43 protein-coding genes and 5 tRNA genes (1 of these 48 running past the window's edge) are annotated in these 57,671 nt (G+C 49.0%); 45 read left to right on the forward strand and 3 right to left on the reverse strand.

Translation table 11 applies throughout. From position 1 onward, the window contains the following. The 5 genes from I2G42_RS08050 to I2G42_RS08070 all read left to right on the forward strand — a co-directional run bounded on the left by I2G42_RS08050 (position 1) and on the right by I2G42_RS08070 (position 482). A tRNA-Asn gene (locus tag I2G42_RS08050) sits at positions 1-71 on the forward strand. Positions 72-125: 54 nt separating this feature from the next. Next, positions 126-197 (forward strand) — tRNA-Glu (locus I2G42_RS08055). A 26-nt stretch (positions 198-223) separates the two neighbouring features. Beyond that, positions 224-296, forward strand: a tRNA-Thr gene (locus tag I2G42_RS08060). Between the two features lie 4 nt (positions 297-300). Next, positions 301-374, forward strand: a tRNA-Ile gene (locus I2G42_RS08065). 34 nt (positions 375-408) lie between these two features. Next, a tRNA-Asp gene (locus I2G42_RS08070) sits at positions 409-482 on the forward strand. 120 nt (positions 483-602) lie between these two features. On the opposite strand, the gene I2G42_RS08075 is transcribed toward I2G42_RS08070, so the two are convergent. After that, a complete protein-coding gene (locus I2G42_RS08075) occupies positions 603-1,220 on the reverse strand; it encodes a flavodoxin family protein (RefSeq protein ID WP_022461984.1) in 618 nt (205 codons plus the stop codon). Positions 1,221-1,379: 159 nt separating this feature from the next. Between I2G42_RS08075 and I2G42_RS08080 the strand changes: the two genes are divergently transcribed. Then, a complete protein-coding gene (locus tag I2G42_RS08080) occupies positions 1,380-4,712 on the forward strand; it encodes an alpha-L-rhamnosidase (protein ID WP_158582843.1) in 3,333 nt (1,110 codons plus the stop codon). Positions 4,713-4,816: 104 nt separating this feature from the next. Here the strand turns inward: I2G42_RS08080 and I2G42_RS08085 are convergent, their stop codons facing one another. Continuing rightward, positions 4,817-5,191, reverse strand: a complete 375-nt coding sequence (locus I2G42_RS08085; protein ID WP_055221737.1) for a metal-dependent transcriptional regulator — start codon at positions 5,189-5,191, stop codon at positions 4,817-4,819. A 251-nt stretch (positions 5,192-5,442) separates the two neighbouring features. Here I2G42_RS08085 and I2G42_RS08090 point away from each other — a divergent pair, with 251 nt between their 5' ends. The 36 genes from I2G42_RS08090 to I2G42_RS08260 all read left to right on the forward strand — a co-directional run bounded on the left by I2G42_RS08090 (position 5,443) and on the right by I2G42_RS08260 (position 53,871). Continuing rightward, the gene (locus I2G42_RS08090) at positions 5,443-6,621 is read left to right on the forward strand and encodes a serine hydrolase domain-containing protein (RefSeq protein WP_022461981.1); all 1,179 of its coding nucleotides are present in this window, start codon (positions 5,443-5,445) and stop codon (positions 6,619-6,621) included. A 332-nt stretch (positions 6,622-6,953) separates the two neighbouring features. Continuing rightward, positions 6,954-7,181, forward strand: a complete 228-nt coding sequence (locus I2G42_RS08095) for an HPr family phosphocarrier protein (protein ID WP_147326098.1) — start codon at positions 6,954-6,956, stop codon at positions 7,179-7,181. A gap of 186 nt (positions 7,182-7,367) precedes the next feature. Then, on the forward strand, positions 7,368-10,703 hold the full coding sequence (locus I2G42_RS08100) for an ATP-binding domain-containing protein (RefSeq protein ID WP_330611289.1): 3,336 nt from the start codon (positions 7,368-7,370) through the stop codon (positions 10,701-10,703). Positions 10,704-10,719: 16 nt separating this feature from the next. Further along, positions 10,720-12,909: a DNA topoisomerase III gene (locus tag I2G42_RS08105; protein ID WP_195530937.1), complete on the forward strand. Its 2,190-nt coding sequence runs from the start codon at positions 10,720-10,722 to the stop codon at positions 12,907-12,909. A gap of 176 nt (positions 12,910-13,085) precedes the next feature. Then, positions 13,086-15,296 carry a beta-glucosidase BglX gene (bglX, locus tag I2G42_RS08110; RefSeq protein ID WP_195530938.1) on the forward strand — a complete coding sequence of 737 codons (2,211 nt, stop codon included), beginning with the start codon at positions 13,086-13,088 and terminating at the stop codon, positions 15,294-15,296. 24 nt (positions 15,297-15,320) lie between these two features. Further along, positions 15,321-17,570 (forward strand): glycoside hydrolase family 3 protein, encoded by a 2,250-nt coding sequence (locus I2G42_RS08115; protein ID WP_195530939.1) that lies wholly within the window; start codon positions 15,321-15,323, stop codon positions 17,568-17,570. 94 nt (positions 17,571-17,664) lie between these two features. Next, positions 17,665-20,718, forward strand: a complete 3,054-nt coding sequence (locus I2G42_RS08120) for a glycoside hydrolase family 2 TIM barrel-domain containing protein (protein WP_195530940.1) — start codon at positions 17,665-17,667, stop codon at positions 20,716-20,718. A 201-nt stretch (positions 20,719-20,919) separates the two neighbouring features. Beyond that, positions 20,920-21,528: a hydrolase gene (locus tag I2G42_RS08125; protein WP_117509411.1), complete on the forward strand. Its 609-nt coding sequence runs from the start codon at positions 20,920-20,922 to the stop codon at positions 21,526-21,528. 222 nt (positions 21,529-21,750) lie between these two features. Next, positions 21,751-22,083: a helix-turn-helix domain-containing protein gene (locus I2G42_RS08130; protein ID WP_070103703.1), complete on the forward strand. Its 333-nt coding sequence runs from the start codon at positions 21,751-21,753 to the stop codon at positions 22,081-22,083. A gap of 141 nt (positions 22,084-22,224) precedes the next feature. Then, positions 22,225-22,359, forward strand: coding sequence for a hypothetical protein (locus I2G42_RS16580; protein ID WP_256359690.1), 135 nt, complete (start codon positions 22,225-22,227; stop codon positions 22,357-22,359). Between the two features lie 75 nt (positions 22,360-22,434). After that, the gene (locus tag I2G42_RS08135) at positions 22,435-22,884 is read left to right on the forward strand and encodes a hypothetical protein (protein ID WP_195530941.1); all 450 of its coding nucleotides are present in this window, start codon (positions 22,435-22,437) and stop codon (positions 22,882-22,884) included. 395 nt (positions 22,885-23,279) lie between these two features. After that, positions 23,280-25,217 carry a threonine--tRNA ligase gene (thrS, locus tag I2G42_RS08140; RefSeq protein WP_118741562.1) on the forward strand — a complete coding sequence of 646 codons (1,938 nt, stop codon included), beginning with the start codon at positions 23,280-23,282 and terminating at the stop codon, positions 25,215-25,217. 293 nt (positions 25,218-25,510) lie between these two features. Beyond that, positions 25,511-25,834, forward strand: coding sequence for a DUF1540 domain-containing protein (locus I2G42_RS08145; protein ID WP_195530942.1), 324 nt, complete (start codon positions 25,511-25,513; stop codon positions 25,832-25,834). A gap of 311 nt (positions 25,835-26,145) precedes the next feature. Continuing rightward, positions 26,146-26,640 (forward strand): translation initiation factor IF-3, encoded by a 495-nt coding sequence (gene infC / locus I2G42_RS08150; RefSeq protein ID WP_022461743.1) that lies wholly within the window; start codon positions 26,146-26,148, stop codon positions 26,638-26,640. Positions 26,641-26,675: 35 nt separating this feature from the next. After that, the gene (rpmI, locus tag I2G42_RS08155) at positions 26,676-26,873 is read left to right on the forward strand and encodes a 50S ribosomal protein L35 (protein WP_022461742.1); all 198 of its coding nucleotides are present in this window, start codon (positions 26,676-26,678) and stop codon (positions 26,871-26,873) included. Positions 26,874-26,922: 49 nt separating this feature from the next. Beyond that, positions 26,923-27,279: a 50S ribosomal protein L20 gene (gene rplT / locus I2G42_RS08160; protein WP_022461741.1), complete on the forward strand. Its 357-nt coding sequence runs from the start codon at positions 26,923-26,925 to the stop codon at positions 27,277-27,279. Between the two features lie 95 nt (positions 27,280-27,374). Further along, positions 27,375-28,526, forward strand: coding sequence for a DUF362 domain-containing protein (locus I2G42_RS08165; protein ID WP_195530943.1), 1,152 nt, complete (start codon positions 27,375-27,377; stop codon positions 28,524-28,526). Between the two features lie 89 nt (positions 28,527-28,615). Further along, a complete protein-coding gene (locus tag I2G42_RS08170; RefSeq protein WP_055221697.1) occupies positions 28,616-29,053 on the forward strand; it encodes a GatB/YqeY domain-containing protein in 438 nt (145 codons plus the stop codon). Further along, a complete protein-coding gene (locus I2G42_RS08175) occupies positions 29,050-30,864 on the forward strand; it encodes an ABC-F family ATP-binding cassette domain-containing protein (RefSeq protein WP_195530944.1) in 1,815 nt (604 codons plus the stop codon). Before I2G42_RS08170 ends, I2G42_RS08175 begins: the two co-directional genes overlap by 4 nt. A 304-nt stretch (positions 30,865-31,168) precedes the next feature. Beyond that, complete coding sequence (nifJ, locus tag I2G42_RS08180; RefSeq protein WP_195530945.1) at positions 31,169-34,720, forward strand: pyruvate:ferredoxin (flavodoxin) oxidoreductase; 3,552 nt, start codon at positions 31,169-31,171, stop codon at positions 34,718-34,720. Between the two features lie 238 nt (positions 34,721-34,958). Next, positions 34,959-35,399, forward strand: coding sequence for a DUF4869 domain-containing protein (locus tag I2G42_RS08185; protein WP_055227895.1), 441 nt, complete (start codon positions 34,959-34,961; stop codon positions 35,397-35,399). 8 nt (positions 35,400-35,407) lie between these two features. After that, positions 35,408-36,385: a hypothetical protein gene (locus tag I2G42_RS08190; RefSeq protein WP_055227896.1), complete on the forward strand. Its 978-nt coding sequence runs from the start codon at positions 35,408-35,410 to the stop codon at positions 36,383-36,385. 30 nt (positions 36,386-36,415) lie between these two features. After that, entirely contained in the window at positions 36,416-37,723 is a 1,308-nt protein-coding gene (locus I2G42_RS08195; protein WP_055227897.1) for a putative ABC transporter permease, read from the forward strand. Between the two features lie 226 nt (positions 37,724-37,949). Next, the gene (locus I2G42_RS08200; protein ID WP_158554973.1) at positions 37,950-38,915 is read left to right on the forward strand and encodes an SseB family protein; all 966 of its coding nucleotides are present in this window, start codon (positions 37,950-37,952) and stop codon (positions 38,913-38,915) included. A gap of 108 nt (positions 38,916-39,023) precedes the next feature. After that, positions 39,024-41,939 carry an insulinase family protein gene (locus I2G42_RS08205; protein ID WP_055227899.1) on the forward strand — a complete coding sequence of 972 codons (2,916 nt, stop codon included), beginning with the start codon at positions 39,024-39,026 and terminating at the stop codon, positions 41,937-41,939. Between the two features lie 19 nt (positions 41,940-41,958). Beyond that, positions 41,959-42,876 carry a GTPase Era gene (gene era / locus I2G42_RS08210; RefSeq protein WP_055227900.1) on the forward strand — a complete coding sequence of 306 codons (918 nt, stop codon included), beginning with the start codon at positions 41,959-41,961 and terminating at the stop codon, positions 42,874-42,876. Positions 42,877-42,901: 25 nt separating this feature from the next. Beyond that, on the forward strand, positions 42,902-43,645 hold the full coding sequence (gene recO / locus I2G42_RS08215) for a DNA repair protein RecO (protein WP_055227901.1): 744 nt from the start codon (positions 42,902-42,904) through the stop codon (positions 43,643-43,645). Between the two features lie 264 nt (positions 43,646-43,909). Next, a complete protein-coding gene (locus I2G42_RS08220; protein WP_117509402.1) occupies positions 43,910-45,352 on the forward strand; it encodes a sugar transferase in 1,443 nt (480 codons plus the stop codon). 409 nt (positions 45,353-45,761) lie between these two features. Then, the gene (locus I2G42_RS08225) at positions 45,762-47,540 is read left to right on the forward strand and encodes a phosphotransferase (RefSeq protein WP_195530946.1); all 1,779 of its coding nucleotides are present in this window, start codon (positions 45,762-45,764) and stop codon (positions 47,538-47,540) included. After that, positions 47,528-48,259, forward strand: a complete 732-nt coding sequence (locus I2G42_RS08230) for an NTP transferase domain-containing protein (protein WP_055220417.1) — start codon at positions 47,528-47,530, stop codon at positions 48,257-48,259. The genes I2G42_RS08225 and I2G42_RS08230 overlap by 13 nt, the downstream gene beginning before the upstream one ends. After that, positions 48,249-49,817, forward strand: a complete 1,569-nt coding sequence (locus I2G42_RS08235; RefSeq protein ID WP_195530947.1) for a BCCT family transporter — start codon at positions 48,249-48,251, stop codon at positions 49,815-49,817. Before I2G42_RS08230 ends, I2G42_RS08235 begins: the two co-directional genes overlap by 11 nt. Continuing rightward, on the forward strand, positions 49,789-50,136 hold the full coding sequence (locus I2G42_RS08240; protein ID WP_055227906.1) for a hypothetical protein: 348 nt from the start codon (positions 49,789-49,791) through the stop codon (positions 50,134-50,136). Before I2G42_RS08235 ends, I2G42_RS08240 begins: the two co-directional genes overlap by 29 nt. 128 nt (positions 50,137-50,264) lie before the next feature. Further along, on the forward strand, positions 50,265-51,701 hold the full coding sequence (locus I2G42_RS08245) for a lipopolysaccharide biosynthesis protein (RefSeq protein ID WP_173827156.1): 1,437 nt from the start codon (positions 50,265-50,267) through the stop codon (positions 51,699-51,701). A gap of 138 nt (positions 51,702-51,839) precedes the next feature. Further along, positions 51,840-53,039, forward strand: a complete 1,200-nt coding sequence (locus I2G42_RS08250; RefSeq protein ID WP_117760621.1) for a PP-loop family protein — start codon at positions 51,840-51,842, stop codon at positions 53,037-53,039. Continuing rightward, positions 53,039-53,293 (forward strand): helix-turn-helix domain-containing protein, encoded by a 255-nt coding sequence (locus I2G42_RS08255; RefSeq protein WP_022462342.1) that lies wholly within the window; start codon positions 53,039-53,041, stop codon positions 53,291-53,293. The genes I2G42_RS08250 and I2G42_RS08255 overlap by 1 nt, the downstream gene beginning before the upstream one ends. A 5-nt stretch (positions 53,294-53,298) precedes the next feature. Continuing rightward, positions 53,299-53,871 (forward strand): VanZ family protein, encoded by a 573-nt coding sequence (locus I2G42_RS08260; protein ID WP_118659305.1) that lies wholly within the window; start codon positions 53,299-53,301, stop codon positions 53,869-53,871. A 233-nt stretch (positions 53,872-54,104) separates the two neighbouring features. On the opposite strand, the gene I2G42_RS08265 is transcribed toward I2G42_RS08260, so the two are convergent. Further along, positions 54,105-54,992 carry a DegV family protein gene (locus I2G42_RS08265; protein ID WP_117802033.1) on the reverse strand — a complete coding sequence of 296 codons (888 nt, stop codon included), beginning with the start codon at positions 54,990-54,992 and terminating at the stop codon, positions 54,105-54,107. Positions 54,993-55,501: 509 nt separating this feature from the next. On the opposite strand from I2G42_RS08265, the gene iscB reads away from it, so the two are divergent. The 3 genes in view from iscB to I2G42_RS08280 are tightly spaced (at most 58 nt apart) and all read left to right on the forward strand, a layout consistent with a single transcriptional unit that may run on beyond the window. Beyond that, positions 55,502-56,743 carry an RNA-guided endonuclease IscB gene (gene iscB, locus I2G42_RS08270; protein ID WP_082424652.1) on the forward strand — a complete coding sequence of 414 codons (1,242 nt, stop codon included), beginning with the start codon at positions 55,502-55,504 and terminating at the stop codon, positions 56,741-56,743. A gap of 58 nt (positions 56,744-56,801) precedes the next feature. Continuing rightward, complete coding sequence (gene udp, locus I2G42_RS08275) at positions 56,802-57,578, forward strand: uridine phosphorylase (RefSeq protein ID WP_055220432.1); 777 nt, start codon at positions 56,802-56,804, stop codon at positions 57,576-57,578. Positions 57,579-57,619: 41 nt separating this feature from the next. Further along, on the forward strand, positions 57,620-57,671 hold the 5' end (the start) of the coding sequence (locus tag I2G42_RS08280; protein WP_117760908.1) for a cytidine deaminase. It continues 380 nt past the right edge of the window; the window shows 52 of its 432 coding nt (coding positions 1-52); the start codon lies at positions 57,620-57,622; its stop codon lies beyond the right edge, outside the window.

Here is a 57,671-nt window from a genome sequence, read left to right on the forward strand (position 1 = left end):
CCTCGATAGCTCAATGGTAGAGCATTCGGCTGTTAACCGAAGGGTTGTTGGTTCGAGCCCAACTCGGGGAGTGAATGCGACCTGTAAGAGTTTCTTACAGGTCAGTTCTTTCAAAAAGTAAATATGGCTCCGTGGTCAAGCGGTTAAGACATCGCCCTTTCACGGCGGTAACACGGGTTCGATTCCCGTCGGAGTCACTGAATATAAAATATTTGTTATGTATGCCGATGTGGCTCAATTGGCAGAGCAGCTGATTTGTAATCAGCAGGTTATCGGTTCGAGTCCGATCATCGGCTCTTTGGACCTTTAGCTCAGTTGGTTAGAGCAACCGGCTCATAACCGGTCGGTCCCGGGTTCGAGTCCCTGAAGGTCCACTTTAGTTCCATATTTTATATTCTGTATATGTCTGGCCCGGTGGCTCAGCTGGTTAGAGCGCCGCCCTGTCACGGCGGAGGTCGTCGGTTCGATCCCGATCCGGGTCGCTTTAAAAAGTCTGCGGAAGCAGGCTTTTTTCGTGTATAAAATTTCTTCCAGCTATAAAAGATGCCGTGTTCCAGACATAGAAAAAAGTCTGAAAGACGGCATCTTGCTTAACAGATAAATTAACGGATAAAGTTTGTGCCGACGCGCGGTTCCTTTTCCGGAAGACCAAAGGATTCTTTTCCGAGCTGGATGCTCTTCATCAGAAAACTCATATTCCGTGCAAGGGTACGCATGATCTGCAGGCCTTCGAGATCTTGCTGTGCCTCGTCCGCATTATTTCCATGGATACTGTTCCAATACTGGCCGGAAGCAACCGGCATGCCGGAGATGGTGAAGTATTTGTTCAGCTCATCAAAGGTAGCGGAAAGACCGCCGCGGCGTGCAGAGACAACCGAAGCGCCGACTTTCATGGTCTTGTCAAAGTGTGTGCTGTAGAACAGCCGGTCAAGAAAAGCAATAAGTGTTGCATTTGCAGATGCATAATAAACCGGACTTCCGACAACAAGGCCGTCAGCCTCTTCAAATTTCGGGGCAACCTCATTTACCATATCGGAAAAAGCACATTTTCCGAGCTTGGAACAGGCACCGCAGGCAACACAGCCGCGGATATCTTTATTTCCGATATGTACGATTTCCGCCTCAATACCATTTTCTGTAAAGACTTTTTCCATTTCGTGCAGGGCAGTATAAGTGCTGCCTTTTGCGTGAGGACTTCCGTTGATTAATAATACTTTCATTTGATGGTACCTCTCTTTCGTAATTTTCTTTATTATAACACCGGAAAAGATGCAAATAAAGACGCTTTTTTGGGCAAAAACTGATCTTAACAGAAATAGCTGCTGGACGGTATAATACAATCAGCAAAGAAGGCAAAACTTGCAATGGGAGGTTACCAAATGAAGATAGAGAGAATTCTGATTGAAGATCAGATGGCACCGATCGGGCTGGATGAGAAAAAACCGGCATTTTCCTGGCTGCTGACGGCAGAAGAAGGAGAACAGAATCTGATGCAGAGCGCATGCCGGATCGTTGTGCGCACCGGAGAAGATACTGTGTGGGACAGCGGAAAAATGGAAACCGGCGTATCAACAGGGATTGGTTATGAAGGAGAAGCACTGCAGCCCTGTACCAAATATGAGGTAAAAGCAGAGGTGTGGGATAACCACGGCGGAAAAGCAGAAGCAGAAAGTTCCTTCGAGACAGGCCTTATGGATTCTTTGTATGCAGCATGGGAGGGAGCTGAGTGGATCGGCGCACCGCATGCGACGGTATGCGCGGAAAACCGCGGTGTTTTTACGATCGAGAGTGAATTTTGGATGGAAGGCGGGAAGGGAGAAGCGGGTATCGTCTTTGGAGCCAATGACTTCCGTCTGAACGATCATACGAAAAATGAGCTTGGCATGGAAGGGGAGAACTATATCCGTTATGCTGTGTGCCTTGAGGATGGAGATGCACGCCTCGAAATTTACCGCGTGGGCTATGCGCCGGAGGATACAGCGGAAAAACCGTTTGCCGTTACGAAACTGGTCAACTGGAAAGAGAAAACGCAGGAAATCCTGACACCAGAGAATGCCGATGCCTTTCATAAGCTGACCGTAGAGGTTGACGGCAATGTGGCATACGCCTATGTCGACGGCATTCTCGTGGATGCAATTGAAGAGCATGGATTTTTTGGAACGAAAGTATCAGGCCGCCAGCTGAATCCGAGAGGAAATAACGATGTGCTGCCGTATCCGAGACTGAATGAGATCGGATTTTATGCAGGAAAAGGGACGACAGGATATTTTAAGAATCTGACTGTAAGAAACGTAAGAAAACCATCCGCGGAAATTATTCGTGAGACGCCGGAAGGACGGCTGGATGGGGGAAAAAGTATCTTTGCGGATCAGATTCCGGTGGAAAACGGATACTTTAAAGTAGAAGACAGCCAGATTACGGCAGATCCGTCCCATCATTCAATTCCAATGCTGCGGTCGTGTATTTCCTGCCAGAAAGAGAAAAAACTGGCATCGGCACGCCTTTATATTACTGCGCGCGGTATCTACGACTGCCGGATCAACGGACAGGAGATCACGAAAGATCTGCTGCGTCCGGGTCTGACACAGTATGACCACAGAATGAACTATCAGACATACGATATCACAGGGCTGATGAAACCGGGCCGAAACGGAATCGGCGTGACGCTGGCATCGGGCTGGTGGAGCGAGGCACAGACCTTTGTGGTGAAGAACTTCAATTACTTTGGAGACAAGGAGAGTCTGCTTGCCAAGGTTGTCATGAAGTACGAGGACGGCAGCCGCGAGGTCTTTGGAACAAATACCGAGGATTGGAAGTATTTCGGAGAAGGTCCTTACCTGTTTTCCAGCTACTTTGCCGGAGAGCAGTACGATGCGCGCCGGGCAGAGGTTTACGAAACTTATTCTCTGCCGGAGTTTGATGACAGCACCTGGGAAAAGCCAGTTGTTGTGGATACCGTCATGATCGAAGAGTTCTGCACGATGCCGGGCTTTGGACGGTCCTGGCCGGCGGTTCATGAGCAGAAGCCGGAATATATCGGTGAGTACGATGCGCCAGTGCGGATTGTGGACCAGAGAACGGCAAAGACAAGAAAAGAGCTGTTCCCGGGTGTGTATCTCTACGATCTGGAACAGGAGATGGCTGGTGTACCGCGGATTACACTGCATGAGAAGGCGGGCACAAAGATCATCATCCGCTATGCGGAGGTGCTTTATCCGGATCTGCCGGAGTATGCCGGAAAAGAAGGCACGATGATGCTGGAAAATTACCGGGATGCGACGAGTACGGATGTTTATATCTGCCGCGGCGGGGAAGAGGTGTTCCAGCCGAAGTTTACCTTCCACGGCTACCGCTATATTGAGATCAGCGGTGTGGAGCATGCGCCGGAGCTGGAAGAAGTAGAGAGTCTTCAGTATTCTTCTGTGACGGAATTCCATGGAAGCCTTACGAGTAGCCATAAACTGCTGAACCGGTTTGCCGAGAATGTTTCCTGGTCACAGAAATGCAACTTTATCAACATTCCGACCGACTGCCCGCAGAGAAATGAGCGCATGGGCTGGGCGGGCGATACGCATATTTTCTGCCATACGGCGCTCAACAACAGCAGCCTGAAGAAATTCTATGAGCGGAACCTGCAGGCGATGTGTGATCTGCAGACACCGGAAGGCCAGTACCCGGAGATTGCACCGGTGGGCGGCGGATTCGGCGGCATTACGTATGAGTGTGCGAGTATTTTTATGGCGTGGGAACTGTATGAGCAGTATGGGGATATCCGCACACTGGAGAAATTTTATCCTGGCATGCAGAAATATATGGACTATATGAAGGATAAGGGTCTGCCGGGAACGAAGGTAAATCCGGCGATCGGACCGCTTGGCGACTGGCTGGCACCGGAAGAGACGGATCTGCTGCTTTTATGGAATGCATTCTATTATAAAGAAGCCGATCTGATGAGCCGGATTGCCGGTGCGCTCGGAAGAACAGAGGAGCAGCATCAGTATGAGGCGCTTGCTGCGAAGGTGAAGAAATTCTGGAATGAGACATTTGTACTTCCGGATTCCGGAAAGACCTGCAATGCGGACGGAACGCTGTGTGATACGCAGTGCTCGTATGCAATTGCACTGTCTTATGGTGTGGCAGAAGACAGAAAGAGAATAGGAGAGCATCTGATCCGAAAGACGAGAGCGATCGGCCATACGGTCGGAACGGGATTCTTTGGAACGGGTATTCTGAACCAGATGCTGACCGAGCAGGGCGCTGTGGAGGATGCCTGGAAGATGATGCTGCAGACGGCATTCCCGTCGTGGCTGTATCCGGTGACCCAGGGAGCGACGACGATCTGGGAGCACTGGGATTCCTACACGAAGGAAAAAGGCTTCGGCGGACAGAATGCGATGAACTCGTTCAATCATTATTCTCTCGGAAGCGTTCTTTCCTGGCTGTATCACACGGGACTTGGTATCCAGAGAGACGAGACAAAACCGGGTTATCAGCACATTCTGCTGAAACCGCAGCCGGGCCCGCTCGAGTTTATGAAAGGTTCCGTAGACAGCCCGTACGGCGTGATTTCTGCCGGATGGGAGCGGAAAGGTGACAAAATAGAGTATCAGGTTACGATTCCGGTCAATACAACGGCAACCCTGTTTAAAAACACGCAGGATCCGGCGGATACCGTGGAACTGGGAAGCGGAACGTATACTTTTATGCTGTAAAAAGAAAACCCGAAAGGCTCCGGCAAAGAAATGGGAGACTTTCGGGCGGAAAGAGAAACGCTGTCGGAGAGAAGAGAACTCCGGCAGCGTTTTCTTTGTCATGTTTATTTTTCGGCAGTCATGTGCAGATGACGTTTGATCGCTTCAAAGCTTTCCTGGCTGATGACATGCTCGATGCGGCAGGCATCTTCCGTGGCGGTCTGCTCATCAACACCAAGGCTCATCAGGCCGCGGGAGAGGAGCTGGTGGCGCTCATAGATCATCTCTGCGATCGCGCGTCCGCTGTCGGTCAGGTAGATGTAGCCTTCCGGCGTTACGCGGATCTGCTCTTTTTCTCTTAAGTTTTTCATGGCAACGCTGACACTTGATTTTTTAAAGCCAAGTTCTTCTGCAATATCAACACCGCGTACAACGGGTTTTTTCTGACTTAAGACTAAAATGGTTTCCAAATAATTTTCTGCGGATTCGTTCGTTTTCAGCAAGATGTTCACCTCGTTTTTCTAAATAGCTGAAGATTCATAAATATATATACATATAGAATAGCATATTTTTCGGAATAGGGCAATGATGGTTTTTGATGGTTTTTCTTAATTTCAGAAAAGTTGTAAGATTTCAGAAAAAAAAGACAATGAGGATAGAAGAAGAAAAGCAAGATAAAAGATGACAGGGGGCAAAAAGAGAGGTAAAATAGGAAAAAACAATGAAATTTAGATGGAGGTTAGAACATACCATGGAACAGGTGATAAAGAAAAGACTGCAGCAGGTGATGGATGCGTCTGTTGCAAAAGGAGAGACACCGGGCTGTCTTCTGATGGTGATCAAAGACGGAGAGGAGCAGGTTTATCTGGAGAGCGGATATGCGGATATCGAAGCAAAAAAGCCGGTTTCCCGCGATAATATTTTCCGCCTCTACTCCATGAGCAAGCCGATTACCGCGACGGCCATGATGATTCTGGTAGAGCGCGGAATCGTCGATCTGGCGGATCCGGTCAGCAAGTATCTGCCGGGCTTCCGGAACCCGGTTGTATGTACAGCGGATGGGAAGATAGAAAAAGCGGAGCGGGAGATCCTTCTGGAGGATATTATGAATATGACATCCGGGCTGACGTACGGCGGAACGGATGAGACGGGACGGCAGACCGATGCACTTTTTCAGGAGGTGATCCACGGACTTAAGGAAGAAAACGGCGGAACGATCAGTACAGTAGAATTTGCAAACCGTCTTGGAAAAGTCCCGCTTCTGTATCAGCCGGGCCAGTCCTGGAGTTATGGAACGTCGGCGGATGTCGTAGGTGCGGTGATTGAGGTGGCAAGCGGCATGCGCTTTGGGGATTTTCTGAAAAAAGAAATTTTCGAGCCGCTCGGCATGAACGATACCGATTTCTGGGTTCCGGCAGAAAAGCAGGATCGTCTGGCGAAGGTGTATGACTGCAGGGAGGGACAGCCGTCCGTCCGTTATCTGGACAATAACCTTGGCATTCAGAACGATATGGCGTACCGCCCGGCATATGAGGCAGGCGGAGCAGGCCTTGCATCTACCATCGACGATTATGCGAAATTTACGCAGATGCTGCTGAACGGCGGCACCTACAACGGTGTACAGATTCTCCGTCCGGCGACGGTAAAATTTCTGGGAGGCCACACATTAAGCGCGGTACAGCAGGCAGGCTTTGATAACTGGATCGGTCTGGAAGGATTTTCCTACGGAAATCTGATGCGTGTTCTGGTAGATCCGACGCGTGCGGTAACGCTGGGAAGCAAGGGTGAGTTCGGCTGGGACGGCTGGCTTGGATGCTACATGGAAGTCGTGCCGGAGCAGAATATGACATTTCTGATGATGACCCAGAAAAAAGATGCCGGAACGTACACCCTGTCCCGGAAGATCCGAAATATTATTTTCAGCGAATAACTTTTCATGAGAGTGATTCTCAAGTAAGGCCTTCCGGCCCGTCAGATCAGACGAAAAAAGTGCCGGAAAAGAAACAACTTAACGAATCAGACGGAACATATGAGCAAATTGCTGTAAAACTACGTCGAATTTTGTCTAAAACGGATATTTGCAGTGAGACAGATGTATGCTATTTTAGTGTCAGTCGAAAATGAAGGCGATTTCATTACTACTTTCAGAAAAAACAGCAAAAAAGGGATATCGTGTAAGTTTTTGACCGATTTTGAAGGAAATAAAAGAAAGAATTCAAAATCATGAAAAGAAGACTAAAAAGCAGAAAGGATGCAGAAAATATGATTTCGTTACCGTTAAAGTTTGATGAAGTAGAGAGTGTAGAAGAATTTGTAAATATGGTGAAACGCCTGGATTACGACGTTGACGTAAAAATAGGACGATGCGTCTTTGATGCGAAATCCCTGATGAGTGTCCTGATGATCGCCGGAAACCCGGATGCGGTTGTGGAAGCCCATACGAACGATATCGAAGCATTTAAAAAGAAATTTAAGGATTACCTTCAGTAAGAAAAAAAGTCGGAAAGGCACTGTGTGTAAGACGCATGGTGTCTTTTTTGATGCACGAAAAAGCGGGTGAAGTATCTTGCCGGGGAGACGTGTGCATGGTAAAATAAAGTCTATTGGGATGGAAATAAGAGAATCAAAAGAACGGGCTGATGTAGAAGAAGTTTTTCGTAAAAAAGGAGGCACAAAGTGGAAGAAGAGAAACTGGAAAGAAGCATCAGAAAATCAGAGATTCCCGGACTTACGAGGGAAGAGGAGGAAGCACAGCTTGCGAAGGTGATCGGGATTGCCGAGCAGAATCTTGAACAGGCGAAGGCGGATATCCGGTCGGCGAATGAGGATCTGGCGGATCTGATGGAGACGTACGACGCAAAAGAGGCGGAAGGCCTGGCGCTCTGGAACAACGCGACGGCGAAGCTGAATGCGTACCAGCACGGCATGGCGCGGCTGGAAAAAGCGAGAAAGAAGCCGTATTTCGGGCGGATTGATTTTCAGGATCCGCGGCTTTCGTTTTTAGAGTCCTATTACATCGGGCGCGTCGGCATTTCCGATGAGAAGGCGGAACCGGTTGTGCTGGACTGGCGGGCGCCGATTTCCTCCGTCTATTATGAGAACAGCACCGGGCCGTGCAGCTATACGGTGAGTTCAGAGGGTACTTTTTCGATTGATCTGAAAAGAAAGCGGACGTATGAGATTGAAAATGACCATCTGAAAGACTTTTTTGATTCCGATGTGGTAGCGAACGATGAGCTGCTGACAAAGTATCTGGCGAAGAACAAAAAAGCGGTGCTCGGTGAGATCATTGCGACGATCCAGCAGGAGCAGAACCTCATTATCCGCAGATCCCCGAAGACGAATCTGATCGTACAGGGCGTGGCTGGTTCCGGAAAGACGACGGTGGCGATGCACCGGATTTCGTACATCCTCTATAATTACGAGGAGGACTTCCGGCCGGAGGAGTTCTATATCATTGGAAGCAACCGCATTCTGCTGAACTACATTACCAGCGTTCTGCCGGAACTCGATGTGTACGGCATCCGTCAGATGACGATGGAGCAGCTTTTTATCCGGCTTCTGTACGAGGACTGGGACGAAGAAAAGTACACGGTACACACCATCGACCGCGCGGATGAGAAAAACAGCATAAAGGGCGGAAGCGGCTGGTTTTTCGATCTGGAAAATTTCTGCCGCACGTACGAGGCAGAGCAGATTCCGCGGGAGCCGGTGCGGCTGGAAAAAACGGGAACATTGCTTCTGGACGCCGAGTATATTGATAACTATTGCAGGGAGCAGTCCACATCTTCCATGGAAGGAAAGATGTGCATGCTGAACGAGATCCTGCTGGCAAAATTTGAGAACGAGGTTTCGGGAAAAGAAGTGACGTTTCCGGCGCGCGAAAAAAAGGCGCTGAAGCGGAAATACGAGAAATATTTTGGAGATGGAAAATGGCGGGGATCCATTTTTGATCTCTATTTACAGTTTCTGGAGCAGCAGGCGGAGAAAGGAAAAGCGGTGGAAGTGCCGGAAAACTCCTTTGATGTCTATGATCTGGCGGCGCTGGCATACCTCTATAAGCGGATCAAGGAAAACGATCCCGTGCGCGAGGCGAGCCATGTGGTCATCGACGAGGCGCAGGATTTCGGGATGATGGCGTACCAGGTGCTTCATTACTGTCTGCGTGACTGTACGTATACCATTATGGGAGATACGTCGCAGAATATCCATTTTTCCTACGGCCTGAACGACTGGGAGGAGCTGAAAAAGCTGATTCTGACCGGCACGTACGATGCGTTCGGCGTTCTGCGGAAGAGTTACCGGAATACGGTGGAGATCTCCGATTTTGCAAACGAGATTCTGCGGCATGGGGACTTTGCGATCTATCCGGTGGAGCCGGTGCTGCGGCACGGAACGGCGGTGCGGAAAGAAGCATTTGACGATGAAGCGGCGCTGCTCGCCACGGGTGTTCAGACAATCAAAGCATGGCAGGCGCAGGGATATGAGACGATTGCCGTTGTATGCCGGGATGAGGCAGAAGCGGCGGATACGGCGCGGAAGCTGAAACAATACGTGCCGGTTGTGGAGGAGGATCTCGAGACGGCAGAGTTCGGCGAGGGCGTGATGGTGCTCCCGGTGGCATATACGAAAGGTCTTGAGTTCGATGCGGTGCTGCTTCTTGATCCGACGGAAGAAAAATATCCTGAAAATGACGGGCAGGTGAAGCTGCTTTACGTGGCGGCGACGCGGGCACTGCATGAGCTGGCGGTGCTGTATACAGGAGAACTGACGGGAATCCTTGCCAAAGAAGCGCCGAAGGGCCGTCACAATCAGGAATTTGCCATGGAGACGCTGACGAAGGCGAAAGAGTATGAGAAGGTTTCGCTGACGCAGAAGGAGGCGCGTGAGGAGAACCGCGCGATCGGCATTCAGGAGATGGACGAGCGGAACAGCCATGGACCGAAACGGATTGTGATCAAGCCGGAGCAGAGGCCGGGAATGGCGCTTGGAAATACAAGCACGACCGGAACAGCGGTGATGGCAAAAGGCAGTACGGCAACGCGGAGGGCTGCGGCAGAAACGGGAGAAGAAATTGCCGCAAAGACAATGCAGCAGCGTGCACCGGAAGGGGTGTCATCTATTTTTGCTGGTGCGGCTTATCATGGAAAGGCAGGCGGCAAAGCGCCGGGAAGCAGACGGAGTGCAGGAACACAGGCAGGAATGCAATATGGAACGGGCACGGCCGGAGTGCAGAGTGCAAAAAGACCGGGCGGAGCAGGTATGGTACCAGGAGAAGCCGAGAAGACGGAGCGCCTGAATACCTCATCTTACGCTTTCGGTGCAATCCCGGAAAACGAGCTGCTGCGCATCAAGGGCCATTCGAAGATCAAGTGTGCGGTGAAATGGGCAAAGAAAGGAAAATCGGCGGTTGAGATTGCCAGCATGTACGGCATCTTACGCATCACCCCGATCACGCCGGAGGTGATCCGCATCAGTTTTGTAAAGGGTGTGACCGCAAAAGTGCAGGATACGTACTGGAAGCCGAAGGCAGATACCGCGTTTCCGTGGAGTGCGAAAGAATCGAAGACAGCGGTTCTGGTGGAGACGGAAAAGCTGCGCGTCATGGTAGAAAAAAAGGACGGCGCGGTGCAGTTCCTGACGCCGGACAACAAACCAATCCTTTCCGAGAAGCGTGACGAGCCGCGCATGATTGACGGCGGCATGACATGGACGTTCTTCGACTGGAGCGGTTCCGAAAAGCTGAAAGCAAAAGGCATTCTTTCGACCGAGTGGCTGGATCTGACCGCGAAGGCGCGCTACGTCTCTTTTGGCGGAAAGCAGGCGCGGATGCCGCTGCTTGTTTCGAACCGCGGCTACGGCATTGCGGCCGCCGCGTCCCGGACGGCACTGCTGTGCAATGTACGGACGTTTGGAACGTATCTTCACACCGCAGGGGACGGACAGATTGATTATTACTTCATTCTCGGAAAAGACCGGGAGGAAATTGTAAAACAGTATAAAGAGCTATAAAAGGAGCAGACATTTTATGAAAACTCTGGTAATTGCAGAAAAACCATCCGTGGCACGCGACATTGCGCGCGTACTGGGGTGCAGCAAAAAAGAAAACGGAGCGCTGGAGGGAAACAAGTATATCGTTACCTGGGCGCTCGGCCATCTGGTGACGTTAAAAGATCCGGAAGACTATGACAAAAAATATAAGGAATGGAATATGGCAGTTCTGCCGATGATGCCGGAAAAACTGCAGATCAAGGTCATTCCGCAGACGGGAAAACAGTACCATGCGGTGACGACACAGCTTGCGCGGAAGGACGTGAATGAGATTGTCATTGCAACCGATGCCGGACGCGAGGGTGAGCTGGTGGCGCGGTGGATTCTCGACAAAGCACATAACCAGAAGCCGTGTAAGCGTCTCTGGATTTCCTCTGTGACGGACAAGGCGATCCGTGAGGGTTTTGACAATCTGAAGGATGCGAAAGAGTACGACAATCTCTACCGCGCTGCCGTTTCCCGTGCCGAGGCGGACTGGCTCGTCGGCATCAATGCGACGCGGGCGCTGACCTGTAAATACAATGCACAGCTTTCCTGCGGCCGTGTGCAGACGCCGACACTTGCCATGATCGCACAGCGCGAGCAGGAAATCCGTGAATTTGTCCCGAAACCGTATTACACGGTGACGGCCGCGGCGGGCGGTGTGGTCTACACCTGGAAAGATGAAAAATCGGGCGGCACAAGAATCTCCGATCCGGAAAAGGCAAAGCAGATCGCAGAGAAGGCAAAACGGTATCCGCTTGTCTTACAGAACGTAGAAAAGAAGAAAAAGCAGAAAGAAGCGCCATTGCTCTACGATCTGACGGAGCTGCAGCGCGATGCGAGCGCACGGTTCGGCTATTCGGCAAAACAGACGCTGAATCTGATGCAGAGCCTCTATGAGACCCATAAAGTCCTTACGTATCCGCGGACAGATTCACGGTATCTGACGAAAGATATTGTGCCGACGTTAAAAGAGCGGCTGGATGCGGTCAGCATCGGCCCGTACAAAGCACTGGCCCAGCAGGCGAAGCGCAGTCCGCTGAACGGAAAGCTCTCCTTTGTCAATGATGCGAAGGTTTCCGATCACCATGCCATTATCCCGACGGAGCAGTACGTGCAGTTATCCGCACTCTCGAACGAGGAGCGCCGCATTTATGATCTTGTTGTGCGCCGTTTTCTTGCGGTACTGCTGCCGCCGTGTGTATATGAAGAGACGGTGATCCGGGCTTCCATCGAAAAGGAATGCTTTACTGCGCGCGGAAAGCGCATGGTCGAGAAAGGCTGGCAGGAGGCGTACGAGGATAACCGGTACGGCGAAGAGGATGAGGCGAAAGAAGAGGTGCGGGAGCAGAATCTGCCGCTTCTGGAGGCAGGCATGAAGATCGGGCAGCCGAAGATCAGTCTCCGCGAAGGAAAGACAAAACCTCCGGCACGCTTCACGGAAGGCACGCTGCTCTCCGCGATGGAAAATCCGGTCCGCTACATGGAAAACCGCGACAGCAGCCTGGTAAAAACGATCGGTGAGGCGGGCGGCCTTGGAACGGTTGCGACCCGTGCGGATATCATCGAGAAGCTGTTCCGCAGCTTTCTGCTGGAGAAAAAAGGCAATGAGATCTATCTGACCTCGAAAGCACGCCAGCTTCTGAAGCTGGTTCCGGCGGATTTGAAAAAGCCGGAGCTGACGGCAAGCTGGGAGATGCAGTTAAACGACATTGCAAAGGGAAAGAAGCGGCGCGATGTGTTTATGGAGGAGATCCGCAGCTACACGGTGGAACTGATCGATGAGATCAAGACGGAAGAGGGAACGTTCCGCCACGACAACCTGACGAACAAGAAGTGCCCAAACTGCGGAAAACGGCTGCTTGCGGTGAATGGAAAGAACGCAAAACTGCTCGTCTGCCAGGACAGAGAGTGCGGCTACCGCGAGACGGTTTCCCGCACGACGAATGCGAGATGCCCGGTCTGCCATAAGCGCATGGAGATGATCGGAAAGGGCGAGGATGCGACGTTTGTCTGCGCCTGCGGCCACAAAGAGCGCATGACAAAATTCCAAGAGCGCCGCAAAAAAGAGGGCGGCGGTGTGACGAAGCGCGATGTGGCAGCTTATATGAAGAAACAGAAAAAAGAGGCCGAAGAGCCGGTGAACAATGCGTTTGCCGCGGCATTAAAAGGAATTAAATTATAAAAAAGGGAGCGAGTTCTGCCGAAAATCAAAAAATGGCGGAACCCGCTTCTTTTGTTAAAATCGTTGAGGAAAAGGTCAAAAAAAGTGATTGTTTTATGCAGAGTTATGCCGTAAAATAGAAACAAATGATATAAGAAACAGGAAAATTCTGAAAATAACAACAGGGAGGTTTTTCAATGAAACAGACAGATCTGGAAAAACTGCTGGCGGATATGTCGCTGAAAGAGAAAGTAGATCAGATGCTTCAGTTAAGCGGAGCATTTTACCTCGGGGATGAAAACAGCGTCCTGACCGGCCCGGCAAATGACATGGGAATCGGAAAAGAAGACCTGGAGATGGCCGGTTCCATTCTCGGTGCAGCCGGTGCCGATACGATGAAAAAACTGCAGGATGACTACATGGCAAAACAGCCGCATCACATCCCGATGCTGTTCATGATGGATGTCATTCACGGCATGAAGACCATTTTCCCGGCGCCGCTGGCGCAGGGAGCCACTTTTGATCCGGAGCTCTCCGGAGAGTGCGCGTCTGCAGCCGCAAAAGAAGCATCCGCGGCCGGACTTCACGTTACCTTTTCTCCGATGGTTGACCTTGTGCGCGATGCGAGATGGGGCCGCGTTGTGGAATCCACAGGCGAAGATCCGTACCTGAACAGCCGCTTTTCCGAGGCGATCGTAAAAGGCTTCCAGGGCGATGATTTAAAAACACCGGGAAAAGTTGCCTCCTGCATCAAACACTTTGCAGGCTACGGCGGAGCAGTCGCAGGAAGAGATTACAACACCGTAGAGCTCTCAGAGCATACCTTCCGTGAATTCTATCTTCCGGCATACAAAGCAGGCATCGATGCGGGCGCAGCGATGGTGATGACATCATTCAACACGATCAACGGCGTTCCGGCGAGCACCAACAAATGGCTGATGCGCGATATCCTGCGCGGCGAGATGGGATTTGACGGCGTGCTGATTTCTGACTTTGCAGCCATTCTGGAAACCGTTGCCCACAGAAGCTCGAAAGATGCCGCCGATGCAGCGAAAAAAGCACTGGAGGCAGGCGTGGATATTGATATGATGACATCCGTTTACGCCGCAAACCTCTGCCGTCTCGTAGAAGAAGGTGAAGTGGACGAGCATCTGATTGACGAGTGCTGCCTGCGGATTCTGGAGCTGAAAAACAAACTGGGACTGTTTGAAAATCCATATAAAGATGCGGATGCCGAGAAAGAGAAAGCATACAACCTCTGCCCGGAGCACCGTGCACTGGCGAAAAAAGCAGCGGAGGAATCCTTCGTCCTGCTGAAAAACGACGGCGTACTGCCGCTCGACACTTCGAAAAAGATCGCATTTGTCGGCCCGTATACCAACAATCATGAAATCAAGAGCAGCTGGTCCTTCACCGGCGACAGCAAGGACTGCGTGACGATTCAGGAAGCAGCCGAGAAAGTCTTCGACGCATCACGCACCACGTATGCAGAAGGATGCCCGGTTATCGGAAACGATGTGGAGCTGATCGGATTTACCGAGACGACACCGAAAAAATACAGTGAGGAAGAGCTTGCTGCCATGGAGCAGAGCGCACTACAGGCAGCAAAAGAGGCCGATCTCGTGGTAATGCCGATGGGTGAGCATTATCTGCAGAGCGGCGAGGCGACCAGCCGTGCCATGATCGATGTGCCGGAAATCCAGATGGAGCTGTTCCGCAAAGTGCTGGCCGTCAACCCGAATGTGGTTGTCGTTCTGTTCAACGGCCGCCCGCTGGATCTGCGGGAAATCAGCGCTAAAGCAAAAGCCATTCTCGAGGTATGGTTCCCGGGAACCGAGGGCGGAAGCGCTGTTGTGGATGTCCTGACCGGAAAGAAAAATCCGTCCGGCAAGCTGCCGATGAGCTTCCCGTACTGCGTGGGCCAGGCACCGGTCAGCTACAACGAGTATTCCACCGGAAGACCGAATCTGCCGGGCATGAAAGAGCGGTTCCGCTCCAAATATCTTGACATTCCGAATGCACCGCTGTATCCGTTCGGCTATGGTCTTTCCTACACGACATTTGCCGTTTCGGATGTCGTGCTTGACCAGAACGAGATGGATAAGAATGGCAGAATTGCAGCAAAAGTAACCGTGAAGAATACCGGTGATGCTGCAGGCTGCGAGGTTGTTCAGATGTACATCCGCGATGATTATTCCGATGTGGTTCGTCCGGTGAAAGAGCTGAAAGGTTTCCGGAAAGTAGAGCTTGCCCCGGGTGAGGAGCAGGAGGTTACGTTCTATATTACCGAAGAGGATCTGCGCTACTACCGGCTCGACGGAACCTTCGGCAGCGAGCCGGGTACCTTTACGGTGATGATCGGCAACAGCAGCACGACGGAAAACAGTGCGGTATTTACATTAAAATAAATTGGGAAAAGAAGGGTGAAACTTATGGAGAAAACAACGAAAAACGGAATCCACCGGATCCGCCAGGAGGGCGGAAAAACGATCGCCTGGGCAGAAGAGTCCGGCGTAAAAGTATTGGAAAAAGATGGATATTACTTTAAAGACCTGGCAAAAACCGGCGAACTGCTGCCGTACGAGGACTGGCGCCTCTCCGATGAGGAGAGAGCCGCAGACCTTGCGGGCCGTCTTTCCATCGAGGAGATCGCTGGCCTTATGCTGTACTCACCGCACCAGGCCGTACCGCCGATGCCGGGCGGTCCGTTCCAGGGAACGTTTGACGGAAAAACGTATCTGGAATCCGGCAAAGAACCGTATGCGATTTCTGATCAGCAGAAAGAATTTCTGGAGGACGAGCATATCCGCCATATCCTGCTGACGAACGTGGAAAGCCCGGAGATTTCCGCAAAATGGAGCAATGAGCTGCAGAAACGGGCGGAGACACTGCCGTATGGTATTCCGATCAACCTCTCCTCTGATCCGCGGAACGGAGCAAAGGATTCCGGCGCAGAGTTCAAGAGCGGCGGAAGCGAGATCAGCAAATGGCCGGAGGGTGTCGGCTTTGCAGCATGCTTTGACCCGGAAGTAGCCGGACAGTTTGCAAAGGATGCCTCCCGTGAATACCGGGCACTCGGCATCACAACGGCACTCGGACCGCAGATCGACCTCTGCACCGAGCCGAGATGGATGCGCTTTGTCGATACGTTAGGCGAAGAAGTGGAGATGTCCAAAAAGCTTACCAAAGCGTACTGTGACGGTATGCAGACAACGGAAGGGGAAGCAGACGGCTGGGGAAAAGACAGCGTCAACACGATGGTCAAACACTGGCCGGGCGGCGGCACCGGAGAGGCCGGACGCGATGCACACTATGCATTCGGACAGTTTGCCGTTTATCCGACCGGAAATTTTGAGGAGCATTTAAAACCGTTTACCGAGGCAGCCTTTCACCTGGACGGACCGACCGACTGCGCATCCGCGGTTATGCCGTACTACACCGTATCCTACGGCGTGGACAAGAAAAACGACAAGAACGTCGGAAACTCCTACAGCGAGTACCTGATCAAGGATCTGCTGCGCGGAAAATATGAATTCAAAGGCATTGTCTGCACCGACTGGGGCATCACCCAGGATCCGGAGAAGACGATTGAGGGATTTGGAAGCCGCTGCTACGGCGTGCAGGATATGACCGAGGCAGAACGGTGTCTGCTGGCGATCACAAACGGCGTTGACCAGTTCGGCGGAAACAGCGAGTCCGGTCCGATTGTCGAGGCGTATAAGATCGGCTGTGAGAAATACGGCGAGAAAGCGATGCGTGAGCGCATGGAGCTGTCCGCCAAACGTCTTCTGATCAACATTTTCCACTGCGGCTTGTTTGAGGACCCGTATCTTGATCCGGAAGAATCCGCAAAGATTGTAGGATGCGAAGAGTTCTGCCGCCATGGCTATGAGGCACAGAAGAAATCCATCGTCCTGCTGAAAAACAGTGCGAAACGCGCACCGGAAGGACAGAAGGGTGTGCTGCCGCTGAAGAAAGGTTTGAAGGTTTATATTCCGGAGAGAAAGATCGGACCGTCCAAAGCGTTCTTCCGCATCGATCTGCCGGCAAAAACCGAAGATCCGCTGCCGGATGGACTGCCGTCCAAGTACGGTACACGCGTGGCATCACCGGAGGAGGCCGATGTGGCGCTGGTATTTATCGAAAGCCCGGCATGCAACCCGTATTCCACCGAAGATCTTGCGAACGGCGGCAACGGCTATCTGCCGATTACACTGCAGTACCGCCCGTATACGGCGAAAAAAGCGCGTGAGGTCAGCATTGCCGGCGGCGATTTCCGCGAGAATTTCACGAACCGCAGCTATCTTGGAAAGACAAACACTGCCTACAACGAGGCTGATCTCGACAATATTCTCGAATGCCGCCGCGCGATGGGCGACAAGCCGGTGATCGTCTGCGCAACCGTCAACAACCCGATGGTGATGCATGAATTTGAAGCCGAAGCCGATGCGATCGTCGCAGAGTTCGGTGTTTCGAGAGCCGCTGTGCTTGACGTTGTCTTCGGCGATTACAACCCGACCGGCCGTCTGCCGATCCAGATGCCGAAGGATATGGATGCGGTTGAGGAGCAGAGCGAGGACCGTGCGTTGGATATGGAAACCTATATTGACAGCGAAGGACATAACTATGACTACGGTTATGGCATGAATTACGAAGGCGTTCTTCCTGCATGGAAAAAGTAAAAGAATAACAGAAAACCTGATCGGCACCGGGACCGCGTGTGTTTCGGTGCCGATATTGGAAACAAAAGACAGAATAAGGAGGACTTAAAAAGAGATGATTGTTCCAAAATATTTCGAAGATTTCGATCACCTGCATGTGAATACCATGCCGAACCGTGCCTACTACATTCCGGCATCCCGCCGCATGGAGGATCTGGTGGAGAACCGGGAGGCGTCGGACCGCTTTTTCCTGCTTTCCGGCGACTGGAAATTCCGCTATTTTACCAGTGTTTACGATGTAAAAGAGGAGTTTTTCACAGAAGGATACGACACTTCTGCATTCGAGACGATTCCGGTGCCGTCCGTCTGGCAGAATTATGGCCATGACCACCATCAGTATACGAACGTCCGCTACCCGTTCCCGGTGGATCCGCCGTATGTGCCGTATGAGAACCCGTGCGGTGCGTACGCGAGAACGTTCGAGTGGAAAAAACAGGAGGAAGCACCGAGGGCATTCCTGAATTTTGAGGGCGTGGATTCCTGTTTCTACGTGTGGATGAACGGCAGCTTCGTCGGCTACAGCCAGGTGTCTCATTCTACGAGTGAATTTGATGTAACAGACTTCTTAAAAGATGGCACCAACACCATCGCCGTACTGGTGCTGAAATGGTGCGATGGAAGCTATCTCGAGGATCAGGACAAATTCCGCATGAGCGGCATTTTCCGCGATGTCTATCTGCTTGCAAGACCAGAAAAAGGCATCCGCGATTACTTTGTAAAGGCAGCGCCGGACGCATCGTACCAGAATGGAGAAGTTTCGATTGCGATTACCTGGAATGACGGGGAACCGCAGGAAGGAACGGCAAAGCTGTTTGATACAGAAAATCATCTTGTGGCAGAGGCAGCGTTTGGCGGCGATACGGTTCAGATGCATGTAAAAGATGCACATCTGTGGAATGCCGAGGAGCCGTATCTGTATACGCTGGTGCTGGAGACGGCGGGTGAGGTGATCACTGATCATGTCGGCATCCGTGAGATCCACGCGAAGGACGGTGTTCTGTACCTGAACGGCGTGAAGATCAAATTCCACGGAACAAACCGCCACGACAGCGATCCGGTGACGGGATTTGCAATCAGCCTTGCACAGATCAAAAAAGATCTGAAGGTAATGAAAGAGCACAACATCAATGCGATCCGGACCAGCCATTACCCGAATGCGCCGTACTGTTATCAGCTTTATGACCGTCTCGGTTTTTATGTCATCGATGAGGCGGACAATGAGAGCCACGGCACAGAGGCAATTTATGCGAATTACACGAGCTGGGAAGAGTATGCGAAGAACTGGAATAAACTAATTGCGAACAATCCGGTATTTACCGAGGCAACCGTAGACCGCACACAGCGTTGCGTAGAGCGCGATAAAAACCGCCCGAGCGTTGTCATCTGGTCGATGGGAAATGAGTGCGCATACGGCTGTACCTTCGAGGCGGCCTTAAAGTGGACGAAGGAATTTGATCCGACGCGTCTGACGCACTATGAGTCGGCACGGTATGTGGATGATCCGAAGAAATACGATTACAGCAACCTCGACCTCTACAGCCGCATGTATCCATCACTCGAGGAGATCAAAAAAGAGCTGGTGGAGTACGGGGATAAGCCGTATATCATGTGCGAATACTGCCATGCAATGGGCAACGGCCCGGGAGATCTTGAAGACTACTTTGAACTGATCCACAGCGAGGAGAAGATGTGCGGCGGCTTTATCTGGGAGTGGTGCGACCACGCAATTGATATGGGAAAAACGATCGAGGGAAAGAAGATGTACGCGTACGGCGGCGACCACAACGAGTATCCGCACGACGGCAACTTCTGCATGGACGGACTTGTTTATCCGGACCGCACACCGCATACGGGACTGATGGAATTTAAAAACGTGTATCGTCCGGTGCGCGTGACGGGATATGATGCCGAAAAGGGTACACTGACCATCAAAAACTATATGAATTTTGTGAATCTGAAAGATTACGCTGTGCTTGGCTATGAGGTGCTTGTGGACGGCGAAGTGACGGAGAGCGGCAAGATTACAGATGAAGCACTGCTGGAGCTTGCGGCAGGCTGTGAGAAGACGATTCCGCTTGCCATTTCCGTGCCGGAGCAGGGAAAATGTGCGCTGAAGGTTACCTGGTATCAGAAACAGGCCACTGAGGTGCTGCCGGAGCAGTTCGAACTGGGATTTGAAGAAGTTCTGGTGAAAACGAAAGACAATCAGAACCAGAAGGCAAAAGAGATGATGAAGCGCCCGGAGGGAACGGCTTCGTTTGGATGGAAAGAGGACGATCATTATCTGACGGTATCGACGGAACAGTTCAGCTATACCTATAATAAGTTCACCGGCCTGTTCGAGAAAATGTGCTATGCCAACCAGAATCTGCTCGACCGTCCGATGGAGCTGAACATCTGGCGTGCGCCGACAGACAATGACCGCAATATCAAGAATACCTGGATGCGTGCTCAGTATGACCGCACCGTGACGCGGGCGTATGAGACAACGGCAAAAGAAGAAAACGGCTGCGTGGAGATCGAGACAAGCTATTCGATTTCGTCTCCGGCTCTGCAGCGGATCCTTGCAGGTGTGATCAAATGGACAATTTACAGCGACGGAACGACCGATGTCCATGTAGAAGCAAAGAAAGACCCGGTATTCCCGGTTCTGCCGCGTTTTGGCCTGCGCCTGTTCCTGCCGGAATCGTTTGCAAAACTGACCTACTGCGGCCTCGGCCCGGTGGAGAGCTACGTGGATAAGCACCAGGCAAGCTATCACGGCGTTTTCCACAGCACACCGGCAGAACAGCAGGAGGACTATATCCGCCCGCAGGAGAACGGCAGCCACTACGACTGCGATTATGCAAGTCTTGCCAGTGATCGTGCGGTATTGACGGCAGTGGGCGAGAAAACCTTCTCATTCCAGGCATCTATTTACACGCAGGAGGAGCTGACCGCGAAAGCCCACAACTATGAGCTTCGGCCGTGCGGAAGTACTGTTTTCTGCATCGACTACCGCCAGGCCGGGATCGGATCGGCAAGCTGCGGACCGATGCTGCTGGAAAAATATCAGCTGAAAGAAACCGAAATCAGCTTCGATGTGCGGCTGAAACCGAAACTGCTGTAAAGTGTAGAATTTGAAAAATAAGAAAAGCGCTGTGCCCTCTCTCTGAAAGGTGAGGGAACGGCGCCTTTTTATATGATGTACAAAAAAAGTCTTGATAAACCTATTGAATTACTATGAATATAGGATTATAATGGACGAAATTATAATTCAAATCTAATCCAGGTGATTCTGGAAAGAGAAAAGGGAAGGAGAAAATCAAGCATGAGTGAAATTACAAGAGATGAGGCATTTACTTTATTAAAAAAATACAACAAAGATCCCTTCCATATTCAGCATGCGCTTACCGTAGAGGCCGTGATGAAATGGTATGCAAGAGAGCTTGGCTATGGGGCAGAAGAGGAGCACTGGGGTATTGTCGGACTGCTGCATGACATTGATTTTGAGCTGTATCCGGCAGAGCACTGCCTGAAAGCACCGGAGCTTCTGCGGGAAGGCGGCGTGTCGGAAGATATCATTCATGGTGTCGTTTCCCATGGCTGCGGCATTACCATTGAGTGCGGCGTCACACTGGATGTGGAGCCGGTGCATGAGATGGAAAAAGTTCTGTTTGCAGCAGATGAGCTGACGGGACTGATCTGGGCAGCTGCGCTGATGCGGCCTTCGAAGAGCACAAAAGACATGGAACTGAAATCCTTAAAGAAGAAATATAAGAGCAAAGGCTTTGCAGCAGGATGTTCGAGAGAGGTCATTGAGAGGGGCGCCGATCAGCTTGGCTGGCCGCTGGAAAAATTACTGACTATGACCCTGCAGGCAATGGCCGACAGCGAGGATGAGATCAACCGGGAAGTGGAAGCGGAACAGAACGCATAAAAACAGTCTGAGTTTTGGTGTAAAAACGGGAACTCAGGCTGTTTTTTTGCATGGCGCATCTTTTCCCAGGCATTACCATTTCTTTTTTTGTTAGATCGCAAGAAGAAAATACGGAATCCGCACAGGGCAGGAAGAGGCGTTTTTTCAACATTGGAGGAAGTGACGGACAGGGAATTTTGTGATATAGTAAAACAAAATCTGAGTGAAAAGGTGAAATACAAAATGATCAGTGAAAAAATTTTTGAATTAATTCTTCGAAACGGGGTGACCCAGAAAGAATTCTCTGAAGAAACCGGAATTTCACAGAGCACCATCAGCGACTGGAAAAGAAAGGGGACGAATCCGTCGGCGGATAAGATACTGAAAATCTGCGAAGTGCTGAAGGTTACGCCGTATGAGCTTTTAGGAGAAAATGAGATCGAACGGAAAGCAGTGGATCTCGAAATGTGCGCGGCAAACACAGAGGAGAAAATGATTCTGGAAGGCTTTCGTAATTTGCCCGACAGAAAAAAGGAACGAATTCTGGGATATCTGGCGGCATTGCAGGAGGAATAAAAGGATGCAGAAACCATCTGTGCATATCCTGGCCTCTCAGATGAGGAAAATATTTCAAAAATCTGAGATTTTCTATCGCGAATCTCTCTTAGGAGTGATAAAATAAACCATAATACGTTCGGCAGAAAGAGGGAATCGAGTATGAAATATGCCTACAAAAACGGAAAAATTTTAAACGGAACGAAAGAGATGCAGGTCCAGACCGGTCTTACGATCCTGACGGAGGGAGAAAACATCACGGCGATTGTCCCGGAAGAATCGACCATCCGCAGGTAAAACGTAATCCGGTCGTGACGGCGGAGCTGGATAAATTTCTGGTGGATTAAAAACAGGATGGAGAAGACAAACAAGATGGAAGAAACGAAAGAAACACAGGAAAGCTTACAGCGAAAAAGAGAACAGGCCCTGCAGCGGCTCCGCAAGGAGCGGACAGAAGAAGCTCTGTGGGACTGTGTTACTGCGTATCAGGATTTTGAGTTCCATACGTACTCCGGCCTGCCGTATTCCTACTATATGAAATACGGCAGAAGCGGCATCTATACAAAAGAGCTCTGGATCAACCGCAGAGAAAAAAGCAAAAGTCTTGTCTGGAGCTCCGTCCGGAGTGCATATCAGAAAGTGCTGGAATTACAGCAGGAGAGCGAAAGACCGGTTGTCGAGCGCCCGAAAGCGCTGGGCGATATTCGTGGAATCACGTATATTTACGGCATCTTTTACGAGTTTGCCCTGCTGGAAATGCCGGAAAAAGCAAAAGAAAAAATTGCTCTGCAGACAGCAGGACAAAAATCGCCGGAAAAATAAATTTTCCGCCCATGTAGGTCTTGACAACCACGCATTGGGTGATATAATCTAAAACTATCGGGAGCCAAAAAGCACCGAACACAAAAAACAAAGCGTAGAAGAGACGAGTAAATCACAGCGAATGTGACAGAGAGAAACCCCGTTTTGTGGTGCAAGGGTTTTAACAGGAACGTGATCGAAGACCAGCTCTGAGCGGCCCCAATCCGGCCCGGTGATTCCGTTATCGTCAAATGAAGTGGTTTGAAAAAACAAAATGGGTGGAACCGCGGTGAATGAAAATACATCGTCCCTTTTGACAGCATAAGCGTGTCAGAAGGGACTTTTTTGTTGCTGTAAAAAGTATAAAAATTCTGAAACACGCTTGCGAAAAATATACAAAGAAAGAGGTAAAGCAAATGATCATCACACTGAAAGATGGAAGTACCAAAGAGTACTCCGAACCAAAATCCATCATTGAGATCGCAGCAGACATCAGCGAAGGCCTTGCAAGAATGGCCTGTGCAGGTGAAGTAAACGGTGAAGTAGAAGATCTTCGTACCGTCATCGACAAGGACTGCAATCTTTCCATTCTGACCTTCAACGATGAAGGCGGAAAAGCAGCATTCCGTCACACCACATCCCATATTATGGCACAGGCAATCAAGAGACTGTACCCGGAGACCAAGCTTGCAATCGGACCGTCCATCGCAGACGGATTCTACTACGATGTAGACAGAGAAACTCCACTCACCAGCGAAGACCTTGAAAAAATCGAAGCAGAAATGAAGAAAATTGTAAAAGAGGATCTGAAACTGGAGCGTTTTGAGCTGCCGAGAGCAGAAGCCATCGCCTTCATGAAAGAAAAAGAAGAGCCATATAAAGTAGAACTGATCGAAGATCTGCCGGAAGATGCAGTCATCAGCTTCTATCGTCAGGGTGAATTTACGGACCTGTGCGCAGGCCCTCATCTGATGAGCACAAAGCCGGTCAAAGCCTTCAAACTGACCAGCCTTGCAGGTGCATACTGGAGAGGCAGCGAGAAAAACAAGATGCTGCAGAGAATCTACGGAACTGCATTCACAAAGAAAGCAGAGCTCGAAGAGTACCTCCACATGATCGAGGAAGCAAAGAAACGTGACCACAGAAAACTCGGAAAAGAGCTCGGCCTGTTTATGATGAGTGAGGACGGCCCGGGATTCCCGTTCTTCCTTCCAAAAGGAATGGATCTGAAAAATGCACTGATGGATTACTGGCGTGAAATCCACAGAAAAGCAGGATACGTAGAAATCTCTACACCGATCATCCTGAACCGTCGCCTGTGGGAGACCTCCGGTCACTGGGATCACTACAAAGAAAACATGTATACCACCGTCATCGACGATGAAGATTATGCAATCAAACCGATGAACTGCCCGGGCGGCGTTCTCGTTTACAAATCCGAGCCTCGTTCCTACCGTGATTTGCCGCTGCGTCTGGCAGAGGTTGGCCTGGTACATCGTCATGAGAAATCCGGCCAGCTGCACGGCCTGATGCGTGTACGCTGCTTCAACCAGGACGATGCCCATATCTTCATGACACCGGAGCAGATCAAAGATGAAATCAAAGGCGTTGCAAACCTGATTGACCAGGTTTACAAACTGTTCGGATTCAAATATCACGTAGAGCTGTCCACCCGTCCGGAAGACAGCATGGGAAGCGATGAGGACTGGGAGGTAGCAACCGAAGGTCTCCGCGGCGCACTTGATGACCTTGGCCTTGACTATGTAGTCAACGAAGGCGACGGCGCATTCTATGGCCCGAAGATCGACTTCCATCTGGAAGACTCCATCGGAAGAACGTGGCAGTGCGGTACCATCCAGCTTGACTTCCAGCTGCCGCAGAGATTCGAACTGGAATACACAGGAGCAGACGGCGAGAAACATCGTCCGATTATGATCCACCGTGTTGTTTACGGTTCTGTTGAGCGTTTCATCGGTATCCTGATCGAGCACTTTGCAGGCGCATTCCCAACCTGGCTTGCACCGGTACAGGTAAAGGTTCTGCCAATCTCCGACAAATACGCAGATTACGGCAAAAAGGTTCTGGACGCCCTTCATGAGGCAGGCATCCGCGCAGAGATGGATACCCGTTCCGAGAAGATCGGATATAAGATCCGTGAGGCACAGGGACAGAAGATTCCATACATGCTGATCGCCGGAGCAAAAGAGGAAGAGGCAGGTCTTGTATCTGTCAGAAGCCGTTTTGCAGGTGATGAAGGCCAGAGAAGCCTGGAGCAGTTTATCGCAGATATCAAAGAAGAAATCGCAAGCCGCGTTAACCGCCCGGTTACTGTTGAAACAAAAGAAAATAAATAAGGTAGGTGTCAAAAAAATTGACACCTATGATACCAGATTGCTCCGTACTTCGTACTCCCGCAATCTTCAAAACATTCGTACTCCGCTCATTTTTCTTCGAAAAATGGCTACTTACTTATGTTTTGGCGTGTCCAAAATTTAAAAATCCTCGTGCAAGCTTTGCTTGCGTCGGATTTCCAAACTTTGGACACTGGTATTATCAAATAAATAAGGCATAAAAAATTACCTCTTGGAAATAATGGTTTCTATGCGGGCGAAACCGCAGAAAACTAAATTTCAGGAGGTAATTTATTATGCCAGCATTAAGTTGTTCCGCTATGACCTGTGTTTACAACCAGAACGAGCTCTGTTCCAAAGGAGATATCCGCGTAGGCGGAAGCGGAGCCAAAAGCTCCACGGAAACGTGCTGCGAGAGCTTCAAGGAGCGCGGTGAGGGCACGATGTCCAACTCCACCGGCTGCGGCTGTACGAAAATCGGTGTCGACTGCAAGGCGCAGAACTGTACCTTTAACGACAACTGTAAATGCGAAGCCGGAGATATCCATATCGCCGGAGACAGCGCATGCAGCTGCCAGGAAACCGAGTGCAGCTCCTTCCGCTGTGGCTGCGGGAAATAAATACGAAAAAATACGAAAATCAGTATTGACAACAGGATGGGAGAGTGCTATACTGCAATAGTCTGAGAAAAAGAAAGTAGAGTATCCACTCTCACCCTAGCGCAAACACGCGACTACGGTCCAATATTGATCTTAAGTTCTCTTTGTGTAGAGATTTATGTACAATGTTAAGTGGATAGTCTGTCTATCCACTTTTCTTGCGTTACATATCAAAATTGGTCCGGTGAGCCAATTTTGATTTATGTTAAGCCGCGAAAGTGCGGGAACACAGTCTTTTATAATGATGGAGGTGCACTACAATTAGCGAATTAATGATTAACGAGCAGATCAGAGACAGAGAAATTCGTCTGATCGGTCAGAACGGAGAACAGCTTGGAATTATGTCTGCCAGAGATGCGTACCTGAAAGCACAGGAAGCAGGTCTGGATCTTGTGAAAATTGCTCCGACAGCGAAACCGCCGGTTTGCAAAATTATCGACTACGGAAAGTACAGATATGAACTGGCCCGCAAGGAAAAAGAAGCAAAGAAAAAACAGAAAACAATTGAAATCAAGGAAGTTCGCCTTTCTCCAAACATTGACACCAATGATCTTAATACCAAAGTAGGTGCAGCCCGTAAGTTCATTACAAAGGGAGACAAAGTAAAAGTAACACTTCGTTTCCGCGGCCGTGAGATGGCACATATGAACAGCAGCAAATACATCCTCGATGAATTTGCAGAGAGTCTGTCCGATATTGCAACGGTTGACAAAGCGCCGAAAGTGGAAGGCAGAAGCATGACCATGTTTTTGACGGCTAAACGTTAAAATACATTTGAATCAATATCAAGGAGGAAATTAAAATGCCAAAGGTAAAAACAAGCAGAGCAGCTGCAAAGCGTTTTAAAACAACAGGAACAGGAAAATTAGTAAGAAATAAAGCTTACAAGAGCCATATCTTAACCAAGAAATCTCAGAAGAGAAAAAGAAACCTGAGAAAACAGACTACTGTTGATGCAACAAACGTAAAGAACATGAAGAAAATCTTACCTTACATGTAATTTTTGCAAGGTAGAGTTACGCCCAACAGATCAAGGAGGAAAATAAGAAATGGCAAGAATTAAAGGCGGCATGAACGCTAAGAAAAAACATAACAGAGTATTAAAACTGGCTAAAGGTTACAGAGGAGCCAGAAGCAAACAGTATAGAGTAGCAAAACAGTCCGTAATGCGCGCACTGACCAGCTCCTACGCAGGAAGAAAACAGAAAAAACGTCAGTTCCGTCAGCTGTGGATCGCTCGTATCAACGCAGCAGCAAGAATGAACGGTCTGTCCTACAGCAAATTTATGTATGGTCTGAAACTGGCAGGCGTTGAGCTGAACCGTAAAGTTCTGGCTGACATGGCAGTTAACGATGCAGAAGGATTTGCAACACTGGCTGAGCTTGCAAAAAGCAAAGTGGCATAAGTAAAAACATATTCTGTGTGAATATACGAAGAAGCTGTGAGAACCGGTAAGGGGATCGCAGCTTCTTTTGAAATATAGAAAAACATGAGGTGAATATGGAAAAAAGCAAAGTGGCAGTGGTTGCCTGTCCCGACTATGAGCCGGCGCGCGTAAAGGAAAGCCTGCAAAAGGGATTGGAAGCAATTGGCGGCCTGGAATCTCTGATCGGAAAAGAAGAGAATATCTTATTAAAACCGAACCTCGTCCGCTCCGCAAAACGCGAACGCGCCGTCGTGACCGACCCGGAAGTCATGGATGCCCTGATCACGATTTTGCAGGAAAATGGCTATGAGAATATTTCCTGCGGCGATTCCTGCGGCCTTGGCACCCCGGAGGGCATTGCAAAGGAAGCCGGGCTGAAAGAGGTGCTGGAAAAACACAACGTTCCGCTGAAGGATTTCCTTACGAGCGAGCGCGTAGAAACCGCCGATGGCAAATTTCTGATGATTGCGAAAGATGCACTCGACTGCGACGCCCTCATCAGCGTCAGCAAAATGAAAACCCACGCGCTGGAACGCATCACCGGAGCTGTCAAGAACCAGTACGGCTGCATCAGCGGCGTCTACAAAAAACTCGGCCACACGCAGTATCCGAACGCTGAGAGCTTCGCACACATGCTGATCGAGCTGAACCAGAAAGTCGCCCCGCGCCTCTATATCTGCGACGGCATCGTAGCAATGGAAGGCAATGGTCCGACTTCCGGCGACCCGGTTTCGATGGGAGTTCTTCTTATGTCCACCGATCCGATCGCACTGGATACCGTGTTCTGCCATCTGGTGAACCTCGATCCGTCGTATGTGCCGACAAATCTCTACGGGGAAACGCTCGGCCTTGGAACGTGGCACGACGACCGCATCGAAATCGTGACAGCGGATGGCACCATATCCGAGGAAGAACTGAAAAGAAAGTACGGAAATCCAAACTTCAACGTCGACCGCCGCAAAGCCCGCAAAAAAGGAGCCCTCGACCTGCTCGAGATCCTCGGGGTCTTCCAGAGCCGCCCCTATATCATAGAAGAAAAATGTAAAAAATGCGGCGTCTGCGTCGAGAGCTGCCCGGTGGAAGGGAAAGCCGTCCGCTTTGATAACGGCCGCAGAAATCCGCCGGTCTACGATTATAAAAAGTGCATCCGCTGTTTCTGCTGTCAGGAAATGTGCCCGCATCAGGCAATCCAGGTAAAGAAACACTGTCTGCCGTGGGGAAAATAAGGAAGCTATCCTACAAAGTGACTGGAAAAGCAAAAAGAGAAGTGTTATACTTGAAACCGGACAAAATTTAGTACAGGAGGAACAACACCATGGAATTAGAAACTTTAAGAAGTGATATGATAGCAGCAATGAAAGCCAAAGACAAAGCGAGAAAAGAGGCCATCTCTTCCCTGATCTCCGCAGCAAAGAAAGTAGCCATCGACGAGGGCTGCCGCGATGACATCAAACCGGAGCTGGTAGACCGCGTCATCTTAAAAGAGCTGAAGACCGTAAAAGAGCAGATCGATACCTGCCCGGCATCCCGTGAGGACTTAAAAGCAGAGTATCAGTTCCGCTATGACGTCATCAGCGAGTATGCACCGAAACAGATGAGTGCAGACGAAGTCAAAGCCTACATCCAGGAGAAATTCGCAGACGTTCTGGCAACCAAGAACAAAGGTGCCATCATGAAGGCCGTTATGGCAGATATGAAAGGTAAAGCAGACGGAAAAGTCATCAACCAGACCGTTGCAGAACTGTGCAAATGAATATCATCAACATCGAACACATCAGCAAACTGTTCGGCGATAAACTGATTTTTGACGATGCTTCCTTCGGCCTGCAGGAGGGCGACAAGGTCGGCATCGTCGGAATCAACGGAACCGGAAAATCCACACTGCTGCGCATGGTAGCAGGAGAGGAGACCCCGGATTCCGGCCAGATTATCCGCCAGAACAACCTCAAAATGGCCTATCTTCCGCAGACACCGGAATTTCCAAAGGATGCCACCGTGCTGTCCTACGCCCTTTCCGGCGATGAGGAGGAATGGCAGGTGCAGAGCAACCTTGTACAGCTCGGTATCACCGAATACGACGCAAAACTCGACACCCTCTCGGGCGGCCAGCGCCGCAAGGTTGCCCTGGCAAAAGTGCTTGCGTCCGATTTTGACGTCCTGATCCTCGACGAGCCGACAAACCATCTCGACAATGCGATGCTCTCCTGGCTCGAGGATTACCTGAAAAATTACCGCGGAACCGTCTTTATGGTCACCCATGACCGTTATTTCCTGGATAAAGTGTCGAACCGCATCCTCGAAATCAGCCACGGAAAAATGTACAGCTACGATTCTAACTATTCCCGTTTTCTGGAACTGAAAGCTGAGCGCGAGGAGATGGAACTCGCCTCTGAACGGAAACGCCAGAGCATCCTGCGCATGGAACTCGAATGGGCGAAACGCGGCTGCCGCGCAAGAAGCACAAAACAGCGCGCCAGACTCGAACGTCTCGAAGTACTCAAAAATGGCACGGCACCGACCGCAGACGCTGTCGTGGAGATGGATGCTGTCGAGACCCGCATGGGAAAGAAAACGATTGAATTCCATAACGTCAGCAAAGCCTTCGGCGATAAAATGCTGATGAAAGATTTCGAATACATCTTCCTGCGGAACCAGAGTGTCGGCATCATTGGCCCGAACGGCTGCGGAAAATCCACAATGCTGCGGATGATCACCGGAGAAGTCCTGCCGGATGCGGGAACCATCGAAATCGGCGACACGATCCGCATCGGCTATCTGGCACAGGAAGAGCCGGACATGGATACGAATCAGCGCGTGATCGACTACGTGAAAGATATCGCTGAGTATGTCCAGACCCGTGACGGCCGCATCAGCGCATCGCAGATGCTCGAACGCTTCCTGTTCACACCGGATATGCAGTACACCCCGATTTCCAAACTCTCCGGAGGCGAAAAACGGAGACTGTATCTCTTATCCGTCCTGGTGAGCGGCGCCAATGTTCTGATCCTCGACGAGCCGTCCAACAACGTTGATATCCCGACCCTGACCGTGCTTGAGGATTTCCTGAACACGTTCGTCGGCATCATCATCACCGTTTCCCACGACCGCTATTTCCTGGATAACGTCGTGGACCGCATCTTCGAATTCGACGGAAACGGAAATCTTCTGCAGTACGAGGGCGGCTACACCGATTACCTCGAAGCAAAAGAACGCCGTTTCGGCGGAAGTGCGGAAGAAACGGCAAAAGCAGCGCCGTCCAAAACGTCCGCGGACGAACCTGCAAAGCCAAAGAACAATGACTGGAAGCAGAACCGTCCGACCCGCCTCAAATTTACGTTCAAAGAACAGCGCGAGTACGAGACCATCGATGACGATATCGCCGCACTCGAGGAAAAGATTGCATCGCTTGACGATCAGATGCTCAAAAACGCCACCAACTCTGCAAAGCTCGCCGAACTGATGGCGGAAAAAGAGAAGACCGAAGCTGCTCTGGAAGAAAAAACCGAGAGATGGGTTTATCTCACCGACCTCGCAGAACAGATTGAGGCGCAGAATCAGAAATAAAAGAAGCAAAGGAACTGTCCGCAGAAGAGAAAAAATATGCGGGCCGTTCCTTCTTTTTTTATCGAGAAATTCGACGCGGAATTACCAGAAGTTGTAAAAAACTTGTATTTTTCCCTGAACACCCACAGAAAATCTGGACAGAATGCCCAATCGGTGTTATAATTCAAACACTGGACATAGTGGCATTGCCATGCCCTTATCCGGGTTTTTCGAAGCGCGGAGGCAACCGAAACCCGGCAGAACACCAACCTGAGAAAAGCCAAAGTAATTTTTGGTCATCATTTTTTAAGGAGGATAAAATCAAATGGCTAGAAAGATGAAAACCATGGATGGTAACCAGGCTGCAGCACATGCGTCTTATGCGTATACCGACGTAGCAGCTATTTACCCAATTACCCCTTCATCCGTTATGGCGGAGCATACCGATGAGTGGGCAACCCAGGGAAGAAAGAACATTTTCGGACAGGAAGTTCAGGTAACTGAGATGCAGTCTGAGGCAGGAGCAGCAGGTGCAGTACACGGATCACTGGCAGCCGGAGCTCTTACCACAACCTACACCGCATCCCAGGGACTTCTTCTTATGATCCCGAACCTTTATAAAATTGCCGGCGAGCAGCTCCCGGGCGTATTCAACGTATCCGCTCGTGCCCTTGCAAGCCACGCACTTTCCATCTTCGGAGATCATTCAGACGTTTACGCCTGTCGTCAGACCGGAGTCGCAATGCTCTGCGAATCCAGCGTACAGGAGGTTATGGACCTGACACCGGTTGCACACTGTGCAGCACTGAAAGGCAAAGTTCCATTCATCAACTTCTTCGACGGATTCCGTACATCCCACGAGATCCAGAAAATCGAAACATGGGATTACGAAGATCTGAAAGATATGGTAGATATGGACGCTGTTGACGAATTCCGTAAACATGCCCTGAACCCGAACCATCCGTGCCAGAGAGGATCCGCACAGAACCCGGATATCTTCTTCCAGGCAAGAGAAGCATGTAACCCGTACTACGATGCTCTTCCGGCAATCGTACAGGAGTACATGGACAAAGTAAACGAGAAAATCGGAACCGATTACAAACTGTTCAACTACTATGGAGCAGCAGACGCTGAGCACGTCATCATCGCTATGGGTTCTGTCTGCGATACCATCGAGGAAACCATCGATTACCTCGTAGCAGCAGGCAAGAAAGTCGGCGTTGTAAAGGTACGTCTGTACCGTCCGTTCTCCGCAGAAGCACTCATCAATGCAATTCCGGAGACTGTAAAACAGATTTCCGTTCTGGACAGAACAAAAGAGCCAGGATCTCTTGGCGAGCCTCTGTACCTGGACGTAGTAGCAGCATTAAAAGGCAGCAAATTCGAGAGCACACCGGTATTCACAGGCCGTTACGGACTTGGTTCCAAGGACACCACACCGGCTCAGATCGTTGCTGTATATGAAAATACAGAGAAACAAAGATTTACCATTGGTATCGTAGACGATGTTACCAATCTGTCTCTGCCGGTTGGCGCTCCTCTGGTAACAACTCCGGAAGGAACCATCAACTGCAAATTCTGGGGACTTGGCGCAGACGGTACCGTAGGTGCAAACAAGAACTCCATCAAGATCATCGGTGACAACACAGACATGTACGCACAGGCTTACTTCGACTATGACTCCAAAAAGTCCGGCGGTGTAACCATGTCTCACCTGCGTTTCGGAAAGAAACCGATCAAATCTACATACCTGATCCACAAAGCAAACTTTGTTGCATGCCACAATCCTTCCTATGTGAACAAATATCACATGGTAGAAGAGCTGGTAGACGGAGGAACCTTCCTTCTGAACTGCCCATGGGATGAAGCAGGCCTGGAAGAGCATCTGCCGGGACAGGTAAAAGCATTCATCGCAAACCACAACATTAAATTCTATGTGATCGACGGCGTTAAGATCGGTATCGAGACCGGCATGGGACCGACCCGTATCAACACCATTCTTCAGTCTGCATTCTTCAAGCTTGCGAAGATCATTCCGGAAGAAAAAGCCATCGAACTCATGAAAGCAGCAGCAAAAGCTACCTATGGCCGTAAAGGTGATGATGTCGTAGCAAAGAACTGGGCAGCAATCGATGAGGGTGCAAAACAGATCAAAGAAGTTGCAGTTCCGGAAAGCTGGAAAAATGCAGCAGACGAAGGTCTGACCACAACTCATGCAGAGAGCGGCCGCGCTGACGCTGTTAAATTCGTAAATACCATCCAGGCAAAAGTAACTTCCCAGGAAGGAAACAACCTGCCTGTATCCGCATTCACAGACTACGTAGACGGAACAACTCCGTCCGGCACATCCGCATACGAGAAACGTGGTATCGCTGTAAATGTACCTGTATGGAATCCGGAAAACTGTATCCAGTGTAACAGATGTTCCTTCGTCTGCCCGCACGCTGTTATCCGTCCGGTTGCCATGACCGCAGAAGAAGCAGCAGCAGCTCCGGAAGGCATCCAGACCATGCCGATGACCGGTATGCCGGACTACACCTTCACAATGGCTATTTCCCAGCTTGACTGTACCGGATGTGGTTCCTGTGCAAATGTATGCCCGGGCAAGAAGGGTGTGAAAGCGCTGGCTATGGAAAGCCTTGCAGCACACGAAGCAGAGCAGAAATACTTCGACTATGCAGCAGCTCTCCCGGAGAAGACCGACGTTGTAGCAAAATTCAAAGAAAATACCGTAAAGGGCAGCCAGTTCAAGAAACCGCTGCTTGAGTTCTCCGGCGCATGCGCAGGCTGTGGCGAGACTCCTTACGCAAAACTGATCACCCAGCTGTTTGGTGACAGAATGTACATCGCAAACGCAACAGGATGCTCCTCTATCTGGGGTAACTCCTCACCGTCCACTCCTTACACCGTAAACGAGAAAGGACAGGGCCCGGCATGGTCCAACTCCCTGTTCGAGGACAACGCAGAGTTCGGTTATGGTATGCTTCTTGCTCAGAGGGCAATCCGCGGCGGCCTGAAAGCCAAAGTTGAAGCTGTTATGAACTCTGAGAAAGCTCCGGAAGAAGTAAAAGCAGCATGCAAAGAGTATCTGGATACCTTTGACTGCGGCGCAACCAACGGAACCGCAACCGATAAACTCGTAGAAGCCATCAAAGATGCTGACTGCGATACCTGCAGAGAAATCGTGAAGAACAAAGACTTCCTCGCTAAGAAATCCCAGTGGATCTTCGGTGGTGACGGATGGGCTTACGATATCGGATTCGGCGGCGTAGACCACGTACTTGCCAGCGGAAAAGATATCAACGTAATGGTATTCGATACCGAGGTTTACTCCAACACAGGCGGACAGTCCTCCAAAGCTACTCCGACCGGTGCAGTTGCACAGTTCGCAGCAGGCGGTAAAGAAACCAAGAAGAAAGATATGGCAAGCATCGCAATGAGCTATGGCTATGTATACGTAGCACAGATCGCTATGGGCGCTGATTACAATCAGGCAGTCAAAGCAATCGCAGAGGCAGAGGCATATCCGGGACCGTCCCTCATTATCGCTTACGCTCCGTGTATCAACCATGGTATCAAGAAAGGTATGAGCAAAGCACAGACCGAGGAGCAGCTCGCTGTTCAGACCGGATACTGGCATTGCTTCCGCTTCAACCCGGCACTCGCTGCAGAAGGCAAGAGCGCATTCACACTGGATTCCAAGGCTCCGTCAGGAGATTATCAGGAATTCCTGAACGGCGAGGTACGTTACAACTCTCTGAAACGTGCAAACCCGGCGAAAGCAGAAAGACTGTTCGGCAAGAACGAGCAGGAAGCAAAAGACCGTTACACTTACCTGAACAAACTCGTAAAACTGTACGGCGCAGAAGAAGAGTAATTCTTTTTCCTTAAAAAGAATTTGAAAAAGGAGAGAAGTCATACTTGAGAGAGTATGGCTTCTTTCTTTTTGGGAGAAAAAATGAATTAGCGACATTTGGCAATAGTTTTGTATCGTTTGTCAACATTTTTATCCCGGAAAATGTTGACAAACGATACATTTTTGCGCAAGAAGGCTTTGAGATATGGTATAATGTGCGTATCACGATATAATGAGCGTTAGCGAGAGGAATTTTATTATGTTGAAAATATATCTTGGAGAAATGAAAGGTGCAATCTATCATCCGCCAACCTATTTTGATAATTGTTATGAAGATGAATGGCTGACCACGCCACTGGCAAAAGAAATGATCCGCGATGTGGATCGCTCGGAGGTAATCAGTGCGCATCTGATTGACAGCCCGGTGCTTGGTCCGATTCCACCGAAAGATTTATCCGGAGGAATCAAAACGTTGCTGCTGATGGCATACGATACAGACGGAAAGATCTTTAATGCCTCCGTATGTGGAGATAATTGTGCAAAATGGATTTTAAAATTAGGAGAGCAAAAGGATCTGACGATTAATCTGCGTCATGTGATGCGGTTTGGCAAAGATCCTTTTGAAATCCTGATTTTAAATACAGGGACTATTGTGCGGAATATGTCCGAATTTGTAGATGTTGCCGAGGCTTATGTATAGGTGGATGTATGAAGGGAAAGAAAAGAGTTATTATTCAAAATAACAGAGTTCATTATGAATTTGTGATAAAGCGTAATATTACAATCATCCAGGGGGATAGTGCATCAGGAAAAACAACACTGGTAAATATGATCCGGCAGGCAGAAAATTTAGGGGAGTCCAGCGGAATCAACGTTTCCTGTGAAGTACCGTGCAGAGTGCTGGAAGGTGTTAATTGGAAAATTATTTTGGAAAACAGCCGGGAAAGCATCTTTTTCATAGACGAGGAGAATTATTTTATAAAAACAGAAGAATTTGCTTCTGCCATACGGGGTTCAGAAAACTATTTTGTATTGATTACGAGAGAAAACTTATATAATTTGCCGTATAGTGTAGAAGAGATTTATGGATTGCATGTTTCCGGAAAATACAGAGATACCAGAAAAATATATCAGAAAATGTATCAGATCTATCCCAAAACAGCACGGCTTCCTGTTAGAGTACAAAAAATAATTACGGAAGATTCCAATTCTGGGTATCAATTTTTTGAAAATGTATGTGCAGAAAGGAATATTACATGTGAAAGCGCTGGTGGAAAAACAAAAATACCGGAAATGATCGGCAAGGCAGGAACAGAAGAAACCTGTATTATTGCGGACGGTGCTGCAATTGGAGCAGAAATGAATCTTCTCAGCAATAAAATAGAGGAAAAACAGAACGTACATTTATATTTACCGGAGTCTTTTGAATGGCTGATTTTAAATTCAGATCTTTTACAGGACAAAGAGGTTCGTAAAATTCTGGAAAATCCAGAAGATTATATCGACAGCACAGAGTTTTTTAGCTGGGAACAATATTTTACAAAATTGCTGATTCAGAAAACAGAAGGAACATATTTGCAGTATAAAAAAGCAAAATTAAATCCATCTTATTTGCAGGATAAAAATAAAAACAAAATACTGGAGAGTATACAAGGGATTCAGTGGAAAATAAAATCCTTAAAATAGCAAAAATAATGAAAGAATAGAGAGAAGAACATGAACTATACAATTTATGACTATCTCGGCCTGTTTTTCTTTTACGCCTTCCTTGGATGGCTTCTGGAAACTTCTGTGGCCGCGATCCGGAAAAAACATATGGTAAACAGAGGATTCTTAAATGGTCCGCTCTGCGCCATCTATGGAATCACAGCTGTCTTTATGACACGTTATCTGTATGAACTGCAGTCAAGCCCCGTCTTTTTGTTCCTTGGCTGTATGATTATCGCTACCGCAGTCGAGTGGCTGGCCGGTCACGCACTGGAACGTATTGGCCATGGCAAATGGTGGGACTATTCCAATAAAAAATGGAACATGGACGGCTATATCTGCCTTCAGTATTCTGTACTATGGGGAATTTTAGGACTGCTTGCCATGAAAATCGGCAATCGCCTCTGCTTTACAGTTCTTCATTCAATTCCGGCCGGTTTCCTGCATATCACATCCTGGATTCTCTTTGGTATATTGATAGTAGATGCCGTCGGTTCCTATGCTGTTCTGCACCACATCACGAAAAAAATGCCGCGGATCAGCGCTATGAACGATCAGATCGACGCCTTCACCAGACGCCTTTCTGTCCGTGTTTACCGCTATCTGGAGCGTCGTGTGGAACGTGCCTATCCGGCCGTACAGCCAGTTTCGGAGAAAAAAGAGAAAACAGAAACCGGCGTATTTGCCGAAGGATGCAGCTTTTACAAAATCGTTCTTCTCTTCATCATCGGCGCATTTTTGGGCGATATTACAGAAACCATATTCTGCCGCATCACCGCCGGTGTCTGGATGAGCCGCAGCAGCCTTGTCTGGGGCCCGTTCAGCATCGTCTGGGGCCTGGCCATCGCCCTCGCTACCTGGTTCCTCTACAACTACCGCGACCGCTCCGATGGATTCCTGTTTGCCTTTGGTACCTTCCTCGGCGGAGCCTACGAATACATCTGCAGTGTGTTCACCGAAATCGTATTCGGAAAAGTCTTCTGGGACTACAGCGACATTCCCTTCAACCTCGGAGGCCGTATCAACCTCCTGTACTGTTTCTTCTGGGGAATAGCCGCCGTCGTCTGGCTCAAAAAATTCTATCCTGTCATTTCGCGCTGGATTGAAAAAATCCCGATGAAATTCGGAGAAATCATCACTTGGATCCTGATCGTGTTCATGGTGGCCAACATGCTCGTATCTACCCTTGCTCTCGCCCGATACGACGAACGCGCCCACCAAAAGCCCGCAGCTAATGCCATCGAGCAGACCATAGATGCCCATTTCCCGGACGCCCGAATGGAAAAAATCTACCCCAATGCCAAAGCGATTAACTAGAATGTGTTAAAAAACATTTCCGTAGTCTGCACGCCCCAATTACAGACTACAAAAAGCCCTCTCCCGCCGTCATGCAAAGTCAGGCCCCGTTTCGACAGCTTTGGTCTGCGCGGTCCGTCACACCAAAAGAAAACCTTTGGCAACCCACCAAAAGTATGATATAATGTCACATAGATATTTTAGGGATACCATATCCTCTAAGAGCGAAGAAAGGACTCAACCACAAATGACAGTAGACAACAGCTTCACAATGAAGAAATTTCAAAGCATGGAAATCATCTATGTCACATTTTCCCAGATCACGAAACTCCCATACGTAGAGTGCGATCCGGAAACCTTTGACGATCAGGTATATATGTTTACCGAAGAAGAAGCAGCTAAAGAATTTGCAAAATCCTATGTAGAGAAGAATACCCCGCTGCTTACCGTAAAAGTACTGCGCAAGCAGATGCCGAACTTCTATATGGGCCTCTACGCAGAAGGTGTCAACATGGTCATCTTCCACGAAGGCGATCAGACCCGCCGCATCGAGCTGGAGCAGATCTTCCCGAAACCGGACATGGAAAAAATGAACAAACAGCATCTTCCAGTCCTCAACCCTGGCGTACAGCTCACTGTAGTCTATTTCCTGCAGGAGCTCCGCAAACCAAACCAGAGAAGAGACGATGCCGAGCGCATGCAGCACCTGCGTGAACTCGAAGAAGAAATGCTTGTCAACCTGATGCGAAGCAAATTCATCCTTGCTATCGACATCTCCCAGGTACAGGGCGAATTCGATCCGGCCAACCCGGGACCGGATGTGCGCATCCCGTACATCAAAAACCAGAACGAAGAAATCTTCCAGCCATTGTTCTCCGATATCGGTGAATTCCAGAAATTCCGTCCGGATCCGCAGGCAAAACTCCGGCTGGCAGCCATCCCGTTCCAGCACCTTCTGCCGTACCTGATGAAACAGGCCAAAGGCTTCGTCATCAACCCGTCCGGCTTCAACCTTCTGTTGACCAGAGAACAGCTCCAGAGAATCATGGGAGCCCAGGCGCAGAGCGTCCGCCCGAATCTCGAGGCGATGATGGCACAGGCTGCCGCAGCTCAGGCGCAGAGAAATGCGCAGAACAATGCTGCAAATGACGAAGTAAAAGATCATGTGGATGAGGCGGAAACTACCGACGCAGAAACAGACCACGAAGAATAAAAACCGACAGGGCCGCAGAAAATCCCAGTAAACGGGCACTGCGGTCCGTTTTTGACTGCATAAAACCGGAAATAACCGAGAAAAACAACAAGAAAGGACACTTTTAACATGAACGCAGAACATTGCAAAGCCTACACCCTGCTGCAGGAACAGCAGATTGATGATATCCACGCACATGGCTACCTCCTTCGCCACAACAAAAGCGGAGCCCGCGTGCTGCTTCTCGAGACGGAGGATGACAACAAAGTATTCAACATTGCCTTCCGTACCCCGCCGGCCGACAGCACCGGCGTAGCCCACATCCTCGAGCACAGCGTCCTCTGCGGCTCCCGCGAATTCCCGTTAAAGGATCCCTTCGTAGAACTCGTCAAAGGATCCCTGAACACCTTCTTAAATGCTATGACCTACCCGGATAAAACCATGTACCCGGTAGCCAGCACCAACGATGCCGACTTCCAGAACCTGATGCATGTCTACATGGACGCCGTATTCTACCCGAACATTTACAAACACGACGAAATCTTCCGGCAGGAAGGCTGGAGCTATCATCTGGAAAGCGAAGACGGCCCGCTGACCTACAACGGTGTTGTATACAACGAGATGAAAGGAGCCTTCTCCTCCGCAGACGATGTCCTGGAGCGTGAAACATTCAACACCCTGTTCCCGGACACTCCGTACGGCGTAGAATCCGGCGGAGATCCGTCCTGCATCCCGAACCTGACCTACGAAAACTTCCTGAAATTCCATCAGACCTATTACCATCCGTCCAACAGCTATATCTACCTGTACGGAAACATGGATATGGAAGAAAAACTGGCATGGATGGATGAAAAATACCTGTCCCATTTTGATGCAAAAGAAGTAAAATCCGAAATTCCGTATCAGAAACCATTTGCAGAGACCCTCGACATTGTACACGAGTACCCGGTACTCGACGGCGATCCGCTTGAAAACAATGCGTACCTGTCCTACAACATGGTCATCGGCAGCGGTCTGGATGTAAAATTAAACGTGGCATTTTCTGTTCTGGAGTATGCACTCCTTGACGCACCGGGAGCCCCGGTCAAACAGGCACTCCTTGACGCACACATCGGAAAAGATGTTTACGGCTCCTACGAGGACGGCATCCTGCAGCCATTCTTCTCCATCGTAGCCAAGAACGCCGATGAAAATGAGAAAGAAAAATTCCTGTCCATCATCCGCGGCACCCTCAAGGATATCGTGAAAAACGGCATGGATCGGAAAGCCATCGAGGCAGGCATCAACTATTTCGAATTCCGTTTCCGTGAGGCGGACTTCTCCAGCTTCCCGAAGGGCCTGATGTACGGCATTGACGTCTTCGACAGCTGGCTGTATGACGAGAACAAACCGTTCGCCTACCTGCAGCAGCTTGCGATCTACGATGAGCTGAAAAAACTGGCAAAAGAAGGCTATTTCGAAAACCTGATCCAGACGTATCTGCTGGACAACACCCATGCCTCCATCGTGACCCTCATTCCAAAGACCGGTCTTGCCGCAGAAAATGATGCAAAGACCGCAGAAAAACTGCAGAAATACAAAGAGAGCCTGTCAAAAGAAGAGATCGAGAAAATCATTGCTGACACCAAAGAGCTGGCAGCATATCAGGAAGAAGAGGAGAGCGAGGAAGCACTCGAGACGATTCCGCTCCTGAAACGAAGCGATATCAAACGTGAGTCTGTCAAACTTTACAATGACGAGCATGAAGTCGATGGAACGACGGTTCTTCATCACAACGTATTCACGAACGGCATCGGTTACTTAAGCTTGCTGTTTGATACGAAAAATGTGCCGAACGATCTGATCCCGTACATGGGCGTATTAAAATCCGTTCTCGGCTATGTGGACACCGAACACTACACCTACGGCGAACTGTTCAACGAGATCAATGCACAGACCGGCGGCATCAACTGCGGACTGCAGGTATTCCGCATTCCGGAAAATGATGACGACTGCCGCAGAATGTTCGGCATCCGCGCGAAATTCCTGTACGACAAACTGGATTTCGTCATGAAAATGATCGAGGAAATCCTGAATACCTCCCGCCTGGATGACGAGAAACGTCTTCACGAGATCATCTCCAGCATGAAATCCGGCCTGCAGAACCGCCTGTCTTCCGCCGGAAATGCAACGGCTGTGATGCGTGCAGCTTCCTATTACTCCCCGATGAGCAATTTCCAGGACCGCATCGCAGGCATCGGCTTCTGCCAGCTCTTAAAAGATCTGGACGAGAACTTCGATGAGAAAAAAGCAGAACTGATTAAAAATCTGCAGATCCTGATGAAATACATCTTCCGCAAAGAGAATCTGACCGTCTCCTATACCGCAGACGAGACAGGCTACGCACCGCTGGAAGAAAAAATCGCAGCATTCAAAGAGAATCTGTACACCGACGAAGTGGAGCCGGGCAGCATTGTGTATGACTTTGAACAGAAAAACGAAGCCTTCCAGACCTCCGGCCAGGTACAGTACGTGGCACTCTGTGGAAACTTCGAGCGCGAAGGCTACGACTACACAGGAGCCCTGCGCATCCTGCGTGTCATGCTGAGCTATGACTATCTGTGGATCAACATCCGTGTCAAAGGCGGCGCTTACGGCTGCGGCGGAGCTTTCGGAAGAGGCGGAAACGCGTGCATTTCTTCCTACCGTGACCCGAACGTCGGAAGAACCCTTGAAGTATACCGCGGTATCGGCGATTACGTGCGCAATTTCGAGGCAGACGAGCGCCAGATGACCAAATACATCATCGGAACGATCAGCGAACTCGACGTCCCGATGAACCCGTCCGCAAAAGGCCAGACCTCCGAGAGCGCATGGTTCAACGGCATCACCGAAGCAGACTTCCAGCAGGAGAGAGATCAGATCCTCGATGCAACCCTGTATGACATTCATGCACTGGCAGACCTTGTAGATGCAGCCCTAAAACAGAACAACATCTGCGTTGTCGGAAGCGAAGCAGCCATTCAGAAAGAGAAAGAACTGTTTAAGAACGTAGAGAACTTATAAATGAGGAGAAGAGACAGCAATGGAAAACAATGCAAATTATAAATCCGGCTTTGTAGCCCTGATCGGCCGTCCGAACGTGGGAAAATCCACGCTGATGAATCACCTGATCGGACAGAAGATTGCGATTACATCCAAGAAACCGCAGACCACCCGCAACCGCATCCAGACCGTTTATACGTGTGACGAGGGACAGATCGTGTTCCTCGACACACCGGGTATCCACAAGGCGAAAAATAAGCTCGGCGAGTACATGGTCGATGTAGCCGAGAAAACGTTAAAAGAAGTCGATGTGATTCTCTGGCTGGTAGAGCCGAGCAACTTCATCGGAGCAGGAGAGCGCCATATCGCAGAGATCCTGGAGAAAGTCAATGCGCCGGTCATCCTCATTATCAACAAGACCGATACCGTGGAGAAAGATAAAATCCTGGAATTCATCGATACGTACCGCAAGCTGTTCCAGTTTGCCGAGATCATTCCGTGCTCGGCACTCCGTCATCAGAACACCGATGACATCATTCCGAGCATCTTCAAATATCTGCCGTACGGCCCGCAGTTCTACGATGAGGACACCATCACCGATCAGCCGATGCGCCAGATCGTGGCTGAGATCATCCGCGAGAAAGCACTGTACGCCTTAAACGAAGAGATCCCGCATGGTATCGCCGTTGTGATCGACCAGATGAAAGACCGTCCGAACGGAAAAATCGTTGATATCGACGCGACCATCATCTGCGAGCGCGATTCCCACAAGGGCATCATCATCGGAAAACAGGGCGCGATGCTTAAGAAGATCGGAAGCAACGCGCGGTATGAGCTGGAGCAGATGCTGGAGCAGAAAGTCAACCTGAAGCTCTGGGTCAAAGTCAAAAAAGACTGGCGCGACAGCGATTTCCTCGTGAAGAACTTCGGATATGATAAAAAGAAACTCGATTTATAATATTGCATTATAATAAGGAAGAAACATGCGAGAACCAATCAATGTAAGCGGAATGGTATTATCCGCCTCCCCGGTCGGAGAGTATGACAAGCGCGTCGTGATCCTGACCCGGGAGCTCGGCAAAATCACTGCCTTCGCGCGCGGCGCCCGCCGCATGAAAAGCCCGCTGATGGCCGTCTCCAATCCGTTCGTCTTCGGCGAGTTTCAGGTCTACGAGGGCCGTGACAGCTACACCCTCTCCAGCGCAAACATTAAAGAATACTTCCTCGACCTGGCGCAGATGCAGCCCGGCGTTTATTACGGCTTTTATTTTCTGGAACTGGCTGAATATTTCGGCCAGGAAGGAAACGATGAAACCCAGATGCTGAACCTTCTGTACGTGACGATGAACGCCATCCGTCGCGGAAAACAGGACCTCCGCCTGGTCCGGTGCATCTTCGAACTGCGGACGATCACGATCAGCGGAGAAGCACCGCAGATGTTCTCCTGCATGGAGTGCAGCACGAAAGAGAATCTGACCGTTTTCTCCCTGCGCGACAGCGCCATCTACTGCCCAAACTGTGGAAAAACCATCAGAGATCCATGGCCGCTGCAGCCGGGCACCGTGCTGGCATGCCGCTATATCATTGCGGCACCGCTGGCGAAGCTGTATGGTTTTACTGTAAATGAAGAGATCCTGGACGAACTGGAACGATTGCTGCGTGCATATCTCCATCGCTATGTCGAAAAGAAGATGAAAACATTACAGATTCTGGATGTGATGAAATAATATAAAATGTAATAATTTGCAAAAATGTGAAATAATTATGTCCAAAAGTGTGTCCACACCTTTACAAATAAGTAGAAATGGGATAGAATATTTGGAATAAAGAAAAAAATGGTTCTGTATTCGTCACAGAAGATATTACAAATGCATAGTACCAGAAAAAATGAGAAGGTTTTAGTGAAAATGGTAATATAAAAGCTAGAAAAACTATGCGAAACAAGAGAATGTTACGAGTACGGCGAAAAAAATACGACAGGGGAGAAAGGTATGTACAAAAAATCATCCACAGGATGGCTGAAGCATCTGGATTTTATGGTTCTTGATATTATCTGTCTTCAGCTGGCTTTCGTCATGGGTTATTTCTTAAGACATCACAGTTTTAAGCCATATGGAAGCCCAATTTACCGAAATGAGGCTATCGTATTCGCTCTGATCCAGCTGATGATCATGTTTTTTGACGATTCCTTCAAAAACGTCATGAAGCGCGGATACCTCGTGGAAATCGGAATGACTGTAAAAAATATGGTATACATCATCGTTCTTGGTGTATTCTACCTGTTCCTGATTCAGGAGGGAGATCAGTTCTCCAGAGCAACCATTATGCTGACCGGTGCTCTGTACGGAATGCTTTCCTATCTGATGCGCATCGGATGGAAGGCTGTGGTAAAGAAACGCAGCAGCGGGGAACACAGCGGCCGTTCGCTTCTGATCATCACGACCGAAAAACAGTCACAGTCCGTTGTAAAGAGCATGCTGGATTTCGATTACATCGGCGTTCGTCCGACTGGCGTTGTTCTCGTAGACCAGGACAGAACCGGACACAAAATCCACGGCGTACCGGTGGTATCGAACCTTGCAGATGCAGCTGAGTATGTCTGCCGTGAGTGGTTCGACGAAGTGCTGATCGTTCTGCCGGAAGGCAGAGAAATCCCGCAGAAAGTATTCGACGCATTCGCCGAGATGGGCATTACGATCCACGTAAAAATTGCGGACGTGAACGAAATGCAGGGAAAAAATCAGACTGTAGAGCGCATGGGCAACTATACCGTGGTCACCACCTGCATCAATATGGCAAGCGCAGGACAGCTTGTGCTGAAACGAATCATGGACATCTGCGGCGGTCTTGCCGGATGTATTCTGACCGGAATCATCTTCCTGTTCGTTGCCCCTGCGATTTATATCAAGTCTCCGGGCCCGATCTTCTTCTCACAGTACCGTGTCGGAAAGAACGGAAGAAAATTCAAAATTTACAAGTTCCGTAGCATGTACATGGATGCGGAAGAGCGGAAAAAAGAACTGATGAAACAGAACCGCGTCAGCGATGGTCTGATGTTCAAAATGGAGAATGACCCGCGTGTCATCGGAAGCGAAAAAGGACCAGGCAAAGGAATCGGAAACTTTATCCGCAAAACCTCGCTGGATGAATTCCCGCAGTTCTTCAATGTGTTAAAAGGCGACATGAGCCTTGTAGGAACCCGTCCGCCGACAGTGGATGAGTGGGAGAAATATGAGCTCCATCACAGAGCAAGACTGGCAATCAAGCCGGGACTGACTGGTATGTGGCAGGTAAGCGGACGAAGCGAGATTACAGATTTTGAAGAGGTTGTAAAACTGGATACGAAGTACATTTCAGAATGGTCCTTTATGCTGGATATTAAGATTTTGTTTAAAACTGTACTGATTGTATTAGGCCAGAAAGGTTCTATGTAAAAAAAATGAAAAATGGAGATATATTGTAGTTTTGGGAGTAGTGTGGTAAAATAAAGGTAAATTTTAAGAAAAATTTATGAATGGAAGCGCAAAGAAGTCCTGATGACGGCGAAAAGGAAAAAGGCTTCCTTTGACAGGTGGTCCAAATAATGTTAATTATTTGGACCTTTTTATGTGAACTTCCTGAAATATTAACTCTCGTTTCGACATGTTCTTGCTTTAAGCCAGTTGTAGCATACTTTAAAAGGAATTTTATGAGAGTTAATTTTATAGGAAGTTCACATATATACTACCACAAAAGTAATTATCTTTCACTGACAACTATCCTAACACACAGGGGATTGAAAAAGTCATAAAGTTATGGTATAATCGAAAACAAAAGTTCATGAAAAATGAAAGAAGGAAGTATATGAACAACTCAAAACAAGATATATTGAACAACCTGATAAAAGAACCCTTCATCAATCAGCGTATCCTTGCCGCACAGACCGGCCATTCGCTTGGAATCGTCAATCGTTCGATTAAGGAGCTGATTTCAGAAGGTTACCTGGATGAAGAGATCCGTCCGACGGAAAAGACACTGCGTGAGGCAAAAGAGAAAGCGCCGAAAAACGCCATTATCCTTGCCGCCGGATTTGGTATGCGGATGGTTCCGATTAATACAGAGACACCGAAAGGACTTCTGGAAATCAAGGGAGAGCGGCTGATAGAGCGCACAATCCGTCAGCTTCATGAAGTCGGCATTACAGAGATTTACGTCGTTGTCGGATTTATGAAAGAGCAGTATGAATATCTGATCGATGAATACGGCGTAGAATTGATCGTCGCTCCGGACTATGTGTCGAAAAACAATCTGCATTCCCTGAAAACGGCGGCAGCCCATTTATCAAACAGCTACATCATTCCCTGTGATATCTGGTGTGAAAAGAATCCATACAGCAGAAACGAATTATATTCCTGGTACATGGTCAGCGATCTGGTGGATGATGACAGTACCGTCCGCGTAAACCGGAAGCAGGAGCTGGTCGTACAGAAAGAACAGGCAGGCGGAAACGCGATGATCGGCATCTGTTATCTGCTGGAAACAGAAGCGGAGATCGTGCGGGAGCGTCTGGAAGAACTGGGAAGAGATTCCCGATACGACGGAGCGTTCTGGGAGGAAACCTTATACCGGAAAGACAGAATGATTGTGACGGCCCGTGTTGTACATGCTGCCGATGCCGTAGAAATCAATACCTATGAGCAGCTGCGTGAGATTGACAGCGATTCCAGCCAGCTGCAGACGGATGCGATTCAGGTAATCTGTGAAGCACTTGGAGCACAGCAGAACGAAGTGACAAACATTACAGTTCTGAAAAAAGGAATGACAAACCGATCATTTTTATTCTCCTGTAAAGATAAAAAATACATTATGCGAATTCCGGGAGAGGGAACCGATCAGTTGATCAACCGCAGGCAGGAAGCCGCTGTATATCAGACGATCGCCGGCCGCAGGATCTGTGATGAGATTGCCTATATTAACCCGGAGAACGGCTATAAAATCACAGAATATCTCGACGGTGCGAGGGTCTGCGATGCAGAAAAGGAAGAAGATCTTCAGAAATGCATGAAGAAACTGCGGGAGTTTCACGGGCAGAAATTAAGAGTAGACCATTCCTTCGACCTGTTCGGACAGATGGAATACTATGAAAGCCTCTGGGAAGGAACTCCGTCAGCATATAAAGATTACGAAAAGACGAAAGCGCATGTGCTTCAGTTAAAGGATTACATCGAAGCAAATGCCGGAGAGTGGGTGCTCACTCACATTGATGCTGTGCCGGACAATTTTCTGTTTGTGGAAGAAAACGGAAAAGAGGAGATCCGCCTGATCGACTGGGAATACGCCGGAATGCAGGATCCGCATGTGGATATCGCAATGTTCTGTATCTATTCTCTCTACAAAAAAGAGCAGGTGGATCATCTGATTGATCTTTATTTTGAAGGAAACTGTGACGACAGAACACGCATAAAAATCTACTGCTACATCGCGGTCTGCGGTCTGCTCTGGAGCAACTGGTGCGAGTATAAACGGAAATTAGGCGTAGAATTCGGAGAGTATTCCCTGCGGCAGTACCGCTATGCAAAAGATTATTACAAAATAGTCCAGCAGGAACTGGGAGAGGAAGGAAAAGAAACATGTACAAAGTAGAGCGTGCCATTATTATGGCGGCAGGCCTTGGAAACCGGATGAAGCCGGTAACGTTAAAAACACCAAAACCGCTGGTCCGGGTAAACGGTGTGCGGATGATTGATACCGTCATCGATGGACTGCACAAAAACGGAATCACAGAAATTTACGTGGTAGTCGGTTACCTCAAGGAACAGTTCCAGACACTGGAAGGGGAGTACCCGGGCCTGAAACTGATCGACAATCCGTGGTACGATACCTGCAATAACATTGCATCGCTGTATGTGGCGCGGGAACATCTGGAAAATGCCATTATTCTCGACGGCGACCAGATCATCTATCACTCGGAAATTCTGTCTCCGGAGTTTGAGCGATCCGGTTACAACAGCGTGTGGACCGATGATGAGACCGACGAGTGGCTGCAGACTGTGGAAAACGGCATTGTGACAGGCTGCAGCAGAACCGGCGGAAAGGGCGGCTGGCAGCTCTACAGCATTTCCCGATGGACAGCAGAAGATGGAAAGCGGTTAAAAGGCCATCTGGAGCAGGAGTTTGAAGTAAAGAAAAACCGTCAGATTTACTGGGACGATGTGGCAATGTTCTGCTACCCGAAAGAGTATCAGCTTGGCATCCGGCCAATGAAGGCAGAGGATATCATAGAAGTAGACAATTTCAGCGAGCTTGTTGCACTCGATGCATCGTATGCGGATTACGCAGAAAGGGAAGAAAATGAACAGTAAGAACCAACAGAAGAAAAAAGAAATCGACTGGATGATCACGCTGGTGCCTCTGGCGCTGATCGTTGCTCTATGTATCGTATTTTTCTTTGCACCGGAGCAGTCGAATCAGGTACTTGGCCAGATTCGATTTCTGTTTGGAGACACCTTTGGAACGTATTACCTGGTCATCGGACTTGGCATTTTCTTTCTGTCTCTGTTTCTGGCAGGCTCCAAATACGGAAATATTGTGCTTGGAAAGCCGGATGAGAAGCCAAAATATTCCTTTTTTGCATGGGGCTGTATGATGTTTACCTGCGGTCTGGCAGCAGATATTCTGTTTTATTCGTTCTCTGAGTGGATTTTGTACGCAACAGATCCTCACATCGCAGAACTTGGCAGCATTCAGGACTGGGCAGGCGTATTTCCACTGTTTCACTGGAGCTTTATCCCGTGGGGATTCTATCTGGTACTGGCTGTTGCGTTTGGCTTTATGCTTCATGTAAGAAAACGAAACCGTCAGAAATACAGCGAGGCGTGCCGTCCGATTCTGGGAAAACAGACAGATGGAATTGGCGGCCGTCTGATTGACCTTCTGGCTGTCTTTGCACTGCTGGCCGGAACTGCTACCACTTTTAGTGTGGCAACTCCTCTGATGGCGGAAATCATCGGCGAGCTGTTCCATATGGAAGTCAGCAGAACTGTGATTAATATTATCATTCTTCTGATCACCTGCTGTGTTTATACCTATTCTCTTCTGCATGGATTCAAAGGAATCAGCATTCTGGCCAAGGTGTGCATTTATCTGTTTTTCGGACTCCTTGCCTTCGTCCTGCTGTTTGGGGGAGAGACGCGGTATATTATTGAAACTGGATTTTCTTCTCTTGGAAAAATGATTCAGAACTTTATCGGTTTATCAACGTATACGGACCCGATGCGTACGACAAACTTCCCACAGAACTGGACCATTTATTACTGGGCATACTGGATGGTATGGTGCGTGGCAGCGCCATTCTTCATTGGAAGTATCTCACGCGGAAGAACGGTGCGCCAGACGATTCTCGGCGGATACGGTTTTGGTGTGGGTTCCACGCTTGTCAGCTTTATTATTCTTGGAAATTATTCGATGGGAAAGCAGATTTCAGGTGCAATTGATTTCATTTCGCAGTATAATGAAAGCGGAGATTTATATCATCTGATCGTGTCGATGATCAAAACCATGCCATGTGCACCGCTGATTATGGTTGTTGTATTAGTTGCGATGGTTGCATTTTATGCAACATCGTTCGACTCGATCGCATTGACGGCATCGTGCTACAGCTACCGGAAACTGGAAGACGGCGAAGAGCCGGCAAAAGGAATCCAGCTGATGTGGTGTATTCTGCTGATCCTGCTTCCGATTGCGCTTCTTTTTGCAGAGAGTTCCATGAACAGTCTGCAGTCCGTCAGTATTGTAGCGGCATTTCCGATTGGCATTGTGATCGTGATGATTGCGGTCAGCTTCTTAAAAGATGCAAAACTGTATTTAGAAGAATTGCAGGGAGGAAAAGCGCATGGAGAGGAGAAAAAAGAGAATCGTTAAACTGACAGCATTTTTGTTTCTGCTTGCGGCATCCATTTTTGTGATGCCGCAAAAGGCGTTTGCGGACGAAAATGAGGATGTTACATTGCCGACGGGCGATATTAAACCCATGGAACCACAGCAGGATGAGTCCGGGATTGATACATACGGGGCCGATGAAGGCGATGAGTTCAGCGGAACGGAGTATGAATTGTATACGGTTCTGGAGAATCGTGTGAAAGAAGCGATGCTGGCTGGAAATGAATGGGTATCCATTAAAGATTTAAAAATAAGAAGGGATACCTATGACATTTGGGAATCGAAACACATAAAGCAGTGAGAATCCCCCATGGTTGAATGGAAGCGTTCAACCATGGGGGATTTTAATGGATGTTCCTCTTGCAGTCCCCCCCATTTTGTGTTAACATAAAACACGCAAATAACCAACAGCAAGGAGTTCTATTTTACATGAACATTACCTCAAAATACCGTTCTCTCTCCGTCCAGGCGAAGGCGGCGCTTTGGTTTACGATCTGCAGTTTCTTACAGAAGGGCATTTCGTTCATCACAGTTCCGATTTTCACGCGTCTGATGAGCACCGAGGAGTACGGAACCTATACGGTTTATCTGTCCTGGCTGCAGATTTTGACGATTATGACATCGCTGTATTTATTTAATGGTGTTTATGACAATGCGATGGCAAAGTACGAGAAGCAGCGGGATGAATATACATCTGCAATGCAGGGACTGACGCTTGTGATTACGGGTGCGGTTTTTGCATTGTATTGTTTTACATCGGGTTTCTGGGAGAAGATTTTAAATCTGCCGAAATCCATGATTTTGCTGATGTTTTTGGAAGCGCTGCTGAGTCCGGCGCTTTCTTACTGGTCGGGGCGGCAGCGGTTTGAGTATCGGTACCGGATTCTGGTCTGTGTGACGATTCTGCAGGCGCTGATGAACCCGATTGCGAGCTTGGTGCTGATCCGCATGAATGGCGGTACGGCCATGATGAGGATCCTGGGTATCGTCGGAGTGCAGATCTGTATCTGCGTGCCGATTATTGTGTTCCAGTTCTGCAAAGGAAAAGAGTTCTTTTCGAAGGAATACTGGGGCTACGCACTGCGGATCGGAATTCCGATTGTGCCGCATTATCTGTCCGGTATTATCCTGAATCAGGGCGACCGCATCATGATCGACAAGATGGTCGGAAAGACGGAGGTTGCGCTGTACGGGCTGGCGTACAGCATTGGTATGCTGGTGCAGCTTTTCATCAGTGGTATGAACAGTGCATTGACACCGTGGATGTACAGCAAGATCAAAAAGGGCGACATCCGTTCAATGCGGAAGGTGCTGCAGCTTCTTAGTGTTGTAGTGGTCGGTATAGCCGTGGCGCTGATGCTGATCAGCCCGGAGCTGGTGCTGATTTTCGGATCACCGAAGTACCGTGAGGCGGTATACGTCATTCCGCCGGTGGCAGCGAGTGTATTTTTTATCTTCATTTATAATATTCTCTCGATGCCGCAGTTTTATTATGAAAAAACACAGTTTCTGATGGCTGCATCCATGGCGGCGGCTGGAGCGAATGTGGTGCTGAACTTTATTTTTATCCGCCTGTTCGGTTACATCGCGGCCGGTTACACGACGCTGGCATGCTATATGCTGTATTCGGTCGGCCATTATATTGTGAGCAAACGGATTCTGGTGAACGAAGGAATCCAGGAAAATCTGATGAGTCCAGGATTTCTTGTGGCGTGCTCCGTTTTTCTGATTGGAGCAAGCATCATCTGCAATCTTATTTTCCCGTACAGAATCCTGCGTTACGCGATTCTGCTCGCAAGTGCAGGGCTGGTCTTCTGGAAGAAAGAACTTCTGCTGAAGACGATGGCGGATATCCGGAAAAAATAAAAAAGTGGGGGAGGATTTGAAACGAATGTTCAGAGACTCCCCGTTTTTGCGCGTTTTTTCTTGACAGTCACAGAAAAAACGATACAATGAAAGAATGAAGAAAAGTAAGGCATTTTAAATTAGAAAAGGAAAAATTACATGAGTACCAGTATTTCAATAAAAGAACTAAAAGAGCTCGATCCGTCAAGCTATCAGATCGTCGATATCCGCGATGCGGTAGAGATCTCCCACGGCGCGATTCCGGGAGCGCTTGTGATGAAGACAGAAGAAATCGAGACAAGTGATGCGATTGACCGGAGCAAAAAGACGATTATCTGCTGCAGCCGCGGCCGGTTCAGTGTCGCAGCGGCGGAAGAATTACAGGAAAAAGGCTGGGACGCTGTGAGCCTGGAGGGCGGTTACATCGCCTGGCTGATGGATGTGATGAGCGCGCCGGAGGAGCAGGACAAGGCGGCAGACGTGGAGAAGAGTCTCCGCAAAAAATTCAAAAAGTCGATCTGGTCCAAATTTACGAAAGCGATCAACACATACGAGCTGGTAAAACCGGGCGATAAAATCGCTGTCTGTATTTCCGGCGGAAAAGATTCGATGTTGATGGCGAAATGCTTTCAGGAGTTAAAGCTTCACAATAAATTTGATTTCGAAGTAAAATTCGTTGTCATGGACCCGGGATACAGCCCGGAGAACCGCAAGGTGATCGAGGATAACGCAAAGAGCCTCCATATTCCGATCACGATTTTCGAGACCGATATTTTCGATTCGGTTTACCATGTCGAAAATTCGCCGTGTTACCTCTGCGCGAGAATGCGCCGCGGCCATCTGTATCATTTTGCACAGCAGCTCGGCTGCAACAAGATTGCACTCGGCCATCATTACGATGATGTCATCGAGACGATCCTCATGGGAATGCTCTACGGTGCGCAGGTGCAGACGATGATGCCGAAGCTTCACAGCATCCACTTCGAGGGCATGGAGCTGATCCGCCCGCTGTATCTGGTGCGCGAGGATGATATCAAGGCGTGGAGAGATTATAACGGTCTGCATTTCATCCAGTGTGCCTGCAAGTTTACCGATACCTGCACGACCTGCAATAACGAGGAGAATCGTTCGAAACGCGTGGAGATCAAGGAACTGATCAAAAACCTGAAAAAGGTGAATCCGTTCGTGGAGAGCAATATTTTCCGCAGTGTCGAAAATGTCAACATTGACACCGTGGTCGGCTACAAGCAGCACGGCATCCGCCACAATTTCCTGGAAGGATACGACGACAATCCGGGGTATGTGCCGGAGGCAGAAAAAGCGGCGGCGGAGACGGAGCAGGAAAAAGAAGGAAAGTAATGCACAGAAAAATAGAAGAAACGCCGGAGCGGGAGAAAATGTTGATCCGGCTGAAAGAGCTCCGTCTGGAACGCGGTTACTCGATGACACAGGCGGCGCGGAAGATTTTCAGTCACCCGGACACCTACAACCGGTATGAAAAAGGCATCCGTGAGATTCCGTTGGACTGTCTGATTACGCTGGCAAAGCTGTATGACTGCAGTCTCGATTATCTCGCGGGTGTTTCCGATCAGCCGCGAAAATATGGAAGGTGATGTAAATGGCAATTCCTCTTTATCTGACAACGATTGAACAGGATATTTTTGATACATTCCGGTATCTGCCGCATGCGGTTGCAGTCGGTGTCGGCTTTGTGACGGTTGCGGCGGCGTGGAAAAATCAGCAGATCCAGAAGAAACGGAAACGGCTGGAGCAGTACCGTGCGCTGCACGGCGGGCAGCTTCTGGCGTGGTTTCTGGTAGCCGTCTATTTTGCCATGCTGATTTCGATTACACTGCTTTCGAGAGAACCGGGTTCGAGAACCGGTGTGGATTTGAAGCTGTTTGAAACCTGGGGAAACCAGTGTCTGCCGGACCGGTATTTTGTGGAAAATATTCTGCTGTTTCTGCCGTTCGGTGCATTACTGCCGGCGGCGGTGCCGTTTCTTCGGAGATGGTGGTACTGTGTGTATGCGGCATTTGCCACGAGCATGATGTTGGAAACTGTGCAGCTTTTAACAGAGCGCGGTTTCTGCCAGTTAGATGATGTTGTGACGAATACGCTTGGAGCAGCCATCGGGTATCTGGTGTTTGCACTGGTGCGGAAATGTTGGAGAGGGAAGATAGAAGAATAGAAGGAAAACAAGAAGGCTCTGCCCAAATGGACAGAGCTTTTTTCTTCCCTGTTTTTATAGCAAGACCCGAAAATAATGCAAAAAATTCAGCACCGCAGAGCGTGAATTACTGCGTCACAGATTTTCGTCGTACCCCGGTACGCCTTCAAATCTGTTCCTTGCAATTCGCGCTCTGCAGCACTGCCTTTTTTGCATTATTTTCGGGTCTTGCTATAGATGGAAGTGCAGGAGAGTTAATCCACCCGTTCTTTCCCCCAGAAAAACAATGCCACGGTTCCCGGCCCTGTGTGGCTGCCGATGGTGGTTCCGATGTTGTTGATCTCGACTTTTCCGTTCAGATTGGGAAAGCGTTCCTCGATAAGATCCGCAACGGCCCGCGCATCGTCGTAGCAGGCGGACTGGGAAATGTAGCATTTGCCGGAGTAGGAGAGGCCGCCCTCGGCGTTTTCTTCCATCTGGTCGACGATTTTTTTGATGACTTTTTTCTTCGTACGGATTTTGAACCGCGGAATCAGCCGTCCTTCGTTGTCCATGTTGAGCAGCGGGCAGATGCCGAGGAGGCCGCCGATTGCGCCGGAGGCTTTGGAGATGCGGCCGCCGCGCACGTAGAAGGTGAGGTCCGTGGAGAAGAACCAGTGATGGACTTTGAGACGGTTTTTCATCGCAAAATCGTAAACCTCTTCCAGCGGTTTTCCTTCATCGCGCAGATCGGCAAGGCGGTCCATCAGAAGACCATAGCCGGAGGAAGCGCCGAGGGAATCCACGATGAGGATTTTCCGTTCCGGGTAGCGCTCTTCAAGGTCGGCTTTGGCGATCATCGCGGAATTCAGTACACCGGAAATGCCGGAGGAGAGGCAGACGTGGAGAATGTCTTTGCCGTCCTGCAGGAATGTTTCAAAATAGGCTTCAAATTCATCGGCATTCACCTGGGATGTTTTCGTGGAAGCGCCGGCGGCCATGGCGGCATAGAACTGATCGAACGGCATGGACTTGCCGAGATCGTCCGCGTACTCGGTGTCATTTAATTTGTAATGGAAACAGATGTAGGAGATTTCCCGTTTGGAGAAATGTTCTTCGGTAAGGTCTGCCGTAGAGCAGCAGCTGATGACATAGGAACTCATAAAATAATCCCTCCTCGTAAAAATGAAAGTAAGAACTCTGGTTTCTGTGCCTATTGTAGCATCCCGAATGGGAAAAGGCAACTGCGGAACGTGATTATATCCGTAATGAAAGGGGCGGTGAAATGGTGTCAAGCCTTGTATTTGCGGTGCGGCCTGTGGTAAAATAGAACTATGAGAATACGAAAATACGAAGGACTAATTGTTAAGTAACTAAAAACATAGAAATATGTATATAAATGTAAATAAGAGTGGACATATGAAATCTCTTATCTATAGCTTAACAATAGGTCTCAAGCCTAAGTGACTGCTACTGTCGAAAGACATGTTGCAGATAGGAACTATGTTAAGTAGTAAGGTAAAGACACACCTTTAGATGTAATCTTCAGTCTGAAGCTCTGTGAGTACAAACCAGGAAACAATGCTAATGTCCTGCATTGATAACAGGGAAACACATATCCTCTACTTGACTTTGGCACGAAGAGCAATTCTCCGAAAGGAAGGTGTCAGAAATGACAAGTTATTCTTTTGTATTAGATGCTAATGGGAAACAATTAGCACCGACAAAAGAACCAAAAGCATGGTTTCTTATCCGTAAGAAACGAGCAGCATTGGTCAGCAAATATCCAATGGTAATACAATTGAAGAAAAAAATTCAAGAAAATGAAATCTGTAAAGATGAGATTCGTTGTGGAATAGATGATGGCGGACTTCATGTAGGGATTGCTCTGGTTCAGAAATGTAAAAGTAAAAATAAAGTTGTTTTCAAAGGAACCATTGAGCAACGCAATGATGTAAAACATCTTATGGAAGTTAGGCGAAACTATAGACGTTACCATCGTTATCACAAAAGATATCGGCAGGCGAGATTCGACAATCGTAAATCTTCTAAAAGAAAAGGACGAATTGCTCCAAGTATTTTACAGAAACGGCAAGCTACCATAAGAGTTATTAATCGGCTTAATAAATGGATAAATATAACAAATTATTGGCTGGAAGATGTTTCTATTGATATCCGGGTATTAACAGATGGGTATAAGTCTTATAGCTGGCAATATCAAAAATCCAACAGACTGGACGAAAATATCCGTAAAGCAACGATTCTAAGAGATGGCGGTAAGTGTATGGAATGCGGAAAATCTAATTGTAGATTAGAGGTTCACCATATTAAGCCAAGAAGACGAAATGGTTCTAATACGTTAGACAATCTGATTACATTATGTGAAAGCTGCCATCAGAAAACCGAAGGCCAGGAAGAATTATATATGGATCGATATTTTTCCCTGTTAAAATCGTCTGACAATAAAAACCTGAATTATGCACAACATGTAATGATTGGTAAGATGTGGCTTAGAAAACAATTGTCAGGTTTGGGAGTATTATATCTGACGAGTGGTGGGGATACAGCCAACAAACGCATTGACTGGAATATTGAGAAATCACACACCAATGATGCTGTCTGCATTACGGACTTGCAGCCTGATACCTGTGATATAAAAGAATGGGCAATAAAACCTATGCGCAGACAAAGCAAAGCTAAAACCGACCATGTTTTAGGAATTCATCATAGGGATTTGGTTGAATATACATTCAAAAATGGTGAAACTCACAGAGGATATGTAACAGCACTATACCCGGACCAAAAAGCGATTAATTTTCAAAGCCAAACAAAACATTGTAAAAAAGTTAATGCGAGAAAGTGCAAATTACTATGGAACTATTCAAAAATCTATTGGTTTGAGAATGCGAGCTAAACACATTTGTCTATGATTAGATGTAATTAACTATATTATTTTAAGGAGGTTTTTGCATATGCAGAATTATTCAGGAGAAGAAGGGCTGCAGTATCATCTGCAGATCCGAAAAGGCGATGTGGGACGGTACGTGATTCTGCCGGGAGATCCCAAACGGTGTAAAAAAATTGCAGCTTACTTTGAGAACCCGGTGCTCGTTGCAGACAGCCGGGAATTTGTGACTTATACGGGTACTTTGGACGGTGTAAAGGTTTCCGTTACATCTACCGGCATTGGCGGTCCGTCGGCTTCCATCGCGATGGAAGAGCTGATCCAGTGCGGCGCCGATACGTTTATCCGCGTCGGAACATGCGGCGGTATGGCACTCGATGTAGAGGGCGGCGATATCGTGGTGGCAACGGGAGCGATCCGTGCGGAGGGAACGTCAAAGGAATACGCACCGATCGAGTTCCCGGCAGTCGCAGACCTTACCGTGACGAATGCGCTGGTGCAGGCGGCAAAGAATCTTGGGAAAAAATGGCATGCGGGCGTGGTACAGTGCAAGGATTCCTTCTACGGCCAGCACGACCCGGAGCAGATGCCGGTCGGCGATGAGCTGCTGAAAAAATGGGATGCATGGATGAAGCTTGGATGCAAAGCGTCAGAGATGGAATCGGCGGCACTTTTTATCGTGGCAAGTGCCCGCGGCGTCCGTGCCGGATCGGATTTTCTTGTGATGGGAAATCAGGAGAGAGTGAAACGCGGCATGGAGAACCACATTACGCACGATACGGAAGGTGCGATTCAGGTAGCCATCGAGGCACTGCGGATTCTGATCCGGGAAGATCAGAAATAAGAAAGAAAAAATAAGGGGATACTGGAAAGGGGATGCTGGATATGAAACAGGAAATCAGTACAGAAATAAAACAGGAGCTGGTAAAACAGGCTC

This window comes from Fusicatenibacter saccharivorans, from assembly GCF_015557635.1.
GTDB classification, from domain to species: domain Bacteria; phylum Bacillota; class Clostridia; order Lachnospirales; family Lachnospiraceae; genus Fusicatenibacter; species Fusicatenibacter saccharivorans.

Bases quoted from the DNA above. Each gene is read 5' to 3' on its own strand.
- I2G42_RS08245 (WP_173827156.1), top strand. From the start codon at position 50,265: ATGAACATTACCTCAAAATACCGTTCTCTCTCCGTCCAGGCGAAGGCG.
- I2G42_RS08230 (WP_055220417.1), top strand. From the start codon at position 47,528: ATGTACAAAGTAGAGCGTGCCATTATTATGGCGGCAGGCCTTGGAAAC.
- I2G42_RS08195 (WP_055227897.1), top strand. From the start codon at position 36,416: ATGAACTATACAATTTATGACTATCTCGGCCTGTTTTTCTTTTACGCC.
- I2G42_RS08135 (WP_195530941.1), top strand. From the start codon at position 22,435: ATGGAAGAAACGAAAGAAACACAGGAAAGCTTACAGCGAAAAAGAGAA.
- I2G42_RS08225 (WP_195530946.1), top strand. From the start codon at position 45,762: ATGAACAACTCAAAACAAGATATATTGAACAACCTGATAAAAGAACCC.
- recO (WP_055227901.1), top strand. From the start codon at position 42,902: ATGCGAGAACCAATCAATGTAAGCGGAATGGTATTATCCGCCTCCCCG.
- I2G42_RS08235 (WP_195530947.1), top strand. From the start codon at position 48,249: ATGAACAGTAAGAACCAACAGAAGAAAAAAGAAATCGACTGGATGATC.
- udp (WP_055220432.1), top strand. From the start codon at position 56,802: ATGCAGAATTATTCAGGAGAAGAAGGGCTGCAGTATCATCTGCAGATC.
- I2G42_RS08260 (WP_118659305.1), top strand. From the start codon at position 53,299: ATGGCAATTCCTCTTTATCTGACAACGATTGAACAGGATATTTTTGAT.
- I2G42_RS08190 (WP_055227896.1), top strand. From the start codon at position 35,408: ATGAAGGGAAAGAAAAGAGTTATTATTCAAAATAACAGAGTTCATTAT.
- I2G42_RS08080 (WP_158582843.1), top strand. From the start codon at position 1,380: ATGAAGATAGAGAGAATTCTGATTGAAGATCAGATGGCACCGATCGGG.
- rplT (WP_022461741.1), top strand. From the start codon at position 26,923: ATGGCAAGAATTAAAGGCGGCATGAACGCTAAGAAAAAACATAACAGA.
- I2G42_RS08175 (WP_195530944.1), top strand. From the start codon at position 29,050: ATGAATATCATCAACATCGAACACATCAGCAAACTGTTCGGCGATAAA.
- I2G42_RS08200 (WP_158554973.1), top strand. From the start codon at position 37,950: ATGACAGTAGACAACAGCTTCACAATGAAGAAATTTCAAAGCATGGAA.
- I2G42_RS08125 (WP_117509411.1), top strand. From the start codon at position 20,920: ATGAGTGAAATTACAAGAGATGAGGCATTTACTTTATTAAAAAAATAC.
- era (WP_055227900.1), top strand. From the start codon at position 41,959: ATGGAAAACAATGCAAATTATAAATCCGGCTTTGTAGCCCTGATCGGC.
- I2G42_RS08165 (WP_195530943.1), top strand. From the start codon at position 27,375: ATGGAAAAAAGCAAAGTGGCAGTGGTTGCCTGTCCCGACTATGAGCCG.
- I2G42_RS08105 (WP_195530937.1), top strand. From the start codon at position 10,720: ATGAAAACTCTGGTAATTGCAGAAAAACCATCCGTGGCACGCGACATT.
- I2G42_RS08265 (WP_117802033.1), bottom strand. From the start codon at position 54,992: ATGAGTTCCTATGTCATCAGCTGCTGCTCTACGGCAGACCTTACCGAA.
- I2G42_RS08205 (WP_055227899.1), top strand. From the start codon at position 39,024: ATGAACGCAGAACATTGCAAAGCCTACACCCTGCTGCAGGAACAGCAG.
- I2G42_RS08090 (WP_022461981.1), top strand. From the start codon at position 5,443: ATGGAACAGGTGATAAAGAAAAGACTGCAGCAGGTGATGGATGCGTCT.
- I2G42_RS08095 (WP_147326098.1), top strand. From the start codon at position 6,954: ATGATTTCGTTACCGTTAAAGTTTGATGAAGTAGAGAGTGTAGAAGAA.
- infC (WP_022461743.1), top strand. From the start codon at position 26,146: ATGATTAACGAGCAGATCAGAGACAGAGAAATTCGTCTGATCGGTCAG.
- rpmI (WP_022461742.1), top strand. From the start codon at position 26,676: ATGCCAAAGGTAAAAACAAGCAGAGCAGCTGCAAAGCGTTTTAAAACA.
- I2G42_RS08170 (WP_055221697.1), top strand. From the start codon at position 28,616: ATGGAATTAGAAACTTTAAGAAGTGATATGATAGCAGCAATGAAAGCC.
- thrS (WP_118741562.1), top strand. From the start codon at position 23,280: ATGATCATCACACTGAAAGATGGAAGTACCAAAGAGTACTCCGAACCA.
- I2G42_RS08240 (WP_055227906.1), top strand. From the start codon at position 49,789: ATGGAGAGGAGAAAAAAGAGAATCGTTAAACTGACAGCATTTTTGTTT.
- I2G42_RS08185 (WP_055227895.1), top strand. From the start codon at position 34,959: ATGTTGAAAATATATCTTGGAGAAATGAAAGGTGCAATCTATCATCCG.
- I2G42_RS08130 (WP_070103703.1), top strand. From the start codon at position 21,751: ATGATCAGTGAAAAAATTTTTGAATTAATTCTTCGAAACGGGGTGACC.
- I2G42_RS08220 (WP_117509402.1), top strand. From the start codon at position 43,910: ATGTACAAAAAATCATCCACAGGATGGCTGAAGCATCTGGATTTTATG.
- bglX (WP_195530938.1), top strand. From the start codon at position 13,086: ATGAAACAGACAGATCTGGAAAAACTGCTGGCGGATATGTCGCTGAAA.
- I2G42_RS08075 (WP_022461984.1), bottom strand. From the start codon at position 1,220: ATGAAAGTATTATTAATCAACGGAAGTCCTCACGCAAAAGGCAGCACT.
- I2G42_RS08250 (WP_117760621.1), top strand. From the start codon at position 51,840: ATGAGTACCAGTATTTCAATAAAAGAACTAAAAGAGCTCGATCCGTCA.
- I2G42_RS08255 (WP_022462342.1), top strand. From the start codon at position 53,039: ATGCACAGAAAAATAGAAGAAACGCCGGAGCGGGAGAAAATGTTGATC.
- I2G42_RS16580 (WP_256359690.1), top strand. From the start codon at position 22,225: ATGAAATATGCCTACAAAAACGGAAAAATTTTAAACGGAACGAAAGAG.
- I2G42_RS08115 (WP_195530939.1), top strand. From the start codon at position 15,321: ATGGAGAAAACAACGAAAAACGGAATCCACCGGATCCGCCAGGAGGGC.
- iscB (WP_082424652.1), top strand. From the start codon at position 55,502: ATGACAAGTTATTCTTTTGTATTAGATGCTAATGGGAAACAATTAGCA.
- nifJ (WP_195530945.1), top strand. From the start codon at position 31,169: ATGGCTAGAAAGATGAAAACCATGGATGGTAACCAGGCTGCAGCACAT.
- I2G42_RS08145 (WP_195530942.1), top strand. From the start codon at position 25,511: ATGCCAGCATTAAGTTGTTCCGCTATGACCTGTGTTTACAACCAGAAC.
- I2G42_RS08120 (WP_195530940.1), top strand. From the start codon at position 17,665: ATGATTGTTCCAAAATATTTCGAAGATTTCGATCACCTGCATGTGAAT.